This window comes from Streptomyces sp. NPDC001515 (assembly GCF_053597115.1).
Genome location: NZ_JBSFHN010000013.1, coordinates 1 through 57671, shown reverse-complemented (window position 1 = coordinate 57671; position 57671 = coordinate 1). Strand labels below are relative to the sequence as shown.

31 protein-coding genes (1 of these 31 running past the window's edge) are annotated in these 57671 nt (G+C 73.1%); 18 read left to right on the top strand and 13 right to left on the bottom strand.

The annotated features are described in order from the left end of the window. The 4 genes in view from ACWCXC_RS15970 to ACWCXC_RS15955 are tightly spaced (at most 58 nt apart) and all read right to left on the bottom strand, a layout consistent with a single transcriptional unit that may run on beyond the window. Positions 1-16036 carry the 5' portion of a type I polyketide synthase gene (locus ACWCXC_RS15970; RefSeq protein WP_450889251.1) on the bottom strand. The gene continues 3131 nt to the left of window position 1, outside the view, so 16036 of the gene's 19167 nt are visible here — the first part of the coding sequence; the start codon lies at positions 16034-16036; its stop codon lies off the left edge, out of view. Then, a complete protein-coding gene (locus tag ACWCXC_RS15965) occupies positions 16033-28266 on the bottom strand; it encodes an SDR family NAD(P)-dependent oxidoreductase (protein ID WP_450889249.1) in 12234 nt (4077 codons plus the stop codon). The genes ACWCXC_RS15970 and ACWCXC_RS15965 overlap by 4 nt, the downstream gene beginning before the upstream one ends. Positions 28267-28284: 18 nt before the next feature. Continuing rightward, positions 28285-28536 carry a DUF5988 family protein gene (locus ACWCXC_RS15960; RefSeq protein WP_450685161.1) on the bottom strand — a complete coding sequence of 84 codons (252 nt, stop codon included), beginning with the start codon at positions 28534-28536 and terminating at the stop codon, positions 28285-28287. A gap of 58 nt (positions 28537-28594) precedes the next feature. Then, the gene (locus ACWCXC_RS15955) at positions 28595-29974 is read right to left on the bottom strand and encodes an NDP-hexose 2,3-dehydratase family protein (RefSeq protein WP_450889247.1); all 1380 of its coding nucleotides are present in this window, start codon (positions 29972-29974) and stop codon (positions 28595-28597) included. A gap of 266 nt (positions 29975-30240) precedes the next feature. Here ACWCXC_RS15955 and ACWCXC_RS15950 point away from each other — a divergent pair, with 266 nt between their 5' ends. From ACWCXC_RS15950 to ACWCXC_RS15920, 7 genes are all read left to right on the top strand, one after another. After that, positions 30241-30990 carry a thioesterase II family protein gene (locus ACWCXC_RS15950; protein ID WP_450685159.1) on the top strand — a complete coding sequence of 250 codons (750 nt, stop codon included), beginning with the start codon at positions 30241-30243 and terminating at the stop codon, positions 30988-30990. Between the two features lie 32 nt (positions 30991-31022). Next, positions 31023-32288 carry a macrolide family glycosyltransferase gene (locus ACWCXC_RS15945; RefSeq protein ID WP_450685158.1) on the top strand — a complete coding sequence of 422 codons (1266 nt, stop codon included), beginning with the start codon at positions 31023-31025 and terminating at the stop codon, positions 32286-32288. Continuing rightward, on the top strand, positions 32285-33292 hold the full coding sequence (locus ACWCXC_RS15940) for an ATP-binding cassette domain-containing protein (RefSeq protein WP_450889244.1): 1008 nt from the start codon (positions 32285-32287) through the stop codon (positions 33290-33292). The genes ACWCXC_RS15945 and ACWCXC_RS15940 overlap by 4 nt, the downstream gene beginning before the upstream one ends. Positions 33293-33392: 100 nt before the next feature. Then, the gene (locus tag ACWCXC_RS15935; protein ID WP_383641555.1) at positions 33393-34196 is read left to right on the top strand and encodes an ABC transporter permease; all 804 of its coding nucleotides are present in this window, start codon (positions 33393-33395) and stop codon (positions 34194-34196) included. A 37-nt stretch (positions 34197-34233) separates the two neighbouring features. Further along, entirely contained in the window at positions 34234-35457 is a 1224-nt protein-coding gene (locus ACWCXC_RS15930; protein WP_450685156.1) for an aminotransferase class I/II-fold pyridoxal phosphate-dependent enzyme, read from the top strand. Positions 35458-35516: 59 nt separating this feature from the next. Then, positions 35517-35960: a sugar 3,4-ketoisomerase gene (locus tag ACWCXC_RS15925; RefSeq protein ID WP_450889241.1), complete on the top strand. Its 444-nt coding sequence runs from the start codon at positions 35517-35519 to the stop codon at positions 35958-35960. Continuing rightward, positions 35957-37075, top strand: a complete 1119-nt coding sequence (locus ACWCXC_RS15920) for a DegT/DnrJ/EryC1/StrS family aminotransferase (RefSeq protein WP_450889239.1) — start codon at positions 35957-35959, stop codon at positions 37073-37075. Before ACWCXC_RS15925 ends, ACWCXC_RS15920 begins: the two co-directional genes overlap by 4 nt. Here the strand turns inward: ACWCXC_RS15920 and ACWCXC_RS15915 are convergent. Beyond that, on the bottom strand, positions 37072-37416 hold the full coding sequence (locus ACWCXC_RS15915) for a hypothetical protein (protein ID WP_450889237.1): 345 nt from the start codon (positions 37414-37416) through the stop codon (positions 37072-37074). The genes ACWCXC_RS15920 and ACWCXC_RS15915 overlap by 4 nt on opposite strands. 511 nt (positions 37417-37927) lie before the next feature. Here ACWCXC_RS15915 and ACWCXC_RS15910 point away from each other — a divergent pair. Beyond that, positions 37928-39091, top strand: coding sequence for a helix-turn-helix domain-containing protein (locus tag ACWCXC_RS15910; protein WP_450889235.1), 1164 nt, complete (start codon positions 37928-37930; stop codon positions 39089-39091). Positions 39092-39145: 54 nt separating this feature from the next. On the opposite strand, the gene ACWCXC_RS15905 is transcribed toward ACWCXC_RS15910, so the two are convergent. Next, positions 39146-40963, bottom strand: a complete 1818-nt coding sequence (locus tag ACWCXC_RS15905; RefSeq protein ID WP_450889233.1) for an FG-GAP repeat domain-containing protein — start codon at positions 40961-40963, stop codon at positions 39146-39148. A 257-nt stretch (positions 40964-41220) separates the two neighbouring features. On the opposite strand from ACWCXC_RS15905, the gene ACWCXC_RS15900 reads away from it, so the two are divergent. Beyond that, positions 41221-42042 (top strand): FkbM family methyltransferase, encoded by an 822-nt coding sequence (locus tag ACWCXC_RS15900; protein WP_450685148.1) that lies wholly within the window; start codon positions 41221-41223, stop codon positions 42040-42042. A 168-nt stretch (positions 42043-42210) separates the two neighbouring features. Here ACWCXC_RS15900 and ACWCXC_RS15895 read toward each other — a convergent pair whose 3' ends face one another. Beyond that, positions 42211-43773 carry a beta-N-acetylhexosaminidase gene (locus tag ACWCXC_RS15895; RefSeq protein WP_450685147.1) on the bottom strand — a complete coding sequence of 521 codons (1563 nt, stop codon included), beginning with the start codon at positions 43771-43773 and terminating at the stop codon, positions 42211-42213. Between the two features lie 242 nt (positions 43774-44015). Between ACWCXC_RS15895 and ACWCXC_RS15890 the strand changes: the two genes are divergently transcribed. The 6 genes from ACWCXC_RS15890 to ACWCXC_RS15865 all read left to right on the top strand — a co-directional run bounded on the left by ACWCXC_RS15890 (position 44016) and on the right by ACWCXC_RS15865 (position 50673). After that, positions 44016-45332 (top strand): macrolide family glycosyltransferase, encoded by a 1317-nt coding sequence (locus ACWCXC_RS15890; protein ID WP_450889230.1) that lies wholly within the window; start codon positions 44016-44018, stop codon positions 45330-45332. Beyond that, positions 45329-46315, top strand: coding sequence for a glucose-1-phosphate thymidylyltransferase RfbA (gene rfbA / locus ACWCXC_RS15885; protein ID WP_450889228.1), 987 nt, complete (start codon positions 45329-45331; stop codon positions 46313-46315). The genes ACWCXC_RS15890 and rfbA overlap by 4 nt, the downstream gene beginning before the upstream one ends. Further along, positions 46312-47529, top strand: coding sequence for a macrolide family glycosyltransferase (locus ACWCXC_RS15880; RefSeq protein ID WP_450889226.1), 1218 nt, complete (start codon positions 46312-46314; stop codon positions 47527-47529). The genes rfbA and ACWCXC_RS15880 overlap by 4 nt, the downstream gene beginning before the upstream one ends. After that, positions 47526-48761, top strand: coding sequence for a macrolide family glycosyltransferase (locus ACWCXC_RS15875; protein WP_450889224.1), 1236 nt, complete (start codon positions 47526-47528; stop codon positions 48759-48761). Before ACWCXC_RS15880 ends, ACWCXC_RS15875 begins: the two co-directional genes overlap by 4 nt. Before the next feature lie 209 nt (positions 48762-48970). After that, positions 48971-50251 (top strand): cytochrome P450, encoded by a 1281-nt coding sequence (locus tag ACWCXC_RS15870; RefSeq protein WP_450685165.1) that lies wholly within the window; start codon positions 48971-48973, stop codon positions 50249-50251. 80 nt (positions 50252-50331) lie between these two features. Further along, a complete protein-coding gene (locus tag ACWCXC_RS15865; RefSeq protein WP_450889339.1) occupies positions 50332-50673 on the top strand; it encodes a class I SAM-dependent methyltransferase in 342 nt (113 codons plus the stop codon). 151 nt (positions 50674-50824) lie between these two features. Here ACWCXC_RS15865 and rfbB read toward each other — a convergent pair whose 3' ends face one another. The 5 genes from rfbB to mqnE all read right to left on the bottom strand — a co-directional run bounded on the left by rfbB (position 50825) and on the right by mqnE (position 55548). After that, the gene (gene rfbB, locus ACWCXC_RS15860) at positions 50825-51787 is read right to left on the bottom strand and encodes a dTDP-glucose 4,6-dehydratase (protein WP_450685142.1); all 963 of its coding nucleotides are present in this window, start codon (positions 51785-51787) and stop codon (positions 50825-50827) included. Positions 51788-51802: 15 nt separating this feature from the next. Further along, the gene (gene mqnC / locus ACWCXC_RS15855; RefSeq protein WP_450685141.1) at positions 51803-53008 is read right to left on the bottom strand and encodes a cyclic dehypoxanthinyl futalosine synthase; all 1206 of its coding nucleotides are present in this window, start codon (positions 53006-53008) and stop codon (positions 51803-51805) included. Positions 53009-53117: 109 nt separating this feature from the next. After that, positions 53118-54035 (bottom strand): menaquinone biosynthetic enzyme MqnA/MqnD family protein, encoded by a 918-nt coding sequence (locus tag ACWCXC_RS15850; RefSeq protein ID WP_450889222.1) that lies wholly within the window; start codon positions 54033-54035, stop codon positions 53118-53120. Further along, entirely contained in the window at positions 54035-54343 is a 309-nt protein-coding gene (locus ACWCXC_RS15845; protein WP_450686146.1) for a ferredoxin, read from the bottom strand. Before ACWCXC_RS15845 ends, ACWCXC_RS15850 begins: the two co-directional genes overlap by 1 nt. Positions 54344-54381: 38 nt before the next feature. Next, positions 54382-55548, bottom strand: a complete 1167-nt coding sequence (mqnE, locus tag ACWCXC_RS15840) for an aminofutalosine synthase MqnE (protein WP_450686145.1) — start codon at positions 55546-55548, stop codon at positions 54382-54384. Between the two features lie 226 nt (positions 55549-55774). Between mqnE and ACWCXC_RS15835 the strand changes: the two genes are divergently transcribed. From ACWCXC_RS15835 to ACWCXC_RS15825, 3 genes are read left to right on the top strand one after another with little or no spacing between them, the layout of a single operon-like run. Continuing rightward, positions 55775-56194 (top strand): DUF6069 family protein, encoded by a 420-nt coding sequence (locus ACWCXC_RS15835; protein WP_450889219.1) that lies wholly within the window; start codon positions 55775-55777, stop codon positions 56192-56194. Between the two features lie 3 nt (positions 56195-56197). Further along, entirely contained in the window at positions 56198-56689 is a 492-nt protein-coding gene (locus tag ACWCXC_RS15830) for a hypothetical protein (protein WP_450889217.1), read from the top strand. An 11-nt stretch (positions 56690-56700) separates the two neighbouring features. After that, positions 56701-57492 carry a futalosine hydrolase gene (locus ACWCXC_RS15825; RefSeq protein WP_450889215.1) on the top strand — a complete coding sequence of 264 codons (792 nt, stop codon included), beginning with the start codon at positions 56701-56703 and terminating at the stop codon, positions 57490-57492. Here the strand turns inward: ACWCXC_RS15825 and ACWCXC_RS15820 are convergent. Next, a partial coding sequence (locus ACWCXC_RS15820; RefSeq protein WP_450686141.1) for an adenosylhomocysteinase occupies positions 57486-57671 on the bottom strand: 186 nt, incomplete at its 5' end. The genes ACWCXC_RS15825 and ACWCXC_RS15820 overlap by 7 nt on opposite strands.

The window sequence follows — 57671 nt, the reverse complement described above, 5'->3', positions numbered from 1 at the left end:
TGCACAGGCGGTCGGCCGTGGCGGTCTCCCCGGTCACGTCCGACACCAGCGGGATCGTCGGCGGTGACATCGGTATGTCCCGGACGATCTCGGCGAAGCGGTCCAGCATCGCGTCCATATGGGGCGAGTGAAACGCATGGCTGACCCGCAAACGCCTAGTCTTTCCGCCGAGTCCGGCGATGTGGGCGGCGATCCGGTCGACCTCGGCGGTGTCGCCGGAGACGACCACGGCGTCCGGGGCGTTGACCGCGGCGACGGCGATCCGGTCCTCCCGGCCCGCGAGCAGCGCCAGCACCTCGTCCTCGGTGGCGGTCAGGGCGGCCATCGCGCCACCGGCGGGCAGTTCGCCCATGAGCCGGCCCCGCGCCACGACCAGGCGGCAGGCGTCGGGAAGGGTGAAGACCCCGGCCAGGTGGGCGGCGGCCAGTTCGCCGACGGAGTGCCCGATCAGGTAGTCGGGCCGCACGCCCCAGGACTCCAGGAGCCGGTACAGCGCGACCTCGACGGCGAACAGCGCGGGCTGCGTGTACTCGGTGCGGTCGAGCAGTCCGGCCCGCTCGCCGTCCTCGGCGGCGAACACGACGTCCCGCAGCGGCAGCGGGAGTTCGAGGTCCACATGGGCGCAGACCTCGTCGAAGGCGTCGGCGTACACGGGGAACGTCTCGTACAGCTCACGGCCCATGCCGAGCCGCTGCGCACCCTGGCCGGAGAACAGGAACGCGGTGCGTCCGCCGCTCGCCGTGCCGGCGGCCGAGGGTGCGGTCGTGCGCCCGTCCAGCCAGGCGTCGAGCTGTGCGCGCAGCCCGTCGCGGTCGCCGCTCCACGCCACGAGACGGTGCTCGAAGCGGGAACGGGCGGCCAGCGCGCGCCCGACGGCCGCGAGACCGGTCTCCGGCCGGGTGTCGAGCACGTCCTTCAGCCGGTCGACCTGCTCGGTGAGCGCGGCGGCGCTGCGGGCGGACAGCACGAACGGCAGCGGTACGGCTCCGTCGGCGCCCGCGTCCTCGCCGGTCGCGGGCGCGTCCGGCGCGGCCGGGGCCTGCTCGATGATCATGTGGACGTTGGTGCCGCTGACGCCGAACGAGGAGACGGCGGCCCGGCGCGGCCGGTCGCCCTCCGGCCAGGCGCGGGCCTCGGTGAGCAGCCGCACGGTGCCCGCCGACCAGTCGACGTGCGGGGTGGGCTCGGAGGCGTGGAGCGTCCCCGGCATGGTGGCGTGGCGCATGGCCAGCACGGTCTTGATGACCCCGGCCACACCGGACGCCGCCTGGGTGTGCCCGATGTTGGACTTGACCGAACCGAGCCAGAGCGGCCGGTCGCCGGACCGGCCCTGCCCGTACGTGGCGAGGAGCGCGTCGGCCTCGATCGGGTCGCCGAGCGAGGTGCCGGTGCCGTGCGCCTCCATCAGGTCCACGTCGGCGGGGCTCAGCCCGCCGTTGGCCAGCGCCTGCCGGATGACCCGCTGCTGGGCGAGCCCGTTGGGCGCGGTCAGGCCGTTGGACGCGCCGTCCTGGTTGACCGCGCTGGCGCGCACCACGGCGAGCACCGGGTGCCCGTGGCGCCGCGCGTCGGACAGCCGCTCGACCAGCAGCATCCCGACGCCCTCGGCCCAGCCGGCCCCGTCCGCGTCGGCGGAGAACGCCCGGCAGCGCCCGTCGGGCGAGAGGGCGCCCTGCCGGCTGAACTCGATGAAGGTGTCCTGGGTCGACATCACGGTGACTCCGCCGGCCAGTGCCATGGCGCACTCGCCGGAGCGCACGGACTGGGCGGCCAGGTGCAGCGCCACCAGCGAGGACGAGCAGGCGGTGTCGACGGTGACGGCGGGCCCTTCGAGACCGAAGGTGTACGCCACCCGGCCCGAGGTCACGCTGGACGCGCTGCCGGTGGCGAGCTGCCCCTCGAACTCGCTCGGGACACCGAGGAGCCGGTGCCCGTAGTCGTTGTAGTTCGAGCCGACGAACACGCCGACGGGGGTGCCCTTCACCGTCGCCGGATCGATCCCGGCCCGTTCGAACGCCTCCCACGAGGTCTCCAGCAGCAGCCGGTGCTGCGGGTCGATGGCGGGCGCCACCCGGGGCGAGATCCCGAAGAACACCGGGTCGAACGCGCCGACGTCCCGCAGGAATCCGCCGCCCCGGGCGTAGTACGTGCCGGGCCGGTCGCGGTCCGGGTCGTAGTGCCCCTCCAGGTCCCAGCCCCGGTCGGTGGGGAACTCCGTCACGGCGTCGCCGCCTTCGGCCAGCAGCTCCCAGAACTGTTCGGGGGTCTCGATCCCGCCGGGGAAGCGGCAGCCCATCCCGACGATGACGACCGGGTCGTCCTCGCCGCCCACCGGTACGGCGGCCGGAACCGCGAGGGCGGCGGGCGCCTCCTCGGACTCCTGGCCGAACAGCTGCCCGTAGAGGTGCTGGGCGAGCGGTCCGGCGGCCGTGTGGTCGAAGACCACGGTGACGGGCAGGCGCAGTCCGGTGACGGTGTTGAGCCGGTTGCGGAGTTCGACCGCGGTGATGGAGTCGAAGCCGAGGTCGCGCAGGGCCCGGTCGGGGTCGACGGCCTCGGGCCCGGTCAGCCCGAGGACGGCCGCCGCCTGGGTGCGGACCAGCGTGGACAGGGCCTGCTCGCGCTCGGCGGGCGTCCGTCCGGCGAGCCCGGCGGCGAAGCCCTCCTCGGCCGGTTCGGCGGCGGCGCCGGAGGCCGGGGCGGGGTGCGCCTCGGGCAGCCGGTCGAGGACCTTCCCGGCGCGGCCCGCCGTGCAGTTCGGGCCGAAGACCGGCCAGTCGATGTCGCCGACCATGAGGTAGCCCAGGTCGTGGTCCAGCGCGTGCCCGATCGCGCGCAGCGCCGTCTCGGGCGCCATCGGCGCGACCCCGCTGCGGCCCATCCGCTCGGCCATGTCCCCGGTGGCGAGCCCGACCCGCGCCCAGGCGCCCCAGGCGAGCGAGGTGGCCGGCAGCCCCTCGGCCCGCCGGAGCAGGGCCAGGGCGTCGAGACGGGCGTTGGCGGCGGCGTAGCTGCCCTGGCCGGGCCCGCCGAGCGTCCCGGCCATCGAGGAGAGGAGGACGAAGGCGTCCAGCCCGGCGTCCTTGGTGAGTTCGTGCAGGTGGTGGGCGGCGATCGCCTTGGGGCCGAGCACCGTGCGGACCCGCTCGGGGGTCAGCTCGTCGATCAGGCAGTCGTCGAGGACGGCCGCCGCGTGCACGACGCCGGTGAGCGGCGCGTCGGCCGGTACGGCGCCGAGGACGGCGCGCAGCGCCTCCCGGTCGGTGACGTCGCAGGCGGCGATCGTCACCCGGGCGCCGAGCCCGGTCAGCCGCTCCGTCAGTTCGGCGGCGCCGGGGGCCCGGTCGCCGCGCCGGCTGGTCAGCAGCAGGTGCTCGGCGCCGTTCTCCGCGAGCCACGCGGCGATCTCGGCCCCGACGCCGCCGGTGCCCCCGGTGACGAGCACGGTGCCGGCGGGCCGCCAGTCCCGTACGGGGGTCAGCGCGGCCAGCGGCTTGCGCACCAGGCGGCGTACGTACGTGCCACCGGCCCGTACGGCGAGCTGGTCCTCGCCGTCAGGTGCGGTCAGCGCCCGGACGAGCCGTTCGGCGGCCTGTGCGTCGGGGGCGTCCGGCAGGTCCACCAGACCGCCGAACCGCTGCGGGTACTCCAGGGCGGCGATCCGTCCCAGCCCCCACAGCCCGGCCTGGCCGGGGTCGACGGTGCGGTCGAAGGGGCCGACGGAGACGGCGTCCTGGGTGGCGAGCCAGAGCGGGGCGGTGAGGCCCGCGTCCCCCAGCGCCTGGACGAGCAGCGCGGTCCGTTCGAGGTCCGTCTCCCGGCCGGAGGCGAGGAGGGAGAGCACTCCGGTGCTGTCGGCCCCGGCTTCGCGCAGGTGCGCGGCCAGTTCCGCCCGGTCGGTGGCCGTCACCTCGGCCACCCGCACCCGGGCGCCCGACGCGCCGAGCGCCTGGGCGGCCCGGTCGGACCAGCGGTGCCCGCCGTCCGGGACGAGCAGCAGCCACCGCTCCCCGTCCAGACGCGGGGCCGCAGCGTGCGGAAGGGGCTGCCACTGCACGTCGTAGAGCCAGGAGTCCACTTCGGATTCCTGGCGCCTGCGGCGGCGCCAGTCGGAGAGCGCGGGCAGCAGCGTCTCGATCGGCGCGGCGTCCTCGACCCCCAGCGTCGCGGCGAGCGCATCCGCGTCCTCGCCCTCGACCGCCGCCCAGAACGCGGCGTCGAGCGGCGCGGACGTGTCGGCGGGGGCGGTGGAGTCGTCCACCAGCCAGTAGTGGCGGCGCTGGAAGGCGTACGTCGGCAGATCCACGAGCGCCGGACGGGTCTCGGGGAACGCGGCCGTCCAGTCGACGTCCACGCCGTGGACCCACAGCTCGGCCACACCGGCCAGGAACCGGTCCAGGCCGCCGTCGTCGCGGCGCAGGGAGCCGGTGACGACGGCCTCGTCGGCGATCTCCTCTATGGCGGCCGACAGGACGGGGTGGGAGGAGACCTCGACAAAGACCCCGTAGCCGTCGTTCGCCAGCTCCTCGATGGCCTCGGCAAAACGGACCCGGGAGCGGAGATTCGTCACCCAGTAGTCGGTGGTCATGTCGGAGCCGTCGGTGAACTCACCCGTCACCGTCGACAGAAGCGGAATCGTGCCGGCCTGCGGGGTGATCCCGGTCAGGCTGCCGGTCAGCTCGTCATGCAGCACATCCATGGCGGGCGAGTGGGAGGCGTAGTCGACCGCGATGCGACGCGCCCGCAACCCCAGCTCCACACACCGGGCCACGGCCTCTTCCACAGCCTCGATCTCACCCGAAATGACCACCTGGGAAGGCCCGTTGACGGCAGCGACCGACACCCGGCCGTCCCAGGCGGACAAGATCTCCTCGACCCGGTCCACCCCGGCACCGACCGACGCCATCGTCCCGTTACCGCTGGCCAGCCCGGCAATCGCCCGGCTCCGCACGCACACCACACGCAGCGCGTCCTCAAGCGACAACGCCCCCGCCACATACGCGGCAGCGATCTCCCCCTGCGAATGCCCGACAACGGCCGAGGGCGTCACCCCGTACGACCGCCACACCGCCGCGAGCGCGACCATCACCACGAACGACGCAGGCTGCACCACATCCACCCGCTCCAGCGACGGCGCGTCCGGACCGCCCCGCAGCACATCGGTGACCGACCAGTCCACCAGCCCCGCCATCGCAGCCTCACAATCAGCCACGACCCGCGCGAACACCGGCGAATCATCCAGCAGTTGGGCCCCCATGGCGGCCCACTGCGCCCCCTGCCCCGGGAACACGAACACCGACCGGCCCACCGGACCGGACACCCCGGATACCACCTGATCGGCCGGCTCGCCCGCGGCGAGGGCCGCGAGGCCGGAGCCGTACGCACCGAGGATCACGGCGCGGTGTTCGAACCGGGCCCGGGTGGTGGCCAGGGACCAGCCCACCGCCACCGGGTCGCTGTCCTCCGCCAGGATGCCGAGCGCCGCCGCCTGCTCGCGCAGCGCCTCGGCGCCCCGGCCGGAGAGCAGCCACGGGGCGACGGGCGGGAACTCGTCGTACGACGTCGCGGGAAGCTCCTCGTCGGGGGCTTCCTCCAAAATCACGTGGACGTTCGTCCCGCTCATGCCGAACGCCGACACGCCCGCGCGCCTGGGCTGCTCGCCGCGCGGCCATGGCCGGGCCTCGGCGAGGAGTTCGATCGCTCCCGCCTCCCAGTCGACGCGGGAGGACGGCGTGCCCAGGTGCAGGGTCTTCGGCATCACGCCGTGCCGGAGGGCGAGGATCATCTTCATGACGCCCGCCGCCCCGGCCGCGAGCTGGGTGTGCCCGAGGTTGGACTTGACCGAGCCCAGTCGGAGCGGGCGGTCGGCGGGGCGGTCCTTGCCATAGGTGGCGAGGAGGGCCTGGGCCTCGATCGGGTCACCGAGCTTCGTGCCCGTACCGTGCGCCTCGACGATGTCCACATCGGCGGAGACCAGACCGGAGTTGGCCAGCGCCTGGCGGATGACGCGCTGCTGGGAGGGGCCGTTGGGGGCGGTCAGACCGTTGCTCGCGCCGTCCTGGTTCATGGCCGAGCCGCGAAGCACGGCGAGGACCTGGTGGCCGTTGCGGCGGGCGTCCGACAGCCGCTCCACCACGAAGAGGCCGACGCCCTCCGAGAGGCCCATGCCGTCCGCGTCCTCGGAGAACGCCTTGGACCGGCCGTCCTCCGCGAGCCCGCGCTGCCGGCTGAAGCCGATGAAGCCCTCCGGGGTCGAGGCGATGGAGGCCGCCCCGGCCAGGGCCAGCGAGCAGGTGCCGGACCGCAGGGCCTGGACGGCGAGGTCGAGGGCGACGAGCGCGGAGGAGCAGCCGGTGTCGAGCGTGACGGCCGGGCCTTCGAGACCGAGGGTGTACGAGATCCGGCCGGAGGCGATGCTGGGACCCGTACCGGTCAGCAGGTGGCCCTCCATGCCTTCGGGCAGGTGCCGCACGCCGCTTCCGTACCCGCCGTTCCCGGCACCGATGAACACCCCGCACTCGGTGCCGCGCAGGCTGTGCGGATCGATCCGGCCGTGCTCGATCGCCTCCCAGGAGACCTCCAGCAGCAGCCGCTGCTGCGGGTCCATGGCCAGCGCCTCGCGCGGCGAGATCCCGAAGAAGGCGGGGTCGAAGTCGCCCGCGTCCTGGACGAACCCGCCCGAGCGGACGTAGGTGTGGCCCTCCTCGTCGGGGTCGGGGCTGAAGATCCGGTCGAGGTCCCACCCACGGTTGTCGGGGAAGGCGCTCAGGACCTCGTCCTCGGCGGTGACCAGCCGCCACAGGTCCTCCGGCGCGTTGATCCCGCCGGGGAACCGGCAGCTCATGCCGACGATGGCGATGGCGTCGTCGCCGTCCGCCCCGGGGACGGCCGCGGCGACGGCCCGGGGCTCGGGCTCGGCCCCGCCGAACAGTTCCTCGTCGAGGTGGCGCACCAGCCGGGTGACGTTCGGGTAGTCGAAGACGAGCGTGGCGGCGAGCTTGAGCCCGGTGGCGGCGACCAGGGCGTTGCGCAAGGCCACCGCGAGGAGGGAGTCGAAGCCGAGTTCGCGCAGCGGCCGGCCTTCCTCGATGGCCTCCGGCGAGGAGTGCCCGAGGACCGTGGCCGCGTGGGCCCGTACGAGATCGCGCAGGGCACGCTCGCGCTCCTCCTGCGGCAGCGGGCGCAGCCGCTCGCGCAGCGCGTTGTCGTCGGCCGCTTCCTCACGGGCGGCGGGCGCGGCGTTGCGCTCCAGGTAGGCCCGGACCTCCGGGACGCCGTCGAGCAGGGGGCGTTCGCGCATGGCGGTGAACGCGGGGGTGAACGCCTCCCAGTTCACCTCCCCGATCGCCAGGAACTCCTCGTCGTCGGCCATGGCCTGGCGCAGTCCGGCCATCGCGGTCTGCGGGTTCATGAACGCCAGACCGCGCCAGTTGAGCGACCCCGGGTCCACCTTGTTGGCCATGCCGCCGTCGTCCGCCGACCAGAGGCCCCAGGCGATGGTGGTGCCGGTGAGGCCCCGGGCGCGGCGGCTGCGGGTGACCGAGTCGAGATAGGCGTTGCCCGCCGAGTACGAGCCGTGCTCCCCGGCGCCCCAGAGGGCGGCCACGGAGGAGTACAGGACGAAGGCGTCGAGGCTGTCCCGGTCGAAGAGCCGGTCGAGGTTGGCGGTACCGGAGAGCTTGGCTTCCGCCCCGGCCGCGAACTCCTCCAGGTTCGTGCCGGTCAGCGCGGCGAGGTGGCCGACGCCCGCGCAGTGGATGACCGTCCTGATCGGCGGCCCGTCCGCCTCCACTTCTTCGACCATGCGTGTCAGGTCGTCGTAGTCGCAGACATCGCACTGCGTGACGGTGATCCTGGTGCCGGTGGCGCCGAGTTCTTCGACCAGTTCGGCGACCCCGGGCGCGTCCGCGCCCCGCCGCGAGGTCAGCACCAGGTGCTCCGCCCCGGCCTCGATCAGCCACCGCGCCGCGTGCGCGCCGAGCCCTCCCGTACCGCCCGTGATCAGCGCCGTGCCGCTCGTACGCCACGGCTCCCGCGCCTTCTCCCGCAACGGCTCCCGCCGCAGCCGGCGTACGAGAGCGCCACCGCTCCGGATGGCGAACTGGTCCTCCACGCCCTCGGAGGCGACGGCATCGAGGAAGCAGTCCAGATCCTCCGGCGTCGTCACCTCCGGCAGGTCGACCAGACCGCCCCACCACTGCGGGAACTCCAGCCCGAACACCAGACCAAGACCCCAGGTACTGCCCTGAACCGGGTGCCCGACCGCATCACCGCGTACGGCGGAGATCGCGCCGCGCGTGCACATCCACACCGCGACCCGCTGATCCCAGTCCGCCAGCGCCTGCGTCAGCAGCACATTCAGCGCCAGCCCGACGGTCAGCGCCGGGTGCTCCGCACTCATTTCCTCGTCGAAGGCCAGCAACGACACGACACCGACGACACCGGGCTGCTCGGCCAGCAGGCCACCGATCCGTTCGCGGTCCGCGTCGACGGGAAGCACCAACTCGGCCACCTCCGCACCCCGCGCGCCAAGACCCGCGACCACGGCCTCGGCGTCAGCGCCCCGCGCACCGGCGGAACTCACCACCAGCCAACGCCCCGAAAGCCGCCCGCCGGCCGCGACCGCCTCTCCCGGCACCCACTCCACGCCGTACCGCCAGGTGTCCAGCGTGGATGCCTCGGCGCGGCGCATCCGCCAGGCATGGAGAGCGGGGAGCATCGCGCTCAGCGGGGCCTGCTCCTCGATGCCCAGTTCCTGGGCGAAGGCCGTCGCGTCTCCGCTGCCGACGGCCGCCCAGAACTCGGCGTCGACCGGGCTCGGTTCGCTCAGCGGGACGGTGGAGTCGTCCTCCAGCCAGTAGTGCTGGCGCTGGAAGGGGTACGTGGGCAGGGCGACGGGCGCGGGCCGGGGAGCCGGGAAGGCCGCCGTCCAGTCCACGTCCACGCCGCGCACCCACAGCTCGGCCACACCGGCCAGGAAACGGTCGAGCCCGCCGTCGTCGCGGCGCAGCGACCCGGCGACCACCCCCGGCTCCACCCCTGCCCGCTCGGCGGCGGCCTCAGCGATCTCCTGCACGGCGGCCGACAGGACGGGGTGGGAGGAGACCTCGACGAAGACGCCGTAGCCCTTACCTGCCAGCTTTTCGATGGCCTGGGCGAAGCGGACCTGGGAGCGGAGATTCGTCACCCAGTAGTCGGTGGTCATGTCCGAGCCGTCGGTGAACTCACCCGTCACCGTCGACAGAAGCGGAATCGTGCCGGCCTGCGGGGTGATCCCGGCCAGACTGGCCGTCAGCTCGTCATGCAGCACATCCATGGCGGGCGAGTGGGAGGCGTAGTCGACCGCGATACGGCGCGCCCGCAGCCCCAGCTCCACACACCGGGCCACGGCCTCTTCCACAGCCTCGATCTCACCGGAGATCACCACCTGCGAGGGCCCGTTGACGGCGGCAACGGACACACGGCCGTCCCAGGCGGACAGGATCTCGTCAACCCGGTCCACCCCGGCACCGACCGACGCCATCGTCCCGTTCCCACTGGCCAGACCCGCAATCGCCCGACTCCGCACGCACACGATCCGCAGCGCGTCCTCAAGCGACAACGCACCCGCCACATACGCGGCAGCGATCTCCCCCTGCGAATGACCGACAACAGCCGAAGGCGTCACCCCATACGACCGCCACACCGCCGCGAGCGCGACCATCACCACGAACGACGCGGGCTGCACCACATCCACCCGCTCCAGCGACGGCGCGCCCGGACCGCCCCGCAGCACATCGGTGACGGACCAGTCCACCAGCCCCACCATCGCAGCCTCACACTCAGCCACGACACCGGCGAACACCGGCGAATCATCGAGGAGTTGGGCACCCATGGCGACCCACTGCGCCCCCTGCCCCGGGAACACGAACACCGACCGGCCCACCGGGCCGGTGACGCCCGACACCACGGCCGCCGACGGCTCGCCCGAGGCCAGGGCGTTCAGCGCGGAGCCGTACGAGCCGAGCACCACGGACCGGTGCTCGAACCGGGCGCGGGTGGTCGCCAGGGACCAGCCCACGGCGAGCGGGTCGGCGTCCAGAACGGCAGGGGCGCCGAGGAGGGCCGCCTGTTCGCGCAGCGCGGATGCACCGCGCCCGGACAGGACCCACGGCACCACGGCCGGAGCCGGGGCCGGGGCCGGTGTCTCGGGGGCGTCCGCGTCGGGGGCCTCCTCCAGGATCAGGTGGACGTTCGTCCCGCTGACGCCGAACGCCGAGACGCCCGCGCGCCTCGGCTGCTCGCCGCGCGGCCACTCCCGCGCCTCGGTCAGCAGCTCCACCGCTCCGGCCGACCAGTCCACGCGCGAGGACGGGGTGCCGACGTGCAGGGTGCGCGGGAGTTCACCGTGGTGCATGGCGAGGATCATCTTCATGATGCCCGCGACCCCGGCGGCGGCCTGGGTGTGGCCCAGGTTGGACTTGACCGAGCCGAGCCACAGCGGACGGCCTTCGGGCCGGTCCTGGCCATAGGTGGCGAGGAGGGCCTGCGCCTCGATCGGGTCACCGAGCTTCGTGCCCGTACCGTGGGCCTCGACGACGTCGATGTCCGCGCCGGTCAGGCCGGAGTTGGCCAGCGCCTGGCGGATGACGCGCTGCTGGGAGGGGCCGTTGGGGGCGGTCAGACCGTTGCTCGCGCCGTCCTGGTTCATGGCGGAACCACGGACGACGGCGAGGACCTGGTGGCCGTTGCGGCGGGCGTCGGAGAGGCGTTCCAGGACGAAGACGCCCGCGCCCTCGGAGATGCCCATGCCGTCCGCGTCCTCGGAGAACGCCTTGGACCGGCCGTCCTCCGCGAGCCCGCGCTGCCGGCTGAACTCGATGAAGCCGAGCGGCGAGGACCCGATGGAGGCCGCCCCGGCCAGGGCCATCGTGCACTCACCGGTCAGCAGGGCCTGGGCCGCGAGCCGTACGGCGACGAGGGCCGAGGAGCACCCGGTGTCGACGGTGACCGCCGGGCCTTCGAGGCCCAGGGTGTACGAGATCCGGCCGGAGGCGATGCTCGTCGCCGTGCCGGTGAGGAGGTGGCCCTCCACGCCGTCCGGCAGCCGGCGCAGCCCGGTGCCGTAGCCGCCGTTCCCGGCGCCGATGAACACCCCGCACTCGCTGCCGCGCAGGCTGTGCGGGTCGATCCGGCCGTGTTCGATGGCCTCCCAGGCCGTCTCCAGGAGCAGCCGCTGCTGGGGGTCCATGGCCAGCGCCTCGCGCGGCGAGATCCCGAAGAAGGCGGGGTCGAAGTCGCCCGCTTCGCGGACGAAGCCGCCCGTGCGGACGTAGCTGTGCCCCTCGTTGTCCGGGTCGGGGTCGAAGAGGCGGTCGAGGTCCCAGCCCCGGTTGTCGGGAAAGCCGCCGAGGACTTCGCCGCCGTCCGTGACGAGCTGCCACAGGGCCTCGGGGGTCTCGATGCCGCCGGGGAAGCGGCAGCCCATGCCGATGATCGCGATGGCGTCGTCGCCGTGCGCGCCCCGCGTGGCGATCTGGGCGAGGGCGGGCTCGGCTCCGGGCTGTTCACCGAAGAGGGTCGCGTGCAGGTGCTCCGCGAGCCGGGTGACGTTCGGGTGGTCGAAGACGAGCGTGGTGGCGAGCTTGAGCCCGGTGTCGGCGATCAGGGCGTTGCGCAGCTCCACCGCGAGGAGCGAGTCGAAGCCGAGGTCGCGCAGCGGGCGTCCCTCGTCGATGGCGTCCGGGGAGGAGTGTCCGAGCACCGTGGCCGCGTGGGACCGTACGAGGTCGCGCAGGGCGCGCTCGCGCTCCTCCTGCGGCAGCGGGCGCAGCCGCTCGCGCAGGGTGTCCGCCCCGGCGGCGTGCGGATCGGCCGCGTCGTCCGGGCCGGTGCCGAGGGCCGCGCGGGCCTCCGGGACGCCCTCGATCAGCGGGCGGGGGCGGGCGGCGGTGTAGGCGGGGGTGAAGGCGTCCCAGTCCACGTCTCCGATGGCGAGGAAGGGCCGGCCGTCGGCCATCGCCTGCCGCAGCCCGTCGATCGCGGTCCGCGGGGCCATGGGGGTGAGGCCGTGCCAGTTGAGGGTTCCGGAGTCGACGGTGCCGCCGAGGCCGGTGCCGTCGTCCGCCGACCAGAGGCCCCAGGCGATCGTCGTGCCGGTGAGGCCCCGGGCGCGCCGGTTGCGGGTGACGGCTTCGAGGTAGGCGTTCCCGGCCGCGTACGAGCCGTGTCCCCCTGCGCCCCAGACGGCGGCCACGGAGGAGTAGAGGACGAACGCGTCCAGCTCCGTGCGGTCGAAGAGCCGGTCCAGGTGGGCGGTTCCGGCGAGCTTGACGTCCGCCCCGGCCTCGAACTCCGCCAGGTCCGTGCCGGCGAGCGGGGCGGCCCCGCCGACGCCCGCGCTGTGCACGACCGTGCGGATCGGCGGCCCGTCCGCCTCGATCCGTTCGACGAGCCGGGTCAGGGCCGCTTCGTCGGACACGTCGCAGGCGGCGACGGTGATCCTGGTGCCGGTGGCGCCGAGTTCTTCGACCAGTGCGGCGACCCCGGGCGCGTCCGCGCCCCGCCGCGAGGTCAGCACCAGGTGCTCCGCTCCGGCCTCGATCAGCCACCGCGCCGTGTGCGCGCCGAGCCCTCCCGTACCGCCCGTGATCAGCGCCGTGCCGCTCGTACGCCACGGCTCCCGCGTCCCCGAGCCCTGCGGCTCCCGCCGCAGCCGGCGTACGAGGGCGTCGCCACCGCGAACGGCGATCTGGTCCTCCGCACCGTCGGAGGCCACGACGTCCAGGAAGCGGTCCAGGTCCCCCGGGGTCGCCGCCTCGGAAAGGTCGACCAGGCCGCCCCACCACTGCGGGAACTCCAGCCCGAAGACCAGCCCGAGGCCCCAGGTGCTGCCCTGGAGCGGGTGCCCGACCTCGTCACCGCGTACGGCGGAGATCGCGCCGCGCGTGCACATCCAGACCGAGACCGGCTGGTCCCGGTCGGCGAGCGCCTGGGTCAGCAGCACATTCAGTGCCAGGCCGACCGTCAGCGCGGGGTGCTCCGCACAGACCTCCTCGTCGAAGGCCAGCAACGACACCACACCGGCAACATCGGACTGCTCGGCCAGCGCACCGCCTATGTGCTCACGGTCCGCGTCGGCCGGAAGCACCAGCTCCACGACCTCCGCACCGCGCCCGCCCAGACCCGCGACCACGGCCTCGGCGTCAGCGCCCCGCGCACCGGCGGAACTCACGACCAGCCAACGCCCCGAAAGCCGCCCGCCGACCGCGACCGCCTCCCCCGGCACCCACTCCACGCCGTACCGCCACGTGTCCAGCGGGTCGGCGGTGGGGCGTGCCGGTGCGTTCCGGTCCTCCAGCCAGTAGTGGCGGCGCTGGAAGGCGTACGTGGGCAGGTCGGCGACCTGGGCGCCCGAGGGGGCGAAGTAGGCCGCCCAGTCGACGTCGGCGCCGTCCGCCCAGAGTCGGGCCAGGGCCGTGACGGCGGTGGTGGGCTCGGGGCGGGTGCGGTGCAGGGTGGGGACGGCGAGCGCGTCGCCGTCGTACGTCTCGTCGATCGCGCCCACGAGGCTCGCGTCCGGGCCGAGTTCGAGGAGCCGGGTGACGCCCAGGTCCTTGAGGTGGGTGAGGGCGTCCGCGAAGCGGACCGTGCCACGCACCTGGTCCGCCCAGTACGCGGCGGTGAACGCGGTCACCGCCTCGCCCGTGAGCGTCGAGACGATCGGGATACGGGGCGTCTCGTACGTCAGCTCCTCGGCCGCCGCCCGGAACTCGGCCAGCATCGGGTCCATCAGCGCCGAGTGGAACGCGTGGCTGACCTCCAGCCAATGGCCCTGGCGGTCGGTGAGCCGGTCCGCTACCGATTCGACGGCCTCGCGCGTGCCGGAGACGACGACCTGGCCGGGCGCGTTGACCGCCGCCAGGGAGGCGCCCTCCACCAGCAGCGGCGTCACCTCGTCCGCCGTGGCCCGCACGGCCCACATCGCACCGCCCGACGGCAGCGCCCGCATGAGCGTCGCACGGGCGGAGACCAGCCGGGCCGCGTCCGCGAGGGACAGCACCCCGGCGACGTGCGCGGCGGCCAGTTCGCCCACCGAGTGGCCGACGAGATAGTCCGGGCGGACGCCCCAGGACTCGACCAGCCGGTAGAGGGCGACTTCGACGGCGAACAGGGCGGGCTGCGCCCAGCCGGTGTTCTTCAGGGCCTCCGCGTCCCCGAACATCACCTCGCGCAGCCCCTCGAAGTGCGCACACGCCTCGTCGAGAGCGACCGCGAACACGGGGAAGGCGTCTGCCAGTTCGCGGCCCATGCCGACCCGCTGCCCGCCCTGGCCGGAGAAGACGAAGGCGGTGAAGCCGTCGCCGGCCGTCGCCGTCACCGTGCCGGGGAGGGGTTCTCCGGCCGCGAGGGCGGCGAGGCGGGTGCGCAGGTCGTCGGCGTCCGTGGCGAGGACGACGGCGCGGTGGTCGAGGGCCGTGCGGGTGGTGGCCAGGGAGAGGCCCAGGTCCGCCGGATCCAGGGCGGCGGCCGGGGTGGCGAGCCGTGCGGCCTGGGCGGGCAGGGCGGACGCGGTCCGGGCGGAGACCGGCCACGGGACGACGGGGAGCGCGGACCGGGGAGCGTCGGGTGTGGTGTCCGCCTCGGCCTCGGCCTCGTCCCGGTCCGGGGCTTCCTCAAGGATGACGTGGGCGTTCGTCCCGCTGGCGCCGAACGACGAGACGCCGGCCCGGCGGGGCCGCTCGCCGCGCGGCCAGGGCCGTTCCTCGGTGAGCAGTTCGACGGCGCCGGACGACCAGTCGACGTGCGTGGAGGGGTTCTCGGCGTGCAGGGTGCGGGGCAGCAGCCCGTGCCGCATCGCGAGGACCGTCTTGATGACCCCGGCGATACCGGACGCGGCCTGGGTGTGGCCGATGTTGGACTTCACGGAGGCGAGGAGGAGCGGCCGGTCGTCGGGGCGGCCCAGACCGTATGTGGCGAGGAGGGCCTGCGCCTCGATCGGGTCGCCGAGGGAGGTGCCGGTGCCGTGCGCCTCCACGGTGTCCACCTCGGACGAGGCGACGCCCGCGTTGGTCAGGGCCTGGCGGATGACGCGCTGCTGGGAGGGGCCGTTGGGGGCGGTCAGGCCGTTGCTCGCGCCGTCCTGGTTGACCGCCGAGCCGCGCACCACGCCGAGGACGTGGTGGCCGTGGCGGCGGGCGTCGGAGAGGCGTTCCAGGAGCAGGACGCCGATGCCCTCGCCCCAGCCGGTGCCGTCGGCGTCGTCGGAGAACGCCTTGACGCGGCCGTCGACGGCGAGCCCGGACTGCCGGCTGAACTCGGTGAAGTTGCGGGTCGAGCCCATCACGGTGGCACCGGCCGCGAGGGCCAGGGAGCATTCGTCGTTGCGGAGTGCCTGCACGGCGAGGTGGAGGGCGACCAGGGAGGACGAGCACATGGTGTCGACGGTGACGGCGGGGCCCTCCAGCCCCAGGGTGTAGGCGATCCGCCCGGACAGGACGGCGCCCGAACCGCCGGTCAGCAGATGGCCCTCGACGCCCTCGGGGGCGGTGCGCACGCCTTCCCCGTAGCCCTGGTGGCTCGCTCCGACGAAGACGCCCGCCCGCGTGCCGCGCAGGCGCTCGGCGTCGAGGCCGGCGCGTTCGACGGCCTCCCAGGAGGTCTCCAGGAGCAGCCGCTGCTGGGGGTCCATGGCCAGGGCCTCACGCGGCGAGATGCCGAAGAAGTCGGCGTCGAACGCGGCGGCGCCGGGCAGGAACGCGCCGTTGCGGGTGTAGCTGGTGCCCGGGTGGGCCGGGTCGGGGTGGTAGAGCCCGTCCAGGTCCCAGCCCCGGTCGGCGGGCAGTTCGCCGACGAGGTCGGCGCCCGCCGCGATCAGGTCCCAGAACTCCTCGGGGGTGTCGGCGCCGCCGGGGAAGCGGCAGGCCATCGACACGATCGCGATGGGCTCGGTCCGCTGGTCCTCCAGCTCCCTCACCCTTCTGCGCGTCGTCTGCAGGTCCGCGGTGACGCGGTTCAGATAGTCCCGCAGCCGCTGTTCGTTCGCGCCACTGCTCATCGGATGCCCAACTCCCGGTCGATCAGGTCGAAGATCTCGTCGTTCGTCGCCGCTGCAAGGTCTTGGTGCGGGGCGTCGGTCGGTGCGGCCGCCGGTACGGTCCGGCGCAGCAGGGCGGCCAGCCGGCCGTCCAGGTCCAGGCGGGTCCATTCGTCGTCCGGAAGCGCCGACAGTCGCGCCTCCAGCCGGGTCAGCCCGGCGAGTACGTCGTCGCTCCCGCCGCTCAGTTCGTCGCGCAGCCTGCGGGCGAGCGCGGCGGGGGTGGGGTGGTCGAAGACGAGGGTCGCGGGCAGTTTCAGGCCGGTCGCCGTGTTGAGGCGGTTGCGGAACTCCAGGGCCGTCAGGGAGTCGAAGCCGAGTTCCTTGAAGGCGCGGCGGGGGCGGATCTCCTCCGGGCGTCCCGCCTTGAGGACGGCGGCGGCCTCCCGGCGGACGAGGTCCACCAGGGTGCTCTCCCGCTCGTCGGCGCTCAGTCCGGCGAGCCGGTCCGCGAGGGCCGTGGAGGCGTCGGGGCGGGTCTCGCCGGCCGTGTCGCCGGGTTCGGACGCGGTCGCCGCCTCCGCCCGCTCCGCGGCCTCGGTGAGGGCGGCGACCAGGCGGCGGTCGCGCGTCATGGTGTAGAGGGGCAGGAAGCGGCTCAGGTCGATGGAGGCGACGGCGAGGGTGGTGTCGCCGTTGCCGACGGCGAGGGCCAGGGCCCGTACGGCCGCTTCGGGCCGCATCAGGCGCATGCCGCGCCGGGTGAGGAGGTCGGAGACCTCGCCCTCGACCATGCCGCCGCCGTCCCAGGCGCCCCAGGCGATGGCCGTGGCGGTCTCGCCCCGGGCGCGTCGCTGCTGGGCGAGGGCGTCGAGGTAGGCGTTGGCGGCGGCGTAGCCCGCCTTGCCCGCGTCGCCCCAGGTGCCGGCGCCGGAGGAGAACAGCACGAAGGCGTCCAGGTCCAGTCCGGCGGTCAGGGCGTCCAGGTGGCGGGCGCCCTCGGCCTTGCCGCGCAGGATCCGGGCGAGGGCGTCGGTGGACTGCTCGCGGACGGGGATCTCGGGCTGGGTGAGCCCGGCCGTGTGGACGACGGCGGTCAGCGGTTCGGCCGGGTCGACGGAGGCCAGGAGGGCGGCGGCCTCGTCCGCGTCGCCGACGTCGCAGGCGGTGATCGTCACCCGGGCGCCGAGCCCGGTCAGTTCCTCCGCCAGCGCGGCGGCTCCGGGGGCGTCGGCGCCCCGGCGGCTGGTCAGCAGCAGGTGCGCGGCGCCGTTGCGGGCGGCCCAGCGGGCCACGTGGGAACCGAGGGCGCCGGTGCCGCCGGTGATCAGGACGGTGCCGCGCGGGCGCCACGGCGCGGCGCCGGGTGCCGGGTCCTGGACGAGGCGCCGGGCGAGGACGGCGGGCCCGCGCAGGGCGACCTCGGTCTCCCCGGTCGTCTCGGACAGCACCTCGGCGAGCCGGTCGAGGGCGTCGGCGTCGAGCCGGTCCGGGAGGTCGACCAGCCCGCAGAGCCGGTCGGGTTCGTCGAGTCCGAGGACCACGCCGAGCCCCCACACCTGGGCCTGGACCGGATGGCGGACGGGGTCGTCGGCCGAGGTGCCGACGGCGCCCCGGGTGGCCAGCCAGAGCGGCGCGTCCGGCGCCAGGGCCCGTACGCAGCCGAGGGTGTCGGCCAGTCCGGTGGAGAGCGCCGGGGCGTCGGGGCGGGGGCGGTCGTCGAGGGCGGCGAGGGAGAGCACGCCGTCGATCCGGTCGGGGAGCCGGGCGGTGCCGGCGGTCAGTTCCCGTACGCCGACGGGGTGGACGGTCGCACCGTGGGCGGCGAGTCCGTCGAGGACGGCCCGCACGAGCGAACTGTCCACCGCGGCATCGGGGGTGACGACGAGCCAGTCACCGAACAGGGCGGTGGCGCCGGTGGCCGGGACCGGGGTCCAGGTGACGCGGTAGCGCCAGCCGTCGACGAGCGCGCGTTCGCGCTGGGCGGCGGTGTCGGCGGGGGCCTCGATCCAGTGGCGGCGCCGCTGGAAGGGGTAGGAGGGCAGCTCCACGGCGGTGCCGGGGGCGCCGGTGAACGCGCGTTCCCAGTCGACGGGGAGCCCGCGCACCCATGCCTCGGCCAGCGAGAGCAGGAAGCGGTCGCCGCCCCCGTCGTCGCGGCGCAGGGAGCCCACGGCGAAGGCGTCCTCGCGGCCGTCGAGGGTCTCCTCCACGGCGGCGAGCAGCACCGGGTGCGGGCTGCTCTCGATCCAGGCGCCGTAGCCCTCGGCGGCGAGGGCGCCCACCGCGTCGGCGAAGCGGACGGGGCGGCGCAGGTTGGCGCACCAGTAGGCGGCGTCGAGCGCCGCCGTGTCGATCCACTCCCCGGTGACCGTGGAGTAGAAGGGGATGCGGGGCGAGAGCGGCGTCACGGGGGCGAGCAGGTCGGCCAGTTCGTCCAGGACGGGTTCCACGTGGGCGCAGTGCGAGGCGTAGTCGACGGGGATCGTCCGCACGCGTATCTCGCGTTCCTTGCAGACGAGGGCCAGGTCCTCCAGGGCGTCGCGGTCGCCGGAGAGGACGACGGAGGAGGGTCCGTTGACGGCGGCGACGGAGAGCCGTTCGCCGTACGGGGCGAGCAGGCCGTCGATGCGGTCCTGGGGCAGGGCGACGATGGCCATGGCGCCGCGTCCGGTCACCTTGGTCAGCACCTTGCTGCGGACGCAGACGACGCGGGCGGCGTCCTCCAGGGTGAGGGCCCCGGCGACGCAGGCGGCGGCGATCTCGCCCTGGGAGTGGCCCACGACGGCGGCGGGCTCGACGCCGTACGCCTGCCACAGCGCGGCCAGGGACACCATGACGGCGAACGAGGCGGGCTGGACGACGTCGACCGCGTCAAGGGTGGGGGCGCCCGGCGCCCCGGCCAGCACCTCGGTCAGCGACCAGTCCACGTACGGGGCCATGGCGGTCTCGCACGCGGCGAGGCGTGCGGCGAACACCGGGGACCAGCGGGCGAGTTCGACGGCCATGCCGGCCCACTGGGCGCCTTGGCCGGGGAAGACGAACACGGGGCGGCCGACGGGTCCGGCCGTGCCGGAGACGAGGTGCGCGGCGGGGTCGCCCGTCGCCAGGGCGGCCAGGGCGGGTCCGGGCTCCCCGACGACGACGGCGCGGTGCTCGAACCGGGCGCGGGTCAGGGCGAGGGCGTGGGCGGTGTCGTAGGGGTCGGCCGTGCCGGCGAGCGGGGCGAGGGCGGCGGCCAGCGCGCGCAGCGCCTCGGGTTCGCGGGCGGACAGCAGCCAGGGGACGGCGCCTTCGGGCCGCTGCCCCGCGGGGGCCCGGGTGGGGGCGGCCGGTTCGGGGGCCTCCTCCAGGATCACATGGGCGTTGGTGCCGCTGATGCCGAAGGCGGAGACCCCGGCCCGGCGCGGCCGGTCCCCGGCCGGCCACGGCACGGGGTCGGTCAGCAGCCGGACCTCACCGGCCGACCAGTCGACGCGCGAGGTGGGCTCGGCGGCGTGCAGGGTCTTCGGCAGGGTCCCGTGCCGCAGCGCCTGGACCATCTTGATGACGCCGACGACCCCGGCGGCGGCCTGGGTGTGGCCCACGTTGGACTTGACGGAGCCCAGCCAGAACGGCCGCCCGTCGGGCCGGTCCTGGCCGTAGGTGGCGATCAGGGCCTGGGCCTCGATGGGGTCGCCGAGCGTGGTGCCGGTGCCGTGCGCCTCGACCGCGTCCACGTCGGCGGCCGTCAGCCCGGCGGTCGCGAGCGCCTGGCGGATGACGCGCTGTTGGGAGGGGCCGTTGGGGGCGGTCAGGCCGTTGCTCGCGCCGTCCTGGTTGACGGCGCTGCCGCGCACCACGGCCAGGACGCGGTGGCCGTGGCGCCGGGCGTCGGACAGCCGCTCCACCAGCAGGACGCCCACGCCCTCGGCCATGCCGAAGCCGTCGGCGTCCTCCGCGAAGGACCGGCAGCGGCCGTCGGCGGACAGGGCGCGCTGCCGGCTGAAGCTGATCATCGGGGTGGGCGTCGACATCACCGACGCGCCCGCGACCACGGCGAGCGCGCATTCGCCGGAGCGCAGGGCACCGGCCGCCATGTGCAGCGCCACCAGCGAGGAGGAACAGGCGGTGTCGATGGTGACGGCGGGGCCGGTGAAGCCGAAGGTGTACGAGAGGCGGCCCGAGGCGACGCTCGGCGCGCCGCCGGTGACGTGGTAGCCCTCCAGTTCGCCGGGCATGCCGTGCAGCCGTCCGTAGTCGCTCGCCAGAATTCCGGCGAACACTCCGGTGGCGCTGCCCTTGAGGTCGGCGGGGACCAGTCCGGCGTTCTCGAACGCCTCCCACGAGGTCTCCAGGAGCAGCCGCTGCTGCGGGTCCATGGCCAGCGCCTCGCGGGCGGAGATCCCGAAGAATTCGTGGTCGAACTCGGCGGCCCGGTGCAGGAATCCGCCGCCCCGGGCATAGCTGGTGCCGTGCCGGTCGGGGTCGGGGTCGTACAGCGACTCGATGTCCCAGCCCCGGTCGGCGGGGAGGCCGCCGACGGCGTCGCCCTCGTCCACGAGCAGGCGCCACAGCGCCTCCGGGCCGTCGACGCCGCCGGGCAGCCGGCAGGACATGCCGACGATGGCGAGCGGTTCGTCGGCGGCGGCACGGGCCGGTATGCCGGCGTCCGGTGCGGGCCGTACGCCCAGCGCCTCGCGCCGCAGGTGCTCGGCGAGCAGGGCGGGGGTCGGGTGGTCGAAGACGAGGGTGGTGGGCAGCCGGGTGCCCAGCGCCTTGGCGAGCCGGTCGCGCAGGCCGACGGCGGTGAGCGAGTCGAAGCCGAGTTCCTTGAACGCCCGGTCGGCGGCGAGGTCCTTGGGTGCGCTGTGGCCGAGCACCTGGGCGGTGTGCCGGCGCACCAGGTCCAGGACCCGTTCGCGCTGGGCCTCCTCGGTGAGCCCGGCCAGTTCGGCGCGCAGGGCGGAGGCGGGGGTGCCGGGTTCGTCGGCGGGGGCCGGGTCCGCCGGGGCGGCGACCAGTTCGCCGAACAGAGGGCTCGGGCGGGTCGCGGTGAAGACGGGGCCGAAGCGCTCCCAGTCGACGTCCGCGACGACGACGGCCGTCTCGTCGTGGTCGAGCACGGTCGTCAGGTCGTCGAGCGCCGGGTCCGGTTCGAGCAGCGGCAGTCCGGTGGCGGCCAGCGCCGCCTCCCGGTCCGCGTCGATCATGCCGCCGCCGCTCCAGGGGCCCCAGGCGACGGACGTGGCGGTGAGCCCCCGGGCGCGCCGCCGGGCCGCCAGGGCGTCCAGGCAGGCGTTCGCGGCGCCGTACGCGGCGTGCTCGGCGACGCCCCAGGTGGCGGAGATCGAGGAGAACAGCACGAACGCGTCGAGCGGGGTGTCCCCGAGCAGCTCGTCCAGGAGGCGCGCCCCGTCGGCCTTGGCGGCCATGAGGGCGGGCAGTTCCTCGGGGGCGAGGTCGGCGAGCGGGGCGAGTTCGCAGACGCCCGCCGCGTGGAAGACGGCGGTCAGCGGGTGGTCCGCACCGAGGGAGGCGAGCAGCGCGGTCAGCGTGGCGCGGTCGGTGACGTCACCGGTCGCCGCCATCAACTCGGCGCCTACTTCCCGGAGTTCGTCCGCGAGCCGGGTCATCTCCTCGGGGTCTCCGCCGCCCCGGCTGAGCAGGACGACACGGGCGGCCCCGCCCTCGGCGAGGCGGCGGGCGAGCCGGCGGCCGAGGGCCCCGGTGCCTCCGGTGATCAGGACGGTGCCGCTGGGCGTGTAGGTACGCCGCCCGGTGGCGGGGCGCAGCGCCCGCACCAGCCGGCGGCCGAACACGGCGGCGGGCCGGATCGCGATCTGGTCCTCGTCGCCGTGCCCGGTCAGAACGGCGGCCAGCCGCTCGCGGACCCGGCCGTCCCAGCGCGGCGGCAGATCGACGAGACCGCCCCACGTGCGCGGGTGCTCGACGGCGGCGGCGCGTCCCAGACCCCAGACGGCGGCGGGCGCCGGATCGGGGGCGGGATCGGAGGGGCCGGTGGCCACGGCGCCCCGGGTGGCGCACCACAGCGGGGCGGCGACACCGGCCCGGTCCAGGGCACGCACCAGGGCCACGGTCGCGGCCACGCCCGATGCGACGCCCCGCGCGGCGCCCGGGGCGACGGCCGGGGCGCCCCCTGACGCGGCTGCGTCCGTAGCGCCCGGACCCGCACCCGACGCGCTGTCCGGAGCCACGGTCGCGGCCACCCCCAACGCGGCCTCCGCCGCGCCGTCCAGGGCCAGCAGGGACAGCACCCCGGTCACGTCCACGCCCTCGGCCGCGCGGGCGAGGGTCGCCGCGTCGGGCTCGCCGTCCGGCAGTCGGCACAGGACGACGTCGGCACCGGCCGCGCGGAGGGCGTCGGCGGCCTGGTCGTGGTCGTCGGCCGGGGCGGCCGGGGCCACGAGCAGCCAGGTGCCGGCCACGGGGGCGGCGGGGGCGTCGGCCAGGGGCCGCCAGACGACGTCGTAGCGGCGGTCCGGGGCCGGCGGGGCAGCGGGGGCCGGGGCGCTGGCGGGCGGCGTCCACCAGTAGCGTCGGCGGGCGAACGGGTAGGTGGGCAGGTCGGTCCGGCGTCCGCCGGTGCCGGCGAGGAGCCCGTCCCAGTCCGGCTCCACCCCGTGGACGTGCAGCTGGGCGAGCGCGGTGCGGAGCCGGCGCTCGCCGCCGTCGCCCCGGCGCAGCGAGGCGACGGCCGTACCGTCGTCGGCTCCGGCGCTCTCCAGCGTCTGCTGGATGCCGATGGTCAGCGTCGGATGCGGGCTGGACTCCAGGAAGATGCGGTGCCCGGACGCGGCGAGGGACCGTACGGTCTCTTCGAAGCGAACGGTGCCGCGCAGGTTCCGGTACCAGTAGTCGCCGGTGAGTTCGGTGCCGTCCAGGACGGTGCGGGTGAGCGTGGAGTGGAACGGCACCCGGGCCCGCCGGGGTTCGACGGGGGCCAGCAGCCGGGCCAGTTCGGCCTCGATGGGCTCGACCTGCGCGGAGTGGGAGGCGTAGTCGACGGGCACGGCGCGGGCGTGGATGTCCTGGCGGGCGCACTCGGCGAGGAGGCCGGCGACCGCGTCGGTCTCGCCGGAGACCACGACGGAACGGGGGCCGTTGACGGCGGCGACGGAGACCCGGCCGCCGGTCTGCTCCACGAGTGCGGCCACCCGGTCGGGGGACTCGAAGACGGAGGCCATGGTGCCGGTGCCGGCCAGCGCCAGCAGCGCGCGGCTGCGCAGCGCCACGACGCGTGCGGCGTCCCGCAGGGTGAGCGCCCCGGCCACGCAGGCCGCCGCGATCTCGCCCTGCGAGTGCCCGACGACCGCTGCCGGGCGGACGCCCCGGGACTCCCACAGCTCGGCCAGCGCCACCATGGTCGCCCACAGGGCGGGCTGCACCACGTCGACCCGGTCACCCGGCGGAGCCCCTTCGGCGCCGCGCAGCACGTCGAGCAGCGACCAGTCCACGAACTCCGACAGCGCTTCTGCGCACGCGGTGATGCGGGCGGCGAACACCGGCGAGGTGTCGAGCAGTTCGGTGGCCATGCCCTGCCACTGGCCGCCCTGGCCGGGGAAGACGAACACCACCCGGTCATCACCTGCGGCCCGGCCGCGTACCAGCGTCTCGCTCTCGCCGTCCTCGGCGAGCACGGCGAGGGTCCGGTCCAGTTCCTCCGGTCCGTCCGCGAGCACCACGGCGCGTTCCGGGAACCGGGCCCGGCCATGGGCCAGCGTGTACGCGATGTCGGCGGGCCGGGCCGGCTCCTCGCCGCGCAGCACGGTGCGCAGCCGCCGGGCCTGCTCGCGCAGGGCGGTGGAGGTGGGGGCGGAGAGGACGTGGGGCAGAGCGAGCCCGGCGGACAGCGCTTCCGGCGCGTCGGCCGGGGCTTCCGCTACGTCGGCCAGGGCATCCGGCACGTCGGCCGGGGTTTCCGGCACGTCGGCACGGGCGGGCTCGGCGGCGGAGGTGGGTTCGGCGAGGATCACATGGGCGTTGGTGCCGCCGACGCCGAAGGCCGAGACTCCGGCCCGGCGCGGCCGGTCCTCGGCCGGCCACGGCACGGCGTCGGTCAGCAGCCGGACCTCACCGGCGGACCAGTCCACGTGCGAGGACGGCGTGTCCGCGTGCAGGGTGCGGGGCAGCAGCCCGTGGCGCAGGGCGAGGACCATCTTCATGACGCCGCCGAGTCCGGCGGCGGCCTGCGCGTGCCCGATGTTGGACTTCAACGAGCCCAGCCACAGCGGCCGTTCGGCGGCGCGCCCGCGCCCGTACACCTCGATCAGCGCGGCGGCCTCGATCGGGTCGCCGAGCACCGTGCCGGTGCCGTGCGCCTCCACGGCGTCGACCTGGTCCGGGCGCAGCCCGGCATTGGCGAGGGCCTGCCGGATGACGCGCTGCTGGGAAGGGCCGTTGGGGGCGGTGAGGCCGTTGGACGCACCGTCGGAGTTGACGGCGGTGCCCTCGACCACGGCGAGGACGCGGTGGCCGTTGCGACGGGCGTCGGAGAGCCGTTCCAGGACGAGGGTGCCCACGCCCTCGGCCCAGCCGGTGCCGTCGGCCTCGTCCGAGAACGCCTTGCACCGCCCGTCCGGCGCGAGCCCGCCCTGCCGGCTGAACTCGACGAAGATACCGGGCCGGGACATCACGGTGGCCGCACCGGCCAGGGCCAGCGAGCATTCGCCGTTGCGCAGGGACTGCGCGGCCAGGTGCAGCGCGACCAGGGACGCCGAGCAGGCGGTGTCGACGGTCAGCGCGGGCCCTTCCAAGCCCAGCACGTAGGAGATCCGGCCGGAGGCGGTGGAACCGGTCGTGCCGGTCAGCGCATAGCCCTCAAGGCCGTCGGCCGCCTCGTCCAGGCGGGGCCCGTACTCCTGCTGCATCGCGCCGACGAAGACGCCCGTACGGCTGCCGCCGAGTCCGGACGGATCGATACCCGCCCGCTCCAGTGCCTCCCAGGCCGTCTCCAGCAGCAGCCGCTGCTGCGGGTCCATGGCCAGCGCCTCGCGGGGGCTGATCGTGAAGAAGTCGGCGTCGAAGTCGCCCGCGTCGTAGAGGAATCCGCCCTGGGCGACCGCCGATCCGCCCGGGGCGTCCGGGTCGGCCAGCAGCCGTGCGATGTCCCAGCCCCGGTCCGTGGGGAAGGGCGCCACGGCATCGGTGCCGGAGCGCACCAGCTCCCACAGGTCGTCCGGGGAGCTGACCCCGCCCGGGAAGCGGCAGCCCATGCCGACGATCGCGATCGGCTCGTCGTACGCGGCCCGGCCAGCCGCCTCCGGCACCTGCGGAGCGGCCCCGGCCCCGGCGGCGCGCTGGAGGTGCGCGGCCAGCCGGAGGGGAGTGGGGTGGTCGAAGAGCAGCGTGGTGGGCAGCTCGACGGCGAGCGCCTTGCGCAGCCGGTTGCGCAGCAGGACGGACGACTGCGAGTCGAAGCCCAGGTCCTTGAACGGTGTCCCGTCCGGGATCGCGGCGGCGTCCGCGTGCCCGAGCACGGCGGCGGCGTGCGTACGCACCAGCTCCAGCAGAATCCGCCGCTGCTCCTCCTCACCCTCGGCCGCTACCAGACGCCCGGCCACGACACTGGTCGCCGCCGCCCCGTCCTCGGTCTCCGGGGCCACGGAGTCGAACCAGTGGCGCCGGCGCTGGAACGCGTACGTCGGCAGATCCACGAGCGCCGGACGGGTCTCCGGGAACGCCGCCGTCCAGTCGACGTCCACGCCGTGGACCCACAGCTCGGCCACACCGGCCAGGAACCGGTCCAGGCCGCCGTCGTCGCGGCGCAGGGAGCCGGTGACCACGGCCTCGTCGGCGATCTCCTCTATGGCGGCCGACAGGACGGGGTGGGAGGAGACCTCGACAAAGACCCCGTAGCCGTCGTTCGCCAGCTCCTCGATGGCCTCGGCAAAACGGACCCGGGAGCGGAGATTCGTCACCCAGTAGTCGGTGGTCATGTCCGAGCCGTCGGTGAACTCACCCGTCACCGTCGACAGAAGCGGAATCGTGCCGGCCTGCGGGGTGATCCCGGCCAGACTGGCCGTCAGCTCGTCATGCAGCACATCCATGGCGGGCGAGTGGGAGGCGTAGTCGACCGCGATGCGACGCGCCCGCAACCCCAGCTCCACACACCGGGCCACGGCCTCTTCCACAGCCTCGATCTCACCCGAAATGACCACCTGGGAAGGCCCGTTGACGGCAGCGACCGACACACGATCGCCCCACGCCTCCAGGATCTCCTCGACCCGGTCCACCCCGGCACCAACGGACGCCATCGTCCCGTTACCACTGGCCAGCCCGGCAATCGCCCGGCTCCGCACGCACACCACACGCAGCGCGTCCTCAAGCGACAACGCCCCCGCCACATACGCGGCAGCGATCTCCCCCTGCGAATGACCGACAACAGCCGAAGGCGTCACCCCGTACGACCGCCAGACCTCCGCGAGCGCGACCATCACCACGAACGACGCGGGCTGCACCACATCCACCCGCTCCAGCGACGGCGCGTCCGGACCGCCCCGCAGCACATCGGTGACCGACCAGTCCACCAGCCCCGCCATCGCAGCCTCACACTCAGCCACGACCCGCGCGAACACCGGCGAATCATCGAGGAGTTGGGCACCCATGGCGACCCACTGCGCCCCCTGCCCCGGGAACACGAACACCGACCGCCCCACCGAACCGGACACCCCCGACACCACGGCCGCCGACGGCTCATCGGCGGCCAGGGCGGCGAGGCCGGAACCGTACGCACCCAGCACCACCGCACGGTGCTCGAAACGCGCCCGGGTCGTGGCCAGCGACCACCCCACCGACACCGGATCGGCGTCAGCGGCCACCGGGCCCAGCGCCTCCGCCTGCCCCCGCAACGCGGCCGCACTCCGCCCCGACAGCAGCCACGGAACCACCGACGGGGTGGCGTCCGGGGCCGGGCGAGGGGGTTCGGGGGCGGTGGGGGCCTCGCTGAGGACGAGGTGGCAGTTGGTGCCGCCCATGCCGAAGGCGCTGACGCCGGCGATGCGCGGGTGGCCGTCCTCGGGCCAGGCGGTCGGGCGGTCCGTGACGCGCAGGTTGAGCGCGTCCAGGGGGATGTCCGGGTTGGGCTCCTCGAAGTCGAGGCTGGCGGGGATCTGCCGGTGGGACAGGGCCAGCACGGTCTTGAGGAGGCCCGTGGCGCCCGCCGCGGCCTCCAGGTGGCCCAGGTTGGTCTTGACGGAGCCGACGAGCAACGGGTCACCGGCGGGGCGGGCGCTGCCCAGGACGTCGCCCAGGGCCGCGGCCTCGATCGGGTCGCCCACCGGGGTGCCGGTGCCGTGGAGTTCGACGTAGCGCGCGCGGGCCGGGGAGACCCCGGCGGCGGCGTACGCGCGGCGCAGGACCTCGGCCTGGGCCTGACGGCTGGGGGTGGTCAGCTGGGCGGTGGCGCCGTCGTTGTTGACGGCACCGCCCAGCAGGACGCCGTGGATGCGGTCGCCCGCGGCGATCGCGTCCGGGAGCAGTCGCAGGACGAGGGCGACGCCGCCCTCGCCGCGCACGAAGCCGTTGGCGCGGTGGTCGAAGGCGTAGCTGTGGCCGTCCGGGGAGAGGCCGCCGAACTCTTCGGCGGCGACGCCGGTCTCGGCGGCCAGATTGAGGTTGACGCCGCCGGCCAGGGCGAGGGTGGTCTCGCCCCGGCGCAGGCTCTCCATCGCGGTGTGCACGGCGACGAGGGAGGACGCCTGGCCGGTGTCGACGACCAGGCTGGGGCCGTGCAGGCCGAAGAGGTGGGAGACGCGGTTGGCGATGACGCCCCGGCTCACGCCGGGCATCGTGTGGTGGTTGACGGCGTCGCGCCCGGCGCGGGCCAGGAGCTGGGCGTAGTCGTCGCGCATGGCGCCCACGAACACGCCCGTGGCGCTGCCGCTGAGGTCGGCGGCGACGATCCGGGCGTCCTCGAACGCCTCCCAGGCGAGTTCGAGCATGAGCCGCTGCTGCGGGTCCAGCACGGCCGCTTCCCGGGGGGTGATCCCGAAGAAGGCGGCGTCGAACCGGTCGGCGCCCTCGATGAAGGCCCCCCAGTCCCCGCCGACCGGTTCGCGCCCGGGGGGCACCTGGCCGACCGCACGCTCCCCGCCGCTCAGCAGCGTCCAGAACGCTTCGGGATTCGGCGCCCCCGGCAGCCGGCAGGAGATCCCGACGATGGCGACCGGGTCCCCGCCCGTCCCGGTGCGGGACGGGGCGGGGGTCTCGGGGTTCCCGGTGCGGGGGTCGTTGGGTCGCAAGGTGTCCATAGGGCGCGCTGCTCCCGCCTATTCCGCGATCTTGGTGAAACCGGTCCAGCGGAAGATCCGCGACGCCGGGCCCCTGGAGCCGCCCAGCTCGTCGGAGGGCTCGAAGTGCTGGTAGCCGCCGTAGTACTTGATCTTGATCTTCTGCTGCGCCTCGGCCTCGCTGACGTGGATCGTCCGGTCGGCCTGGGGGAAGTCGGCCGGGCCGCCGACCAGCGTCACGCGGACGGTGCGGACGTCGACGGCCTCGCTCTGCTCGGTTTTTCCGCTCATGGGATAACCCCTTCTGTCTGCCGGGATCGTGACGGTGCGGTGTCGGACGACGGACGGGTCAGTCCGTGCAGGCGTGCAGGCAGGCGATGAGGGTGCGGGCCTGCACATTGAGGTAGTGGCGGTGCTGGAGCAGCCAGGTGATCTGGGGCAGGGCCGTCCAGAGGAATCCGGGCGGCTCCTCGTCCGGGTGGTCGTCGCCGACCTCGATGATCATGTAGCGGCTGCGGGAGTGGTGGAAACGGCCGCCCTCCTCGGACATCTCGGCGTCGAACAGCACCCGGTCGGTGCGCATCCGGCGCTCGGCGTCGATCAGCTGCTCGTGGACGAGGCCGCCCAGGTAGGCGTGGTTCTCCGGAGTGCCCTGCACGGTCGGGGCGAGTTCGATGGCGTCGATGTAGCCGGGCTCGATCCGGGCGCGCAGCAGGACGTGCAGCACCCCGTCGAACCGCTTGACGAGCAGGGCGGCGACGCCGACGCCGTGGGGTTCGATGAGTGGCTGCGTCCAGCCGCCGACCTCCCGGCTGTTGGCGACGACGTCCACGCCGATGACGCTGAAGAAGAGGCCGCGCTCGTGGGAGATCGACAGGTCGGTCACCTTCCAGCCGGGCAGGTCCCGCAGGCCGACGACGGTGGTCTGCACGTCGTGGACGGCCTGGTTCGAGGTGATCCAGCTGAGGATTTCGGTGTCGGTGTGCAGGCTGCCCTCGTCGGCGGCGCTGCCGGGGAGGCAGGACAGGACGGTGCGCGCGTCCATGTTGACCCGGTGGTCGATGCGCATCTGCTCGCGGACCTGGCCCAGCGTCAGCCAGCAGAAGTCCTCGCCGGCCTCGACGTCCGGGCCGACCTCGATGACCATGTTGCGGTTGCGCTTGCGGTAGAACCAGGCGCCGTGCTCGGACTGGAGGACGTCGGCGACGACGGTGCGCGGGTCGGCCTTCGCGAAGTGCTCCACGTACGGGACGAGCCGGCCTCGGTGGACTCCGGTGTAGTTGCTCTTGGTGGCCTGCACGGTGGGCGAGAGCTGGACGCCGTTGGGGTTGCCGGGCTCGGCCTTGGCCTGCATGAGCAGGTGCAGGACGCCGTCGATCTCGCGTACGGCGATGCCGAGCAGGCCGATCTCCGGCTGGAGGATGATGGGCTGCGCCCATTCGCGCACCGGGTCCTCGTCGACCTCGACGCGCAGGCCGGCCACGGAGAAGAACCGGCCGCTGTCGTGCACGAGATGGCCGCTGTCCTCGGCGAAGGACCAGTTGCGCAACTGGTCGAACGGGACCCGGGTGACCTCCTGGACCTGGGCCGCGCAGCGCTCGGCGAACCACTTCTCGAACTGTTCGGGACTGGTGGCCACGCCCGCCGTGGCGCGGGCCGACTCCGCGAGGCGGGTCTGGAGGGTCGTGTCGGCATGACGCAGCACGCCCGGCCCGGTGGTCAGCGGCATGGTGTCTCCCCCGGTTCGTGTGTCGGTGGGGCGGCGCTCCTGTTCCGGTCGGTTGACCGGGTCCGGCCCATGGCGTCGCGTACCAGGTGAACACGGCCCCGGGAGCTGACCCAGCGCGTCCGGGCCGGTCTAGGTGTTCACTCAGATCCCCGCCGAGGCACTGCCGCGAGGCCGGTCGGCCACTTTCCCTAGACAGCAGCGGCCGACGGGACATGCGCTCCCGCCCTCCCCGGACTCCGGCCGTGCTCGCGACGAGAGAGGCCGACATGAGCGACACCGATGTGTGGATCCGGCGCTACTTTCCGAGTTCCGAGGCGGCGGTCCAGCTGGTGTGCCTGCCGCACGCGGGAGGTTCGGCCTCCTTCTACCGTTCGGTGGCGCAGGCGCTGAGCCCCCGGGTGGAGGCGCTGGCCGTGCAGTACCCGGGCCGTCAGGACCGGCGCAACGAGCCGATGATCGACGACCTGGGGGTGCTGGCCGACCGGGTGTCCGAGGCGGTCGCGGACTCCGTGGACCGGCCGTTCGCGCTGTTCGGGCACAGCATGGGCGCGACCCTGGCGTTCGAGGTGGGGATCCGGCTGGAGCGCCGGGGGCTGTTCCCGCTGCGGGTGTTCGCCTCCGGCCGGCGCGCCCCGTCGCGGGTCCGCGACGAGCGGGTGCACCAGCGCGACGACGACGGCATGATCCGCGAACTGCGCGGGCTGAGCGGCACCGACCAGCGGGTCTTCGGCGACGAGGAGCTGCTGCGGATGGTGCTGCCGGCGATCCGCAACGACTACCGGGCGGCCGAGACGTACCGCTACGCGCCGGGCCCCGCGCTGCGCTGCCCGGTCACCGCCCTGGCGGGCGACAGCGATCCGAAGGCGAGCCACGAGGAGGTGGCGGCCTGGAGCACGCACACGGCCGGCGGGTTCGAGCTGCGCACGTACGCCGGGGGCCACTTCTACCTGATCGACCACGCCGCCGACGTCATCAAGGTCATCGACGCGCGGCTGCACGAACCGGCCCTGCGATGAGCGGCCGGGCGAGGAGTCGGGAGCAGTCATCCATGAGCGCGAAGCACGTGGCGATCCTGGTCTTTCCGGGGCACGGGCACGTCAATCCGACGCTGGAGTTCAGCCGTCTGCTGATGGGGCTCGGCCACCGGGTCAGCTATGTGCTGGACGAGCGTCTGGCGGGGCCGGTGAAGGCGGCCGGGGCCGGTTTCGTCGGCTATCCCTCGCGGCGCGGCCGGCTCGGCACGGGCTATGTGACCGGTGAGGACATCGGCGCGCTGGGGCTGGGGTTCCTGCGGGAGTCGATGGACGTGATCCTGCCGCGCACGCTGGAGGCGTTCGCGGACGACGTACCGGATCTGATCCTGTACGACCTGGAGAGCTTCTTCACCGCGCGGACCGCGGCCCGGCGCTGGGGCAGGCCGACGGCGCAGCTGTTCCCGTACGTCGCCTCGAACGAGCACTACTCGCTGGCCATGGAGGTGTTCTCCGGGGCCGACGAGAACCTCGGCCGGTGCATCGAGCTGGTGGCGGACTTCCTGGCCGGGGAGGGCGAGGAGCGGGACGCGGTGTGGCCGTTCATGGCCAACTTCGACGAGCGCAATCTGGTGCTGCTGCCCAGGGAGTTCCAGCCGTTCGGCGAGACCTTCGACGAGCGGTACACGTTCACCGGGCACAGCGTTCCGGCCGGCCGGACCGGGACGGGTTCGTGGTCGCGGCCGTCCGGGAGCGGGGACGGGCCGGTGGCGCTGATCACGCTCGGCACCGAGGTCAACGACCGCCCGGACTTCTTCACGACCTGCGGAGCGGCCTTCGCGGAGACGGACTGGCATCTGGTGGTGGCGGTCGGCCCCGGCAATCTGCCCGCCGAGCCGCCGGCGTCCGGCCGGGTGGAGCTGCACGAGTGGCTGGACTTCGGCACCGTCCTGCCGCACGCGTCGGCCGTGGTCTGCCACTCCGGGATGAGCACCATCCTGGAGTCGCTGTCCTTCGGCACCCCGCTGGTGATCGTCACGTACACCCCGGAGGACCGCGTCAACGCCGCCCGCGTCACCGAACTGGGGCTGGGCGTGGAGTTGCCGGGCGAGGACGTCACGGCCGAGCGGGTGCGGGCGGCGGTCGAGCACGTGGCGACCGATCCCGTCATCCGGCGCGGCGTGGCCCGGATGCGCATGGACCTGCTGGCCGCGGGCGGACCGGGCCGGGCCGCGCAGGTGATCGACGGCTGGCTCAACGATTCCGACGCGACACCAGGAGACTCCATCATGAAGGACACGGCAGCTCTGCCCGGCGCCCCGGTGAACGCGGGTGTCCGATGACGTACGCCATCGAGACCGAGGGCCTCGTCAAACGGTTCGGCGAGGTCACCGCGCTCAGCGGGCTCGACCTGGAGGCGCGGGAGGGCACCGTCCTCGGGGTCCTCGGCCCGAACGGGGCGGGGAAGACGACGGCGGTGCGGATCCTCGCCTCGCTGATGTCGCCCGACGGCGGGGTCGCCCGGGTCGCCGGGTACGACGTGGCGCGCGAACCGCACGAGGTGCGCCGGGTCATCGGCCTCACCGGCCAGTACGCGGCCATCGACGAACAGCTCACCGGCGCCCAGAACATCGCCCTGGTGGCCCGGCTGCTGGGCCTGAAGCGGGCGGGCGCCCGGAAGCGGGCGGCGGAGCTGCTGGAGCGGTTCGGGCTCAGCCACGCCGGGGACCGCAAGGCGACGACGTACTCGGGCGGGATGCGCCGCCGGCTCGACCTGGCGGTCAGCCTGGTGGGCGAGCCGTCCGTGCTGTTCCTGGACGAGCCGACGACCGGTCTCGACCCGGAGAGCCGCAACGAGCTGTGGGACATCGTGCGCAGGCTCGTCACCAACGGCTCGACGGTCCTGCTGACGACCCAGTACATGGACGAGGCCGACCAGCTGGCCGACGACATCGTGGTCATCGACGGCGGCACGGCCATCGCCAAGGGCACCCCCGAGGAGCTCAAGGCCAAGACCGACCGGCAGACGCTGGAGATCCAGCCCGCCGACGCCGTCCATCTGGAGGCCACCCGGCGGATCGTCGAGGAGATCAGCGGCATCCGCCCGGCCGGCGAGGGCGGCACGCTCCGCATCCAGATCAATGACACGGCCCTGCCGAGCGCGGTGCTGCGGCGACTGGACGAGGCGGGCATCGAGGTCACCGAACTGGCCCTGCGCCGGCCCAGCCTGGACGAGGTGTTCCTGTCGCTGACCGGCAGCAAGGGCCGCAAGGAACGCGACCGGGTGGCCGAGCTGGCCACCGCGGGAACCGCGCCGGCCGCACCGGCGGAAGGAAGCATCCGATGACCGCGCCGTCCGCTCCGCCCGCCCCCGTGATGACCGCGCCATCCGCTGCGTCCGCACCCCTGCTGACCGCGCCGTCCGCTCCGTCCGAAGGAAACCTGTGATGACCGCGCTCACCGCGCCCGCGCCCAAGCACCGGCTGAGCCTGCTGACGGTGACCCGGCACTGCCTGACCCTGGGCGGCCGCAACCTGATGCACCTCAAGGCCAACCCGGGCGAGATCATCGGCTTCGCCGTCGTCCAGCCGCTGATCGTGATCGCGCTGCTGGTGTACGTCTTCGGCGGGGCCATCGCCGGGGACACCGATGCCTACCTCCAGTTCGCGCTGCCCGGCCTGATCGTCCAGTCGTCGGTCACCGCCGTCCTCACCACCGGCACCGGGCTGCACCAGGACATCGCCAACGGGCTCTTCGACCGGCTGCGCAGCCTGCCGATCGCCCGGATCGCCCCGCTGATCGGCCATCTGATCGGGACCCTGGTCCGGGTCGGGGTCGGGCTGCTGATGCTGCTGGCGGTGGGCGCGCTCCAGGGCTTCGAGGTCCGCACCAGCGTCTGGAAGCTGCTGGCCGGGCTGGTGCTGGCCATGGTGTTCGCGGCGGGCCTCGCCTGGCTGTCCATGCTGGTCGGCCTCGCCGCCAAGTCAGCCACCACGGTTCACATGTTCAGCGGGGTCCTGGCGATCCCGCTGACGTTCTGCAGCAACGTGTTCGTCAAGACCGACACCATGCCGGGCTGGTTGCAGACCTGGGCCGACATCAACCCGATCTCGCAGGAGGCGACCGCGCTGCGCGCGCTGGTCACGGGTGGTCCGGTCGGAAGCTCTGTGTGGTGGACGGCCGGCTGGGCCGTGGCGATGACCGCGGTCTTCGCCCCGCTGGCCATACAAGCGTATCGGCGACGGGTCTGAGGAGACCCGGTCCGCTTTCAGAGGGGGGAACGTTCGGATGAAGCACGGCACACAGGATCTGGCACTGTTCGGCGGCACACCGGCATTTGTCGAGGACCGCCGGGTCGGCCGGCCGAACCAGGGCGACCGCCAGCGATTCCTCGACCGCCTGAACCAGGTGCTCGACAACGAGTGGCTGTCCAACATGGGCCCCCTCATGCACGAGTTCGAGGCGCGGGTGGCGGAACTCGCCGGGGTGCGGCACTGCGTCTCCCTCTGCAACGCCACCGTGGCGCTGCAGATGCTCGTGGGGGACGAGGCGACGGGCGGCGCGATCGGTGACGAGGTGATCGTCCCGGCCCTGACGTTCCCCGCCACGGCCCACGCCGTGCGCTGGCGCGGACTGCGGCACGTGGTCTGCGACGTGGATCCGGTGACCGGGCTCATCGACTGCGACCGGGTGGAGGCGCTGATCACCCCCCGGACCCGGGCGATCATCGGCGTACACCTGTGGGGGCAGCCCTGTGACGTGCCGAGGCTGGAGAAGATCGCCGAGAAGTACGGGCTGCGGCTCTACTTCGACGCGGCCCCCGCCCTGGGGTGCAGCTACGGCGACACCCCCGTCGGCGGCTTCGGTGACGCGGAGGTCTTCAGCTTCCACGCAACGAAGATCGTCAACTCCTTCGAGGGCGGCGCCATCGTCACCGACGACGACGCGCTGGCCGACCGGATGCGGGCCGTGCGGAACTTCGGCTTCAGCCCGGACGGCCGGGTGGGGCACGTCGGGACGAACGGCAAGCTGAACGAGGCCGCCGCCGCCATGGGCCTGACCTCCCTCGACGCGCTCCCGGAGACCGTCGCGCACAACCGCGCCAACTACGAGCGCTACCGGACCGCGCTGGCCGGCATCCCCGGGGTGCGGATCCTGGAGTACGACGAGCGGCACCGCAACACCCACCACTACCTGATGGTCACCGTGGACCAGGAGGCCGCCGGACTCCACCGGGACCTGCTCCTCCACGTCCTGCGCGCCGAACACATCCTGGCCCAGCCGTACTTCGCCCAGGCCATGCACCAGCTCCAGCCGTACGCCGAGGACCGGCAGGTCACGGCACCGCACGCGGAGGCGCTGTGCGGACAGTTGCTCGCCCTGCCCACCGGCCCCTCGGTCGGCGCCGACGACATCGAGACCATCAGCGACGCCATCCGCGTCGCCGTCGCCCACGGACCGGAGGTGACCGCTCTGGGGCAGGCCCGTACGGCAGGCACCACGGACCGATAGCGACCCGACCGGCACAGCCATCCCCCGCGCGCGCCGGACACGATCGAGGAGTGGCTGCGATGGCAGCGAGTATCACCGAGACACCCGTCGGCAGGGTCAAGCCCAGCCGGATCGTCGAACTCGGACAGCACAGGGACGAACGCGGCTGCGTCTCGGTCGCCGAGTCGGAGTGGACCGCCGGCTTCGAGATCCGCAGGGTCTACTTCCTGCACGATCTGACGGCCGGTACGTCCCGCGGCGGGCACGCCCACCGCGAGCTGGAGCAGCTCTTCGTCGCCGCGCACGGCGGCTTCACCCTGCGGCTCGACGACGGCCACCAGCAGGCCGAGTACCGCCTGGACACCCCCGGGACGGCGTTGTACGTCGGCCCGATGGTCTGGCGGGACCTCAGCGACTTCACCCCGGACGGGGTCTGCCTCGTCCTGGCGTCGCACCACTACGACGAAGCGGACTACTACCGCGAGTACCAGGAATTCCTGCGGGACAGCCGGAGGCAGACGTGACCAAGGTTCCCTTCTTCGACCTGCGCGAGATGCACGCGGCGACCGGCGTGCAGGAGGAGATCGACGCCGCCGTCCTCCGGGTCTCGCGCTCCGGCCGCTACATCCTGGGCCAGGAGCTGGCGGCCTTCGAGGAGGCGTACGCCGCCTACTGCGGCAACGCGTACTGCGTCGCGACGGCCAGCGGTCTCGCCGCCCTGGAGCTGACCCTCCGGGCGCTCGGCGTGGGGCCGGGCGACGAGGTGATCGTCCCCGCCCACACGTTCGTCGGCAGCTGGCTCCCCGTCTCCGCGACCGGCGCGCGCCCCGTCCCCGTGGAGCCTGCCGAGGGCTCCTTCCTCATCGACACCGAACAGCTCGACGCCGCGATCACCCCGCGCACCCGGGCCGTCATGCCGGTCCACCTGTACGGCCACCCGGTCGACCCGGACGCCATCCGCCGCTTCGCCGACCGCCACCACCTCGCCGTCCTCGAAGACGCCGCCCAGGCCCACGGCGCCCGCGCCCGCGGCCGGCGCGTCGGCAGCGGCCATGCCGTCGCCTTCAGCTTCTACCCCGGCAAGAACCTGGGCGCCCTGGGCGACGCCGGCGCCGTCGTCACCGACGACCCCGCTCTCGCGGACCGCCTGCGCCTCCTCCGTAACTACGGCTCCCGCGAGAAGTACGTCCACGAGATCAAGGGCGCCAACTCCCGCCTGGACGAGATCCAGGCCGCCGTCCTCGCCGCCAAACTCCCCCACCTCGACGCCTGGAACGACCGCCGCCGCGTCATCGCCCACCGCTACACCGAGGCCTTCACCGGCCTCCCCGGCCTCCTCACCCCCCGCACCGAACCCTGGGCCGAACACGTCTGGCACCAGTACGTCCTGCGCACCCCCCACCGCGCCCTCCTCCAGCAACGCCTGGACGAAGCGGGCATCGGCACCCTCATCCACTATCCCGTCCCCGTCCACCGCACCCCCGCCTATGCCGGCCACACCCCCTCCCCCACCCTCCCGAGAACGGAACGCCTCGCCGCCGAGGTCCTGAGCCTGCCCATCGGCCCCCACCTGTCCGACGTCGCGGTGGAGCTGGTGGTCGACGCGGTGCGGGGGGCGGCGCTGGAGCTGGGGGCCTAACGCCCATCGCCCAGCTCACCGCCGGGGTCGACATCGGGATGCGTGAACCGCACGGGCCGCCCCAGCGACCGGGCGTACGCGATCTCCGCCCGCGTACTGTCCCCGATGTAGTCACCGACCACCAGCACCTCGTCGGCAAGCCGGATCTTCGCCCGATGAAGCCCGTCGAGCCGCGCTTTCCGCTCAGGGTCCTCGCAGGGCCACGGGACCGGCGAGCCGTCCTTCACTCCGGCGATCTGGGTGCCGTAGATCTGCTTCCGCCCCTCGTTCACAAGGGTGCGATCCCGGAGAAAGGCCAGGTCCCGGGGGCTGGCAGCGCCATCGGACACCGCTTCCTCCATCTGGTCACTTTCGCCAGGAAGAACGGCTGACGAGCCAGCATCGAGCACGCGCGACCCGGGCCCCGCCTCACCCCCTCGGAGCGGCGGGGCCCCACCCGTCCTACACGGCGAGTCCGAATCGGCGGAACGCAGCCACCGCGAGCGGCGGGAGCCGACCCAACTCGGGCATACGGTCCACCAGGTAGCCCCCTGTCGGTCTCCCCGCTGATCGCCACCGGGTCGTGGGTTTCCACGACCCGGTGAACCGCGACCCGGTACACCGCGTCCCGGCCGCCCACGACGTCTGAATGCTTTTAAAGAACTTGGGAAAAAACCCAACCAAACCCCACCCCACCCCCGTCCTGACCTGCATCACTCGCACGGGTGACATAGGGCAATCGGGCTGGATTCGGGGCGGGTTGGCTGGCATATGCTCGCGGCGACCGATCACCCCAGAACATGAGACGGCCCCCGGCGAGACTGACAATCTCGAACGAGGGCCTGACCACAAGGAAGAAACACCCACTTCCCGATGGATACTTCGCAGGCTATCGCGCCCCCGCCCCTCCGGCGCAGCTCACCCCGGTCCCAGACCGACGTCACGCCGACCTCCGGCGTCATCCACGTCAACGCCCGCCACGTCTCCCGCTTCGTGGTCATCGGCAACCAGCTCGCCCAGCACCGCGCGCTCTCGCTCGTCGCGATCGGGCTCGCCGTGCACATCCAGTCGCTGCCCGCCGGGGCGAAGATCGGCATCAAGGTCCTCGCCGAACGCTTCCCGGAGAGCGAGACCCGGATCGCGTCCGCCCTCCGCGAGCTGGAGGCGGTCGGCTATCTGCACCGCAGCCGCGTACGGCTTGCCACGGGCCGCGTGGTCACCCGTACGGTCTCGTACAACCAGCCGCGCACCGCCGCCGAGCCCACGGCCACCGCTCCCGGGCCCGCCAAGCCCAAACCCGCCACCCGGAAGACCAGCGCCCCCAAGGTCACCACGCTGCCGCCCCCACGTCCTGACGCAGACGTCCACGCCGAAACAGCGGCCCCGCCACCGCCACCGCCTCCGCGGACACCGGCCGCTCCCCCGCCGCCCCCGTCCCCGCTCCGGCCCCCGGCATCCCCACCCCCGACGGTTCCGGACCCCGCCCCCTTCGTCCACGTACCGGCTCCTACGGCTCCGAGGAAGCAGCCCGCGCCGCTGCCTCAGCCGCATGCGCCCACCGAGGAGCTTCACCGGGCCGCCACGGCGCTGCTCGCTGACCTGCGCCGTCACGCGCCCCAACTGACCCTGTCCGAGGGGGATATCGCGAAACTCGCACCCGGCGTCGCAACCTGGCTCGAACGGGACGCGCACCCCGACGCCGTACGCCATGCCCTCACCAGCGACCTTCCGGTCCCCGTCAAACACCCGGCGAAGTTCGTCCGCAGCCGGATCACCGCGCTCCTGCCGCCGCCGCTGCCCGGCACCGCGGATCTCGTCCCGCCGCCACGCCGCAAGATCGTCGTCATCCCGCTCGTGGACTGCGACGGCTGCGAGCGCGTCTTCCGCTCCGCCGATCCCGATCCCGGCTACTGCCGCGACTGCCGAGCCGAACGGGCATACGCGCAGGAGCAAGGGCTGGAACAAACCCAGGCGCAAACAGAGGTGCAAACAGAGGCACACATAGTGACGCGAACAGAGGCGCGAACAGTGGCGTGAACGGTCGAGGGGGCGGCGGGGCGGCGCCCGTCGCCCCCTCGGGTGGGAACAAGGTCACTGGAGCCAGGTGTACGTGTTCCAGCCGCCGTTGCCGATCTTCACCGGCGCCTTGAAGGTGGACTCGGCGCGCCCGGTGGCGCTGTAGCGGTAGAGCTCTCCGGCGGTGTTGACGGCGACGAGGTCCGCCTTGCCATCGCCGTCGAGGTCACCGGGGGCGGCGAGCTTGGTGTACGTGTTCCAGCCGCGGCCGATCGCCGCCTTGGCCTCGAAGGGGGCGGAGGCGGTGCCGGTTCCCCGGTAGAGGTAGAGGGTGCCGGTGCTGTCGCGGGCGACGATGTCGGCGCGTCCGTCGCCGGAGAAGTCACCGGCGCCGACGAGCTGGTCGAACTGGTTCCAGCCGCCGCCCACCTTCACCCGGGCGTTGAACGTGCCGTCGCCCTTGCCGGGGTACAGCCACAGCACCCCGGAGCCGTCGCGGGCGAGCAGGTCGGTGCGTCCGTCGCCGCTCAGGTCGCCGGGGCCGAGCACCAGGTCGTAGCTGCCGAAACCGGTGGCCAGGGCATGGGCGCCACCGGCCACGGTGTCGTCGTAGAGGGTTCCGTTGTAGACCTCCATCACCACCGAATCGCCCGAGTCTTCGAGGGCGACGGAGTTGACGATCTTGGCGCCCTTCAGGTCGCTGCCGATCAAGCTGCGGTCGGACACGGTGCCGTCGTCGTTGGAGAAGTAGGCGTACAGATCACCGGCGGAGGTCAGAGCCAGGAGATTCCCCTTGCCCCAGGCCGGATTTCCGCCCATGCCCGCCACCAGGTAGCGCTGGAGCCAGTAGCCGGGAGGCAGGGCCGTGCCGGTGGTGTCCTGGCGGGCGGTGAGCTGGGTGAGGCCGGACCCGTTGGGGTCGCCCTCGTAGTAGTACGCCCCACCGGCCGTGGTCCGGCCGAGGAGGCCGCCGTGTGCGCCCGGACGGGCGCCGGGGAAGCCGATGATCTGGTTGTAGGTGTTCCAGCCCTTGCCGATCTGGACGCGCGTGGCGACCGGCGTGGCGGCGTTGCCGTCGAGCGCGTAGTACCAGAGGTTGCCGTCGAGATCGCGGGCGACGAGCGAGCCGTGGCCCGTGCCGGTGAGGTCGCCCGCCCCGGTCATCTGGTCGAAGATCTGGAAGCCCTTGCCGACCTTGACGCGGGCGGTGAAGGGGTCGGAGGAGTCGCCGGTGCCCCGGTAGAAGTACAGGTCACCGGTGTGCGTACGGGCGAGCAGGTCGCCCAGGCCGTCGCCGGTGACGTCACCCACGGCGACGACCTTGTTGTACGTCTGCCAGCCCCGGCCGGTCCAGATCGGGCTGCCTTCCGGGAAGGACTCGTTGCCCCAGAGCGACAGTTGGCCCGAGGCCGTGAGGGACAGCACCTCCGGGCCGGGTGTGGCGGAGCTTTCCTCACCGGGGGTGAGGATGTCGAGGTACTCGGTGGAGCCGCTCTTGCTCATCGGCACGCCGAAACCGCTGAACCACTCCAGGACGCTGCCGGTCGAACCGTGCATGAGGAGGTCGGCCTTGCCGTCCCCGTCGACGTCGTAGAGCGGTGCGTCGGGGCCCGCCACCGCGGCGGCCCTCGCGGCGGCCGAGGTGTCCCCGGCCGCCGGCTTCCCGGCGGCGGGCCTCTCAGCGTCGGGCTTTCCGGCTGCCGGCTTCTCGGCGGCGTGCGGAGCCTCGGGCTGCTCCGCTTCGAGCCGCTGGACGGCAAGGTCGCGGTGCGGCGCGCCGCTGTCGGCCTGCGCCACGGCGGCAGGGCCGAGGACGAACGCGCTCGCGGACAGCGCGGCGAAGGTGCAGACCGCCAGCAGACGGCTCCTGCGGTATGTGTGCGTGCTCTTCACGGTGAAAGACAAGACAACCCCCCATGGTTGCGACTGCCGCGACGGAACGCGGCCACCGGGCGCCGCGTCGACCGGGGCGGCCACGGAACCGGGCGGCCCTTCCATGCGGCCGCACCCGGCGGGACAGGCGTGAGCAGCGCAGATCCGACCGGCCCGAGTCGTTCATACGTCCGATTCGAACGCCGCGAGTCTAACTGCCGGGCCTATGCACGGAATCGCGGGGTCCAGGCTCCCGGTTAGTTGTTCGACTAGATGCGATGGCCGAATCCGTCCGGGCCGCCTTCTCGCCCATACGCTCGTTTCACAAACTCTCCACCTCACAGGTCGACCAAGGGGCGATGGTGACGGAACTGGTCAAGCTGGGTGACGGCCTGCAGGTGTATACGCAGAGCGTCCTCGAAACGCAGTACATCTACGACGAGATCTTCCAGCAGGGCTGTTACAGCACGCTGGAACTCCCGGACAAGCCGCTGGTGTTCGACGTCGGCGGCAACATCGGGATGTTCGTCCTCTTCATCAAGAGCACGTACCCGGACGCGGAGATCGTCTCGTTCGAGCCCATGCCGGACTCGATCGACCTGTTCGGCAGGAACATGGAGCTGCACGGTCACACGGACGTGACGCTGCACCGGACGGCGCTGGGCAGCAAGCCGGAGGCGGGTGTCAGCTTCTCGTTCTTCCCGATGCTCCCGGCCAACTCCACCCGGTATCCGGAGATCAAGGAGCAGCCCAAGGCGCAGATGGCGCAGCTGTCCGACGCGGCGCTCGCGGACCAGATGTACTTCGCCGAGAAGGTCACCGTCGACGTGGAGCGGCTGGCGGCCTACCTGCCGGCGGACCGTGACGTGGACCTGCTGAAGGTCGACGTGGAGGGCGCCGAGGCCGATGTACTGCTCGGCATCGACGACGCGCAGTGGCCGCGCATCCGCCGCGTGGTCGTGGAGGTCGCGGACCTGGACGACCAGCTGGAGCGGGTCTGCTCCATCCTGCGCGCGCAGGGCTTCGAGGTGACGCCCCAGCAGGCGCCGCTGACCGACGCCGAGGACAACTACTACATGGTGCAGGCCGTCCGCGTCTGACCCCGCGGGCAGTACGGCATTCGGAAACGCGCGGCTCTACGGATAACGCTCGGTTCCACGGAAAACGCCCGGCCGGAATTCCTCCGGCCGGGCCTTTTCGTACTACCGAATCACTGCCACCCCCACGGCCCCGGCGCCCGCGAAGGCACCGGCGCCGGGGCCGCCGGATCAGCTGCCCAGCGGCCAGGGGACCTCGGGCGACGGGTAGTAGTTCACGCGGGCCTCGCGCAGCCGCGGCCCCTGGGCCGCGAGCCGCACCTTGAAGGCGTCCCAGTTGTGCGAGGACGCCTTCGCCCAGCCGATCTCGGCGATCGACAGGAGGCGGGGGAACGCGAGGTTCTCCAGCTGGTTGATGCCGAACACCGTCTCCGACCACAGCGGCGCCTCGACACCGGCGATCGTGGACTCGCCCAGCCCGGCGACCTGCTCCTCGGGCTTCCAGTCGTAGGAGTCCTCCACCGTGGAGGTGCCCGCCCAAGAGTTGCCGACGGGGTACTCCGGCAGCGCGTCGTTGTACTTCATGTCGAGGTACGCGTTGCTCGCCGGCGCCATGATGAACTTGCCGCCGCCCTTGGCAGCCTCGACCAGTTGCTCGTCGTTGATGCCCGCGGCCCACAGCTCGGTCACCGAGGTCTTCGGGTCGAGCGACCCGGCGGCCTCCTGCCAGCCGAAGACCTTCTTGCCGTGCTTCTCGACCAGCTTGGCGACCTTCTGGAGGTAGAGGTCCATCTCGGCCTGCGGCCGCTCGTGCGCCTCGTCACCGCCGATGTGGATGTACGGCCCGGGGGTGAGGGCCGCTATCTCGCCGATCACGTCGTCCAGGAACTCGTACGTCGTCGGGTTGTCGATGCACAGCTTGCCGAGCGGGCTGTTCACCCAGTCCGTGTACGGCTCCAACGGCTTGCCGTCACAGGTCAGCTTGGCGTACGAGGCCAGCGCCGAGTGCATGTGGCTCGGGCCCTCGATCTCCGGGACGACCGTGATGCCGCGCGCCCAGGCGTAGGCGACGAGGTCGCTGTACTGCTCCTGCGTGTAGTAGCCGCCGAGCATCCCGCCCGTACCGCTGCTGCCGCCGATCCTGGCCAGTTCCGGCCAGGACTTGATCTCGATGCGCCAGCCCTGGTCGTCGACCAGGTGGAGGTGCAGATAGTTGATCTTGTAGCGGGCGATCGCGTCGATGTAGCCCTTCACGTCCGGGGCCGGGAGGTGGTGCCGGGCCACGTCGAGCATGGCGCCCCGGTAGCCGTAGCGCGGGGCGTCCGAGATCACACCGCCCTGCACCCGCCAGGGACCCGGCATCCGCTGGGCGCGGTCGACCTTGACCGGCAGCAGCTGACGCAGCGTCTCCACCCCGTTGAACAGGCCGGCCCGGTCGTCGGCGCGGATCGTGACCGCGCGCGCGTTCACCTCCAGTTCGTAGCCCTCGGGCTTCGTCACCGTGTTGGCGCCGCCGAGCGCCAGCACGATGCCTTCCGGCCGGGCGCCGGAGGCCAGGGAGCGCACCGGCAGGGCGTAACCGGTGGGCTTGCGCAGCAGTCCGGTGAGGAACGCGGCGGCTTCGGTCGCCTCCTTGGAACCGGCGGTCGCGTAGACCGCGTCGTCCGGCTCCAGGTCGAAGGCGACACCGGCCGTGGTGCGGACCTCGACGGGCTGCGGAACGACACGGGTCAGCGGCACCGTGCCGCTCACCTGGGCCTGGCCGCCCGCCGACGCGCTCGCCGTGGTCAGCATGGCCGTCATCGTCACCACGACCGCGATCACTGTCCCCTTCGCACGGCGTGCGAGACGGTGTCCGGGTGGACTTGCGTATGTGTTCATCGGTGACTGCGTCTCTCTGTCGAGGCGGACTGATGTGAGGCGGACTGATGTCCTGAATCCATCGACAACCAGCTTGGTCAACACGGTCTAGCGGGAGCCCTAGTCTTCGTTCCGCTCGCTCGAAGGCGGCAGCCGGGCGTGTACATACTCACGCCGTGAACGGACAACCGGCCCAGGACCGACCCACGCCCCTGCGGACAGCCGGCCGAAGCGGCCACATCGGCGTCTGCACCTTCCCCGCGTACGCGCACATCGCACCGGCCGTTCCCCTGATGACCGAACTGGTGCGGCGCGGCCACCGGGTCACCTGCTTCGTCGCCGAGCGCTTCACCGATCTGGTGCGGAGCAGCGGCGCCGAGGCGGTCGTCTATCCGTCGCGCTTCCCGTGGGCCGACGGGCCCACCGGAACGCCGGTGGAGAACATCCTCGCCTTCTTCGAGGAGGCGCTGGCCCCGGTGGAGACGGTGGCCACCCGGTTCGGCGGCGACCGGCCCGACCTCCTCGCCCATGACCTCGCGGCCTCCGAGGGCGCCCGGCTGCTGGCCCGCGCCTGGGACGTCCCGGTGGTGCAGCTGTGCCCGACCATCGCCTCGGGCCCCGGCTTCTCGATGTCCGAGCGGCAGAGCCGGGAGGTGACCGGTCCGCCGCCGGAACCGGTCGACCCGCACGACCCGGCCATCACCGCGTTCACCGACCGCCGCAAGCGGCTGCTGGCCGCGCACGGCCTGGACGACTCCCCGCTGGACGGCTTCGGCGGGGACGACGGCGACAACATCGTCTTCCTGCCGAAGGAGTTCCAGCCGGCCGCGGAGACCTTCGACGACCGGTTCGCGTTCATCGGGCCCTGCCTGACCGACGGCTCCGAGGACGGCGCACCGGAAGCCGAGGGCGGCTGGCAGCCGCCGGACGGCCGTAAGGTCGTGCTGCTCTCGCTCGGCAGCTCGTACACCCCCGACCAGGCCGCCTTCCTGCGGTTCTGCGTCGAGGCGCTGGCCGGATCACCGTGGCATCTGGTGGTGACCCTCGGCCACCGCGTCACCGCGGAAGAACTGGGCCCGTTGCCGGACCACGTGGAGACCCACCAGTGGCTCCGGCACCCCGAAGTCCTGCGGCACGCCTCCGCGTTCATCACCCACGCCGGGATGGGCAGCGTCATGGAGTCGCTCGTCCACGGCGTCCCGATGGTGTTCGTGCCGTACCACATCGACCAGCGGGTCATCGCCCAGCAGGCCGCCGGCCTCGATCTGGGACGCGTCCTCATGCGGGAGTCGGCCAGTGCGGCCGCGCTGCGTGCGGCGGTCGACGAGGTCGTCTCCGGGCAGGACATCGCCGCCGCCGTGGCCGCGATGCGCCGCCACGTGCGCGAGGCGGGAGGCGCCGTACGCGGTGCCGACACCGTCGAACGCCTGATGCGCAGGCCCGGCCCTCCACGCACCCATCCCGCGCCACCTACGGAAGTGACTCACCCATGAAGGGCATCATCCTCGCCGGGGGCGCCGGAACGCGCCTGCACCCCGTGACCCTCGCCGTCTCCAAGCAACTGCTCCCCGTCTACGACAAGCCCATGATCTACTACCCGCTCTCCGTGCTCATGCTCGCGGACGTCCGGGACATCCTGATCATCTCGACGGCCGAGGACCAGCCGCTGTTCCAGCGGCTCCTCGGCGACGGCTCCGAGCTGGGCCTGCGGCTGAGCTACGCGGTCCAGCAGGACCCCAACGGACTGCCCGAGGCGTTCGTCATCGGCGCGGACTTCATCGGTGACGACTCGGTCGCGCTGATCCTCGGCGACAACATCTTCTACGGCCCCGGCATGTCCGACCGGCTGCACGAGAGCCGCCGCGACCTGGACGGCTGCGTGCTGTTCGGCTACCACGTCTCCGACCCCGAGCGGTACGGCGTGGGCGAGGTCGACGAGCGGGGCCGGCTGATCGGCATCGAGGAGAAGCCGGCCCGGCCGCGCACCAACCGCGCCATCACGGGGCTGTACTTCTTCGACAACCACGTCGTGGACATCGCCAAGAACCTGACGCCGTCGGCGCGCGGCGAGCTGGAGATCACCGACGTCATCCGGCACTACCAGCGCGACGGCAAGGCGCAGGTGGTCGACCTCGGCCAGGGCTTCGCGTGGCTGGACACCGGGACCCACGACTCGCTGATGGACGCGGGCCAGTACGTCCAGGTGCTGGAGCGGCGCCAGGGCGTGCGCATCGCCTGCATCGAGGAGATCGCCCTGCGGCGCGGCTTCATCGACGCCGAGGCGTGCCTGCGGCGCGGCGCACGGCTGACCAAGTCCGGTTACGGCGAGTACGTCATCAATCTCGCCCGCCGAAGCCTGGAGGCCACGGCCCCGTCCGGCCCGGCCCCCTCCGGCCCGGCCCCCTCCGGCCCGGCCTCCTCCGGCCCGCTGCCCACCGCCGCGGCACAGCCCCGGGAGATGGCGGCCCTGCGATGAGCGGTCGTCACATCGCCTTCTTCAACTACGCCGCGCACGGCCATGTGAACCCCACCCTGCCCGTCGTCGCCGAGCTGGTGCGGCGCGGCAACCGGGTGACGTACGTGGTCGCGGACCAGTTCGCGGACGTGGTCGCGGCCACCGGCGCCGACGTGATCCCGTACGAGTCCGTCGTGCCGAAGTCCTGGAACACCGTCGCCATCCCGGCGAAGATCACCGGTGACGACATGGCCGAGGCGGCGGTCGGCCATCTGACCGAGGCGTTCGCGCCGCTGGACGAGGCGGAGAAGCGGCTCGGCGACGACCGGCCGGACGTCATGGTCTACGACGCGTTCGGCTTCGCCACCGGCCGGCTGCTGGCCCGCAAGTGGCAGCTGCCCTCGGTGCTCACCGCGACGACGTTCGTGGTCAGCGAGACCTGCAATCCGTACGCCGAACTCGCCGCGACCATGTCCGCGCCCGATCCGGACCATCCGGCGCTGGCCCGCCACCGGGAGCTGCTGCGCGGCACCCTGGACGCGCACGGCCTGGGCGATCTGTCCAACGAGGAGTTCACCGGCGCTCCCGAGGAGCGGACCGTCGTCTTCGTCGCGCCCGAGTTCCAGCCGGGCACCGAGACCTTCGACGAGCGGCACGTGTTCGTCGGGCCGTGCATCGGGGACCGCGCCCACCAGGGCAGTTGGCAGCGTCCGGACGACGGGCGCCCGGTGGTCCTCGTCGCCCTGGGCAGCTTCGGCTACGAGAACCAGGCGGCGTTCTACCGCGACGCGCTCGCCGCGCTCGCCGATCTGCCCTGGCACGTCGTCATGTCGCTGGGCGGCCTGGTCACGGCGGACGACCTCGGCCCGCTCCCGCCGAACGTGGAGGCCGCGCCCTGGGTGCCGCAGCTGTCGGTCCTCGCACACGCCTCGGCCTTCGTCTCGCACGCCGGCATGGGCAGCACGATGGAGGCCCTGTCGTTCGGGGTCCCGCCGGTCGTGGTGCCCCGCACGGGCGAACAGGACCTGGTGGCCGCACGCGTCGCCGAACTGGGCCTGGGCCGCTCCATCGCCCCGGCCGACCTCGACGCGCAGGGCCTGCGCACCGCCGTCCTGGACCTCGCCGGGGACCAGGAGGCCCGGCGGCGGGTGCGGGAACTGTCCGCGAGCATCGCCGCCCGGCGCGGCCCGTCGCTCGCCGCCGACACGATCGAGGCCAGGGCTGCCGCGTCATGAACGAGACCCCCCGGCACTTCGCCTTCCTCCCCTACCCGGCGTACGGGCACATGGTGCCGGCGCTCCCGGTGGTCGCCGAGCTCGTGGAGCGCGGCCACCGGGTCACCTGCTTCACCACGGAGGAGTTCCTGGAGCGGGTCCGCGCCACGGGCGCGGAGGCGTGCCTGTACGATCCGCCGCTCTCCTCCGACCCGCCGCCGGACGTCATCGACGCCGACGAGTGCGCGCGGGCCCCGCTGAAGCTGCTGGAGGCCAGCACGGCGGTCCTCCCGGCGATCGAGGCGCGTTTCGCGGCCGGGCCGCCGGACGTCGTCGCGTACGACACCACGCTGTGGCTGACCGGGCGGCTGCTGGCCGCCCGCTGGGGGCGGCCCAGCGTGCAGCTGTCCCCCACGTTCATCTCCAACGAGCACTTCAACCTCTCCGAGCAGCACCAGGAGTTCGCCGGGCAGATCGACCCGGCCCACCCGGCGATCGTCGCCTTCGCGGAGCGGCTGCGGGCGATCGTGACCGGCAGCGGTCTGCGCGAGGAGCAGCAGGCCGAACTGTTCAACGGGCACGAGGAGTTCACCGTCGCCTTCGTGCCCAAGGAATTCCAGTTCCGGGGCGACACCTTCGACGGCCACCACGTCTTCGTCGGACCGACGACCCGGCCCCCGGCCCCGGCGGCCGACGCCACCGCCTGGCAGCCGCCGGCGGACGGCCGCCCGGTCCTGCTCGTCTCCCTCGGCACCACCGTCAACAACCACCCCGACTTCTTCCGCGACTGCGTACGGGCCTTCGCCGATCTCCCCTGGCACCTGGTCCTCGCCCTCGGCAAACGGGTCGCCCCCGAAGAGCTGGGCCCCCTGCCGCCCCATGTCGAGGCCCATCCCTGGGTGCCCCTGGCCGAGGTCCTGCCGCACACCTCGGTCCTCCTCTGCCAGGCCGGCATGGGCAGCGTCCTGGAAGGGCTGCGGGCCGGCGTCCCCATGGTCGTCGTCCCCCACCACCCCGAACAGCACGTCAACGCCCGGCGCCTGACCGATCTCGGCCTCGCCCGGACCGTGCGGCGCGAGGACGCGACCGTGACCGCCCTGCGCGACGCCGTTCTCGACGTGGCCGCCGACACCGCGCTCCGCGCCCGCGTCCAGGACATGAGCCACCACGTCCGCGCGGCCGGCGGCGCGGCGCGGGCCGCCGACGCGATCGAGGAACGGCTGCGGGCGCTGATACCGGAGGGAACGCGATGACGCGGGAGACCGGCCCGGGGCCGGTACGGGAGACCGGCCCGGGGCCTGTACGGGAGACCGGCTCCGTGACGGAGACCGGGCACGTACCGGTGACCGGGTCCGTGGCGGAGACCGGGCACGTACCGGTGACCGGGTCCGTGACGGAGACCGGGTCCGTGACGGGGGCCGGGTCCGTGGCGGAGACCGGGTCCGTGACGGGGGCCGGGTCCGTGGCGGACCCGCCGGTCGCGCTGCCGCAGACGCGGACCTGCCCCTTCGACCCGCCGCCGGAGTACGCCAAGCTGCGCGAGACGTGTCCGGTCGCGCCCCTCGCCCTGACCGTGGGGCCGGGCGAGGGCTCGGGCTGGCTGGTGACGCGGCTGGCCGACGTACGGGCCGTGCTGAGCGACCGGCGGTTCAGCCACCGCAACGAGCTGATCGGCCTGCCGATCCCGCCGCCCTTCCCGATGGACACGTACGCCCCGCCGCCCGCCGCCCCGGGCGCGTTCATCAAGATGGACCAGCCGGACCACTCCCGCTACCGGCGGCTGCTGGCCCGGCGGTTCACGATGCGGTCGGTGGCCGCGCTGACCCCGATGATCACGCGGCTGACGGAGGAGTACCTGGAGGCGCTGGCCGGGTCCGGCGGGCCGGTGGACCTGGTGAGCGCGTTCGCGGAGCCGTTCACGGTCCGGGTGATGTGCGAGATGCTCGGCGTGCCCGAGGCGCTGCGCGAACCGCTGTCCCGGCATCTGGCCGTCCTGTCCCGGATGCACTACACGGTGGAGGAACTGATCACCGCGTGCACGGCGATCGCCGAGGCGCTCCAGGACCTCGTCGCCGCCAAGCGCTCCGACCCGGGCACGGACCTGCTCGGCGAACTCGCCACCGACGAGGGCCTCACCGACGAGGAGGTCGTGAACCTCGCCTGGGCCCTGCTCGGCGGCGGTTTCGACACGACGGCCAACATGCTGGCCCTGGGCACCTTCGCCCTGCTGGCCCACCCCGACCAACTGGCCCTCCTGCGGGCCCGCCCCGACCTGGCCGACAACGCCGTGGAGCAACTGCTCCGCTACCTCACGATCTCCCACCTGGGGGCCAGCCGCGCCGCCCTGGAGGACGTCGAGCTGAACGGCGTGCCGATCAAGGCGGGCGACACCGTCGTCCTCGCCCTCCCCGCCGCCAACCGCGACCCCGCCCACTTCGACGCCCCCGACCGGCTCGACATCACGGCCCCGGCCCAGGGCCACGTCGCCTTCGGCCACGGCGAGCACCAGTGCATCGGCCAGAACCTGGCCCGCGCCACCCTCCGCATCGCCCTCCCGATGCTCTTCGCCCGCTTCCCCGGCCTCCGCCTCGCGACGCCGGAGGCCGACGTACCGCTCCGCTCGGACATGCTCCATTACGGGGTGCACGAACTGCTGGTGGAGACGGGGGCTCAGGCGCCTCCGGGCTCCCCGTTCGGGCGGCACGCTCAGATTCGCCCACAACACGCGCGGGGACGCGAGTAGCTTGACGGGCTCCACCGTCCGGCACGTCTCCCGGAGGACTTCTTGATGCTCGGCGTCGCCCCGACCACACCGGCCGAGTACTGGATCTGGGGCCGGCAGAGGACGAGAACGCCGCCTTCCTCGCCCGCGCCGGGGTCGAGGTGACCGCTGTCGACTTCTCCGCCGTCCAGGTCGAGCGGGCGCGCCGCTTCTGGAAAGGCGAGAGGCGGCTCACGTTCGTGCACGCCGGGGCGTGTGCCTTCCTCGACGCGGACGGTCCGCGGTTCGCGATCTACTCGACGTGGGGGGCCGTTTGGTTCACCGACGCCGAGGAGCTGTTCCCCCGGGTGGCGTCCCACCTCAGGCGGGGCGGGGTGTTCGGCTTCTCCCACCGCGAACCGGTCGTCGGGCGGTACGGGGCGCAGGAGATGGGCGGTAAGTGACTGGAGGGCCGCGAGACCGAGCTGACGGCTCCTGGTGACCGCCGCGATCTAGCAGCGCCCCCTGAGCGGTGGAGCCGGACCGGACCGCGCACGCGACGGCCGCCGGACCCATGTCGGTCCGGCGGCCGTCGCGCCCCTGGCCGAGACTCCGTCAGGCGGTCTCGGCGGGCCACCACTGCGGGTGGTCCTGGTACCAGCGGACCGTGCTTTCCAGGCCGGTGGTGAACTCGATGGACGGGGTGAACCCGAGCTTCGTGATCTTGCTGAAGTCGAGGGAGTAGCGCAGGTCGTGGCCCTTGCGGTCGGTGACCTGCTGGATCATGGAGGGGTCGGCGCCGCAGAGTTCGACGAGGCGGCGGGCGAGGGAGATGTTGGTGACCTCGACGCCGCTGCCGATGTTGTAGACCTCGCCGGGGGCGCCGTCCGTCAGGACCAGTTGGAGCGCGGCGCAGTGGTCGGCGACGTGGAGCCATTCGCGGACGTTGCGTCCGTCGCCGTAGAGGGGGACGGGCTGGCCGCGCAGGAGGCGGGTGATGAAGAGGGGGATGAGCTTTTCGGCGTTCTGGTAGGGGCCGTAGTTGTTGGAGCAGCGGGTGAGCCGGATGTCGAGGCCGTGGGTGCGCCGGTAGGCGAGGGCGGCGAGGTCGCTGCCGGCCTTGGAGGCCGCGTAGGGCGAGTTGGGCTGGAGCGGTTCGTGCTCGTCCCAGGAGCCGTGCTCGATGGAGCCGTAGACCTCGTCGGTGGAGACGCAGAGGACGGTCGCCACGTCGTGGCGGGCGGAGCTGTCCAGGATCTGCTGGGTGCCGACCACGTTCGTGGAGGCGAACGGGACGGCGCCGGCGACCGAGCGGTCCACGTGGGACTCGGCGGCGAAGTGGACGACCACGTCGTGGCCGGGCAGGACCGCGTCCAGGGCGGCCGCGTCGCGGATGTCGCCCTGGACGAAGGTCAGCCGTTCGTGGCCGATGGGCAGGTTGGCGGTGTTGCCGGCGTAGGTGAGCAGGTCGAACACGGTGACTTCGGCGTCCTCGTATCCGGCGTACTCGCCGGCGAGCATCGCCCGCACGTACTGCGAGCCGATGAAGCCGGCTCCGCCTGTGACAAATACCTTCACGTCGATCCGTCTCCCTCAGCCGACCGGCAGGACCTTCAGTGAGCGGCGGCGGACGCCGTCGCCGGAATCCACGATCGAGGAGATGTGGGAGACGACGCGCTCGTCGGCCGGGTCGGCCGACGGGTCGTCGTGCACCCGGAGGATCTCGTACGTCGTGGAGCGCTGCGCCGGTACGCGGTCGGCGCCGCGGATCAGCTGGAGCAGTTCGGGGAGGTTGGAGCGGTGCTTGGCCCCGGCGGAGGAGACGACGTTCTCCTCCAGCATCACGGAGCCGAGGTCGTCGGCGCCGTAGTGCAGGGTCATCTGGCCCATCTCCTTGCCCGTGGTGAGCCAGGAGCCCTGGATGTGGGCGACGTTGTCGAGGAAGAGCCGGGCGACGGCGATGACGCGCAGGTACTCCAGCGAAGTGGCCTGCGTGCGGCCGCGCAGCTTGTTGTTCTCGGGCTGGTAGGTGTAGGGGATGAAGGCGCGGAAGCCGCCGGTGCGGTCCTGCACGTCGCGGATCATCCGCAGGTGCTCGATGCGCTCGGCGTTGGTCTCGCCGGTGCCCATGAGCATCGTCGTGGTGGACTCCAGGCCGAGGCCGTGGGCGGTCTCCATGATCTCCAGCCAGCGCTCGCCGGACTCCTTGAGCGGGGCGATGGCGGTGCGCGGCCGGGCCGGCAGCAGCTCGGCGCCGGCGCCCGCGAAGGAGTCGAGGCCGGCGTCGCGGATGCGGACGATGGCCTCCTCCACCGGGACCCCGGAGACCTTCGCCATGTGGGCCACCTCGGAGGCGCCGAGCGAGTGGATGACCAGTTCGGGGAAGCGCTCCTTGATGGCGGAGAACATGGTCTCGTAGTACTCGACGCCGTAGTCCGGGTGGTGCCCGCCCTGGAACATGATCTGCGTGCCGCCCAGCTCGACGGTCTCCGCGCAGCGGCGCAGGATGTCGTCCAGGTCCCGGGACCAGCCCTTGTCCGTGTCCTTGGGCGCCGCGTAGAACGCGCAGAACTTGCACGCCGTCACACAGACGTTGGTGTAGTTGATGTTCCGCTCGATGATGTACGTCGCCAGGTTCTCGCGGCCCGCGTAGCGGCGGCGGCGCGCCTCGTCGGCGGCCTGGCCGAGCAGGTGGAGCGGGGCGTGGCGGTAGAGCTCCAGTGCCTCGTCGGGCGTGAGGCGGCCTCCGGTGGCGGCGCGGTCCAGAGCAGCGGTGAGATGACTGGTCGGGATGGCCATCGGGCCACCTTTCTGTTTCGGATGGGTCGGCAGGCGCCGTTGAGGGGTGCGCCCGGCGTGGTCGGCGGAAGCCGTCAGCGGGCGCGCCCGGTGTGGTCGGCGGGCGCCGTCAGCGGATGCGCCCGGTCTCCAGCAGACGGATGCCCAGATCGGGCGCGAAGCCGGCCTCGGCTCCGCCGACCCGGCGGGCGAACTCGCGGAGTCCGGCGAGCTGCCGCTCCCCCAGGTCGAAGTCGAGCGCGGACAGGTAGTAGCGCTTGAGGGTCTCGAAGTCGAACTCCGCCCAGCGGGCGGCCTTGTGGCAGACCGCCTCGATCTCGTCGAGGAAGAGTTCGCGCGAGCGCAGGAATCCGGAGTGGACCTCGCGGACCAGTTCGGGGCGCTCCTCCACGAAGGCGCGCCGGGCGGCGAAGACCGCGAAGACGAACGGCAGCCCGGTCCACTCGCGCCACATCTCGGCCAGGTCGTAGACCTGGAAGCCGAAGGTGTCGGCCTGGAGGAGGGAGGCGCGCAGGGCGGCGTCGCCGATGATCACGGCGGCCGGGGCCCCGGCCATCATGGTGGGCAGGTCCGGCGGGCAGTCGAAGTAGGCGGGGCGGACGCCGACCGATTCGGTGAGCAGCAGTTCGGCCAGGCGCACGGTGGTGCGGCTGGCCGTGGTGCGGGCGAGCGGGACCCCGTCCAGCTCCTCCAGCGGCACCTTGCTCAGCAGCAGACAGGACATGACCGGCCCGTCCGCGCCGACCGCGATGTCGGGCAGGACGACCAGGTCGTCGGCGTGGCGCAGGTACTCCATGACGCTGATGGGGCTGATGTCCAGCTCCCCGGCGACCAGGGCGTCGCTCAGCCGCTCCGGCGAGTCCCGGCGCAGATCGAGGTCGAGCAGGCTTCCCGTACGGGCCAGTCCCCAGAACAGGGGCAGGCAGTTGAGGAAGTCGATGTGGCCGACGCGCGGCCGGCCGAGGCCGGCCGGGGCGGCGGGGCGGGCCGGGGCGGCGGGGCGGGCCGGCCCGGCGACGGTCGTCATCAGGCGTCCGCCGAGTCCGGTCCGAGGACCTCGACGCCGTCGCTGACCCGGCGCACGTGGATGCACTCCCCCGGGCACTCCTTCACCGAGTCGGTGACGTCGCGCAGGGCGATGGTGGGCACGATGACCGTGGCACCGGTGTCCTGCAGGAGGTCCCCGTCGGCGTTCCTGACATAGGCGAGCCCGTCGATGTCGAGCTCGAAGACGTCGGGAGCGTACTGGCAGCAGATCCCGTCGCCCGTGCAGAGGTCCTGGTCGATCCAGACCTCCAGGGCATCACCCGTGAGGTCCTCGTCCCGTACGGTCATCGCGCACACCTGCCGATACTTGTCGTGATGGTCATGGGTCAGACCCGCATGGGCTGGGGGGTCTCGCGGATCTCCGGATCCGGGCCCTCGTACTCGCGGACGATCTGGTAGAGGGTGTTGCGCTCCACGGGCTGGAACCCGGCGTCGCGGATCAGGTCCAGCAGGCTCTCGCGGGACATCTTGTCCGGGGTGCCGTAGTTGTCCGCGTCGTGGGTGATCTTGTACTCGACGACGGAGCCGTCGATGTCGTCGGCGCCGTGGTTGAGCGCGAGCTGCGCGGTCTGGAGGCCGTGCATGACCCAGAAGACCTTGACGTGCGGCACGTTGTCGAAGAGGAGCCGGGAGACGGCGAAGGTCTTCAGGGACTCCGCGGGGGTGGCCATCTTGGTCTTGGCCATCAGCCGGTTGCGCTCCTTGCCGTCCATGGAGTCATGGAAGTCGTGCTGGTAGCGCAGCGGGATGAAGACCTGGAAGCCGCCGGTCTCGTCCTGGAGCTCGCGCAGCCGCAGCACGTGGTCGACGCGGTGGCGCGGTTCCTCGATGTGCCCGTAGAGCATGGTGCAGGGCGTCTTGACGCCCTTCTCGTGGGCGAGGCGGTGGATGCGCGACCAGTCCTCCCAGTGGGTCTTGTGGTCGACGATCTGCTGCCGGATCTCCCAGTCGAAGATCTCCGCGCCGCCGCCGGTCAGCGACTCCATCCCCGCGTCGATCAGCTCGTCGAGGATCTCGTCGGCGGGGAGGCCCGAGATGGTCTCGAAGTGGTGGATCTCGGTGGCGGTGAAGGACTTGATCGCCACGTTCGACGGCAGCGCCTCCTTCAGCGCCCGGATCGAGCGCGGGTAGTAGCGCCACGGCAGCGTCGGGTGGAGGCCGTTGACCAGGTGCAGCTCGGTGAGCTGCTCGGACTCCATCGCCTTGGCCAGTTTGACGGCCTCCTCGATGCGCATGGTGTACGCGTCCATCTCGCCCGGCTTGCGCTGGAACGAGCAGTACGCGCACGAGGCCGTGCACACGTTGGTCATGTTGAGGTGGCGGTTGATGTTGAAGTGGACGACGTTGCCGTTCTTCCGCGTCCGTACCTCGTGGGCGAGTCCACCGAGCCAGGCCAGGTCGTCGCACGCGTACAGTGCGATACCGTCCTCCCGGCTGAGGCGCTCGCCGGCGGCGACCTTTTGTTCGATCTCGCGTTTGAATCCTGCGTCCACCCGTGCGTCTCCTCAGCGTCGAGTCCGGCATGGATACGGTCTGCTGGCCCCGCGAACACAACAGCCCCGGGCAGCGCAGCTCCATGCTGGTGGACCGACCGCTAAGAGAATCCCTACAGATACGATCCAGCGCCTGCACCGGCGGCGCCGCTTGCCCGTACCGTGAACTTTCGCAAAGGTCCGCCCTCGGACCGGGACACGCGCATCGGCCTAAGGATGAAGACGCATGTCGAATACAGCGACCGCCTCCCCCACCCGTCAGCTGGCCCGCGGACGGCTCGTCTATCCGCTGGCCGCGACCGTGGCGACCGTCATCGTCTGGCTCATAGGGCACGCCGCCCTCGACAACGGCATCCAGGCGAAGGCGTCGGGCGACGACGTCCAGGAGATCGGCCTGCCCATGGTCGTCATCGTGACGCTCGTCGTGGGCTTCGCCGCCTGGGGCGTGGCCGCGCTGCTCGACCGCAAGCCGGCGTCCGCCCGCAACCGCTGGACGATCATCTCCTCGGTCGTCTTCGTGCTCTCCCTGCTCGGCCCGGCCGGCAGCGGCGAGGGCAGCGGCTCCACGATCACGCTGCTGGCCATGCACGTGGTCGTCGCCCTGGTGCTCATCCCCGGGTTCGCCCGGACGGCGCGAAAGGACTGAGGCATGGCGAAGACCGGACTCCGCCTGCGCAAGAAGGGCGGCGCGTTCGTCGTCGACGGCCTCGACAAGCCCACGGGCACGCTGAAGTTCGACCGCGGGATGCGCACGGGCACGGTCACCGTCGGTGGCCGTGCCCTGCCGATCGCGGCCACCGGACGCCGGCGGACCCGGGTCACGGCCGCCGATCCCGCGATCCTGTGCCTGGACGGCGGGGGCGCCTTCGTGCCCGGCGGCGGCGCGCCGGTCGAGTGGCGGATGTCCCCGCCGGGCCGGGGCGGCTACCGGGCGACGCTCGTCCGGGGGGCCGACACGATCGACTTCTCCCTCGGCAAGTCCGACGGCAAGTCCGTGCGGATCGAGGTCACCGGAGACTGGGACGACCTGGAACTGCTCGCGCTGGCCGGTTCGTTCGCGCTGCTGTCGCGCCGCCGGGGCGACACGTACCTGAAGATGGCCTTCGTCGCCGTCATCAGCGGCGGCCAGCACACCCACTGAACGGTGACGCGATGATCTCCCAGCCGGACCCGCACGGCCGCCCCGACGAGGGGGCCGCCGCGCGGGTCCTCGTCGTCACGGCGGTCACCGCCGAACAGGACGCGGTGGCGGGCGCCTTCCGCGAGACCTCCGCCGCGCCCGCCCCCGCTCCGGCCGCCGCCCGCATCCTGCACCGGGAGACCGCGGGGGGCGTCGGCGTGGACGTGCTGGCCGCCGGGGTGGGACCCGCCGCCGCTGCCGCCACCACCGCCGCCGTTCTGGCCGCCGCCGACCGGCGGGGGGCGGGATACGCACTGGTCGTCAGCACGGGCATCGGCGGCGGCTTCCAGCCGGAGGCGCCGCTGTGCTCGCTCGTCGTGGCGAGCGGCATCGTCGCGGCCGATCTGGGCGCGGAGACGGCCGACGGCTTCGTCGCGGTGACCGAGCTGGGCTTCGGCACCGTCGAGCACCGGCCGGACGCCGCGCTCGTGGCCCGGATCGCCGAGGCGACGGGGGCGCGTACCGGCGCGGTTCTCACCGTGTCCACGGTGACCGGCACGGCCGCGCGCGCCGCCGCGCTGCGGGACCGTCATCCGGACGCCCTGGCGGAGGCGATGGAGGGCTTCGGCGTGGCCGAGGCCGCGGCGGCGGTGGGCTGCCCGGTCGTGGAGCTGCGGGCCGTGTCCAACGCGGTCGGGCCGCGCGACCGGGAGCAGTGGCGGATCGGGGACGCCCTGAAGGCCCTGGCGGACGCCTCCGGCCGGCTCACCTCGGTGTTCGAGGATCAGCCGGCCGGTGCGCGCTCGGGATCGGTGGCTCAGTAGCGGTAGTGGTCGGGCTTGTACGGGCCGTCGACCTCGACGCCGATGTACGCGGCCTGCTCCGGGCGGAGCGTGGTGAGCCGAACGCCGAGCGAGGCCAGGTGGAGACGGGCGACCTTCTCGTCCAGGTGCTTGGGCAGCACGTACACGTCCGTCGGGTAGTCACCCGGCTTGGTGAACAG

Bases quoted from the DNA above. Each gene is read 5' to 3' on its own strand.
- ACWCXC_RS15965 (WP_450889249.1), bottom strand. From the start codon at position 28,266: ATGGACACCTTGCGACCCAACGACCCCCGCACCGGGAACCCCGAGACC.
- ACWCXC_RS15960 (WP_450685161.1), bottom strand. From the start codon at position 28,536: ATGAGCGGAAAAACCGAGCAGAGCGAGGCCGTCGACGTCCGCACCGTC.
- ACWCXC_RS15955 (WP_450889247.1), bottom strand. From the start codon at position 29,974: ATGCCGCTGACCACCGGGCCGGGCGTGCTGCGTCATGCCGACACGACC.
- ACWCXC_RS15950 (WP_450685159.1), top strand. From the start codon at position 30,241: ATGAGCGACACCGATGTGTGGATCCGGCGCTACTTTCCGAGTTCCGAG.
- ACWCXC_RS15945 (WP_450685158.1), top strand. From the start codon at position 31,023: ATGAGCGCGAAGCACGTGGCGATCCTGGTCTTTCCGGGGCACGGGCAC.
- ACWCXC_RS15940 (WP_450889244.1), top strand. From the start codon at position 32,285: ATGACGTACGCCATCGAGACCGAGGGCCTCGTCAAACGGTTCGGCGAG.
- ACWCXC_RS15935 (WP_383641555.1), top strand. From the start codon at position 33,393: ATGACCGCGCTCACCGCGCCCGCGCCCAAGCACCGGCTGAGCCTGCTG.
- ACWCXC_RS15930 (WP_450685156.1), top strand. From the start codon at position 34,234: ATGAAGCACGGCACACAGGATCTGGCACTGTTCGGCGGCACACCGGCA.
- ACWCXC_RS15925 (WP_450889241.1), top strand. From the start codon at position 35,517: ATGGCAGCGAGTATCACCGAGACACCCGTCGGCAGGGTCAAGCCCAGC.
- ACWCXC_RS15915 (WP_450889237.1), bottom strand. From the start codon at position 37,416: ATGGAGGAAGCGGTGTCCGATGGCGCTGCCAGCCCCCGGGACCTGGCC.
- ACWCXC_RS15910 (WP_450889235.1), top strand. From the start codon at position 37,928: ATGGATACTTCGCAGGCTATCGCGCCCCCGCCCCTCCGGCGCAGCTCA.
- ACWCXC_RS15900 (WP_450685148.1), top strand. From the start codon at position 41,221: ATGGCCGAATCCGTCCGGGCCGCCTTCTCGCCCATACGCTCGTTTCAC.
- ACWCXC_RS15895 (WP_450685147.1), bottom strand. From the start codon at position 43,773: ATGCTGACCACGGCGAGCGCGTCGGCGGGCGGCCAGGCCCAGGTGAGC.
- rfbA (WP_450889228.1), top strand. From the start codon at position 45,329: ATGAAGGGCATCATCCTCGCCGGGGGCGCCGGAACGCGCCTGCACCCC.
- ACWCXC_RS15880 (WP_450889226.1), top strand. From the start codon at position 46,312: ATGAGCGGTCGTCACATCGCCTTCTTCAACTACGCCGCGCACGGCCAT.
- ACWCXC_RS15875 (WP_450889224.1), top strand. From the start codon at position 47,526: ATGAACGAGACCCCCCGGCACTTCGCCTTCCTCCCCTACCCGGCGTAC.
- mqnC (WP_450685141.1), bottom strand. From the start codon at position 53,008: ATGGCCATCCCGACCAGTCATCTCACCGCTGCTCTGGACCGCGCCGCC.
- ACWCXC_RS15850 (WP_450889222.1), bottom strand. From the start codon at position 54,035: ATGACGACCGTCGCCGGGCCGGCCCGCCCCGCCGCCCCGGCCCGCCCC.
- ACWCXC_RS15845 (WP_450686146.1), bottom strand. From the start codon at position 54,343: ATGACCGTACGGGACGAGGACCTCACGGGTGATGCCCTGGAGGTCTGG.
- ACWCXC_RS15835 (WP_450889219.1), top strand. From the start codon at position 55,775: ATGTCGAATACAGCGACCGCCTCCCCCACCCGTCAGCTGGCCCGCGGA.
- ACWCXC_RS15830 (WP_450889217.1), top strand. From the start codon at position 56,198: ATGGCGAAGACCGGACTCCGCCTGCGCAAGAAGGGCGGCGCGTTCGTC.
- ACWCXC_RS15825 (WP_450889215.1), top strand. From the start codon at position 56,701: ATGATCTCCCAGCCGGACCCGCACGGCCGCCCCGACGAGGGGGCCGCC.